We start from the raw sequence: 54,913 nt of genomic DNA on the forward strand, positions 1-54,913 counted from the left end.
CCCCCGTCAACCGCGTCGACAACGCATACGGTGACAGAAACCTCGTCTGCACATGCCCCCCAATGGACGCATACGCAGACGCCGCGGAATAACAGCAACAACCCCGCCGAGTTTCGGCGGGGTTTTTCGCCAATCGGAAACTCATGTTCTGATTTGTGCCCTCTTTGGATGTCGTTTTTACCCAGCGAAGCGTCTTTTTCGCTTGCTGCGGGTGCGAAGGGCCCATAGCTCTGTGCGTGGGACACCCCTCCCCAACGAGGGGCGTGTATCTGGAAGGGTAATACAGATGAGCACTCAAAAACCGGCGACGCGGCCGGCCAATCCGCGTTTTTCCTCGGGCCCTTGCGCCAAACCCCCCACATTTGATCTGACCAAACTGGCCGATGCCGCCTTGGGACGCTCGCACCGTGCCGCCGTTGGCAAGGACAAGCTGAAAGCGGCCATCGAAGGCACGCGCGAGGTGCTTGGCATTCCGGTAGATTACAGGATCGGCATTGTTCCCGCCTCGGACACGGGCGCGGTTGAGATGGCTCTTTGGTCGCTATTGGGCGAACGCAAGGTCGAGATGCTGGCGTGGGAAAGCTTTGGGTCCGGTTGGGTGACCGATGTGGTCAAGCAGCTTAAGATCGACGCCGAGGTGAAGACCGCCGATTACGGACAGATCGTGGATCTGGCATCGGTCGATTTCGCCAATGACGTGGTCTTTACGTGGAATGGCACCACCTCGGGCGTGCGCGTGCCGAATGGCGACTGGATCGCCGATGATCGTCAGGGTCTGACGATCTGCGACGCAACCTCGGCTGCCTTTGCGATGGACCTGCCCTGGGACAAGCTGGATGTGACCACCTTCAGCTGGCAGAAGGTTCTGGGCGGTGAGGCCGCGCATGGGATGCTGATCCTGTCCCCGCGCGCCGTTGAACGTCTGGAGAGCTACACCCCTGCATGGCCGCTGCCCAAGATTTTCCGCCTGACCAAGGGTGGCAAGCTGATCGAAGGCATCTTTACCGGGGCGACGATCAACACGCCGTCGATGCTGGCGGTTGAGGATTATCTGTTTGCACTGGATTGGGCGCGCTCGGTGGGCGGTCTGAAGGGCCTTACAGCCCGCGCGAACGCCAATGCCGATGCAGTGCATGCGTTCTGCGACCGGAACGACTGGATCGAAAACCTGGCCGCAGACGCTGCGACGCAGTCGAACACATCCGTCTGTCTGAAATTTACCGACGCCCGAATTCAGGACGGCGCAAGCTTTGCCAAGGCTGTGGCCAAGCGGCTGGAGTCCGAGAATATCGCGCTGGACATCGGTGCCTATCGCGACGCGCCTGCGGGCTTGCGGATCTGGTGCGGCGGTACGGTCGAGACCTCGGACATCGAAGCGATGCTGCCTTGGCTGGCATGGGCCTTTGAGGCCGAAATCGCGGCGCAGACAGAAGCCGCCTGATCGCATCCCATCTCCACCGGGCCGCATCGGCCCGGACCTCTCAATACATTCAAGGACCACAAACATGGCTCCCAAAGTACTCGTTTCCGACAAACTCAGCGAAACCGCCGTTCAGATTTTCCGTGATCGCGGCATCGACGTGGATTTCATGCCCGATCTGGGCAAGGACAAGGACAAGTTGGCCGAGGTGATCGGCCAGTATGATGGTCTTGCCATCCGCTCGGCCACCAAGGTCACGCCGACCATTCTCGAAAAAGCCGACAAGCTGAAGGTGATCGGCCGCGCCGGAATTGGCACTGACAATATCGACAAGGAAGCAGCGTCGAAAAAAGGTGTGATCGTGATGAACACGCCATTCGGCAACATGATCACCACTGCCGAACACGCCATTGCGATGATGTTTGCCGTGGCGCGGCAGATCCCCGAGGCCTCGACTTCGACCCATGCGGGCAAGTGGGAAAAGTCCAAGTTCATGGGGATCGAGCTGACCAACAAGACGCTCGGCGTCATTGGTGCGGGGAACATCGGTGGCATCGTGTGCGAGCGCGCGCTTGGCCTGAAGATGAAAGTCATCGCCTATGATCCCTATCTGGGCGAAGAGAAAGCCGCCAAGATGGGCGTGGAAAAGGTAGAGCTGGACGAGTTGCTGTCCCGCGCCGACTTCATCACCCTGCACGTGCCGCTGACGGATCAGACCCGCAATATTCTGAGCCGTGAGAACCTTGCCAAGACCAAGAAAGGCGTGCGCATCATCAACTGTGCTCGGGGTGGTCTGGTCGATGAGGAGGCCTTGGCCGAGGCGCTGCAATCCGGTCACGTTGCGGGCGCCGCGTTTGACGTGTTCGGTGAGGAACCCGCCAAGGACAACCCCCTGTTCAATTTGCCCAACGTGGTCTGCACGCCGCATCTTGGTGCAGCAACGACCGAAGCGCAGGAGAATGTGGCGCTGCAAGTGGCCGAGCAGATCTCGAACTATCTGCTGACAGGTGCGGTCGAGAACGCTTTGAACATGCCCAGTGTAACGGCGGAAGAAGCCAAGGTGATGGGGCCGTGGATCAAGCTGGCCGGCCATCTGGGCAGCTTTATCGGCCAGATGACGGATGAGCCGGTCAAGGCGATCAATATCCTGTATGATGGTGTGGCCGCTGAAATGAACCTGGCGGCGTTGAACTGCTCGGTGGTTGCCGGGATCATGAAAAAGTTCAACCCCGAGGTGAACATGGTGTCGGCCCCGGTTGTCGCCAAGGAACGTGGGATCAAGATCTCGACCACCAATCAGGACAAATCGGGTGCGTTTGAGGGCTATATCAAAGTCACCGTTGTGACCGACAAGCGCGAGCGTTCTATCGGCGGCACCGTGTTCAGCGACGGCAAACCGCGGTTCATCCAGATCAAGGGCATCAATATCGACGCCGAGGTCGGTGCCCATATGCTCTACACCACCAACGAAGACGTGCCGGGCATCATCGGTGCTTTGGGGCAGACCATGGGCGAGAACAACGTCAACATCGCGAACTTTACCCTTGGTCGATCCGAGGCCGGAGGAGAAGCGATTGCGTTGCTTTATGTCGACGAACCCGTTCCGGCCGAGGCACGCGCCAAGTTGGCGGAAACGGGTCTGTTCACGCAGATCAAGCCGCTGGAATTTGATGTCACCTGACGAGGCCTGTTGAGTTTGAGAAACAGTTCGGGACCCGGTTGACCGAAGGCCCGGGTCCTTTGTTTTCTCGGGCTGCAATCTGCGGCACAAGCAAGCTGAACCTTACCGTCGGAGGATCTATGACACAGCCTGTCTACGTTGTTGGTGATCTGCACGGGCAGGTGGCCGAGCTGGAACGCGCGCTGTCTCTGATCCGGGGTGATGGCGGCCCGGACGCCCAGATCGTGTTTCTAGGTGATTACGTGGATCGCGGCCCTGACAGCCGCGGGCTGATCGAGCGTCTGATTGCCGGGCGCGATGCGGGCCTGAACTGGATCACTCTGCTGGGCAACCATGATCGCATGTTCGCCTGGTTCATGGAGGATACGCCGCGTCACGATCCGCATTTGCTTGTCGGGTATCATTGGCTGCATGAAAGGCTGGGTGGGGTCGAGACCCTGCGCAGTTATGGCGTGGAATTCGAAGGCCAGATTCGTCTGGAAGATCTGCATCAGATGGCGCAGGCGGCGGTGCCGAAATCGCACCTGACTTTTCTGCGAGATCTGGTTCTGATGCATCAGACGCCCGAGCTTGCCTTTGTTCACGCAGGTATTCGCCCGGGCGTGCCGCTCAACGCGCAGGGGGACAACGACCTGGTCTGGATCAGGCAGGATTTTCATGCTCATCTGGGTCCGCATCCCAAACTGATCGTGCATGGTCATACTCCGGTAGACCGGGCAACGCATTATGGGAATCGCGTCAATCTGGACACAGGTGCCGGATATGGGCGCCCGGTGGGTGTCGCGGTGTTCGAAGGGCAGACCTGCTGGGAATTGACCGATCAGGGCCGTTTGCCGTTGACCCCCTAGATCACCTCGCCCGGCCAAGAAAATTTGGAGATTGAAGATGTATGTCGCCACTTTGCTGACCAATCCGGCAGCGCCTTCGCTGGACAGCGCATTACCCGAGTCACTGCGCAATGCGTGGGGTGGCGGGGACATCCTCTGGCTCAACCCGGATGAGGCGGCAGAATTCGAGTTGAACGCTATCCCCGACAATCGCTGGGACGTTTGGGCAGACTTGCAGGGTATGGGCGTGGACCTGATTTTGCAGCCTGCGCAGGGGCGGCGCAAACAGATGCTGCTGGCCGATATGGACAGCACCATGATCCAGCAGGAATGTATCGATGAACTGGCGGATGAGGCTGGCGTCGGCGACCGGGTCAAGGACATCACCGCCCGCGCCATGAACGGAGAGCTGGATTTCGAAGGTGCCCTGATCGAGCGGGTTGGTTTGCTGAAGGATCTGGATGAAAGCGTCATCGGCAAAGTCCTGCGCGAACGGATCACCCTGATGCCCGGAGGCAGGGAATTGCTGGCGACGATGCGGGCCAACGGGGCCTATACAGCATTGGTATCCGGTGGCTTTACGGCCTTTACCGCGCGGGTGGCAGAGCTTTTGGGGTTCGATGAAAACCGTGCCAACACTTTGCTGGCGGAAGATGGCAAGCTGACCGGAGACGTCGCGCGTCCTATTCTGGGGCGTCAGGCCAAGGTCGAAGCGCTGGCGCAGATTTCAACGCGTCGGGGCCTGTCGGAAAGTGATGTGATTGCCGTGGGTGACGGGGCCAATGACCTTGGAATGCTTGGCCGGGCCGGGACCGGGGTTGCCCTTCATGCCAAACCGTCGGTGGCCGCACAATGTGATGTGCGGGTGAATCACGGCGACCTGACGGCACTGCTTTATCTACAAGGGTACAGTCGCGCGGATTTCGCCGAATCCTGACAGGGCTTTTCATTATTTAACATTTGTGTTAAATAGAAGTCATGAGCACGCTTCTGACCACCTTTTCCGCTTTGTCTGATGCCACCCGGTTCTCGATTGTCGAGCAACTGATGGAGCAGGGCGAACTGCCCGCTGGTGAACTGATCGAAGGGCGCGGCATGTCCGGCGCCGCGATTTCGCGCCACCTCAAGGTGCTGCGCGAGGCCGGGTTGGTGCAGCAGCGTGTGCGGGGCACCCAACGGATGTACTCCATCCGGTCCGACGGGCTGCGTATGATTGCCGACTGGACGATCTCCAAACGGCAATTCTGGGAAAGCAGCCTTGATCGCCTCAGTGATATCATCGAAAGGGAGAATTCATGGCCGACCTGAAACTGGAACGGGATTTCCCCGTCAGCCCAGAGGACCTGTTTGCATGGATCAGTGACGGCAGCCGGTTGTTGCAATGGTGGGGCCCCGAAGGGATGCACGTGCCTGAACACAATCTGGATTTCTCGCGCACCGGCCCGTGGTATTCGGTCATGGAAAACGGCGAGGGCCAGCAATACAAGGTCTCGGGCCACGTCACGCATGTCGACCCTCCAAACTCGGTGGGGTTTACCTGGGGCTGGCATGACGATCAGGATCAGCGCGGGGCCGAAAGCCACGTCACCTTCACAGTCAAAGCGACAGGCACGGGGTCGCGCCTGGTTTTGGACCACCGCGAACTGGCCGATGCCGAAGCAGCCGCGAACCACAATCAGGGCTGGACGTCTTCGCTGCGCAAACTCGAAGCGAAGTGCAAATAAGGTTTCATCAGGGAGGAGCGATATGCCCCAATATTTGTTTGTTTATCACGGGGGACACACCCCGACCGACCCCGCCGAGATCGAGGCGACCATGGCCGCCTGGGGCGCCTGGTTTCAGGATATGGGAGACGCCCTCGATATCCCCGGAAACCCGGTGGGGCAGTCTTACACCGTCAGCAACAACGGAGTGGTCGATAACGGCGGCGCAAACCCGGCCTCGGGCTTCACGGTGATCAAAGCTGACAGTATCGATGCTGCGACCGAGATGGCCAAGGGCTGTCCGATGGTCGTCAATGGCACAGGCTCGGTTGAAGTGGCCGAGGTGCACGAGATCGAGATGTAGCGGCCTTAGCCGGGGAAACCCGGCGCAGGTTTGATCACGCCGCATTCCAGCCCCCGGCGGCTGTATTGCGTGGCGTTCATGAATTTGCGGGTGGCCGGGTGATCGGCCTCCAGCACACCAAGGCTCACCAGAATAGCGGCGATGGCGCATTCGCTGGCCCGTGTGGTGCCATCGGTGATCTTCAGCGCAACGCCCAGGCGTTTTTCCGGGATGATGGCCACAAACACCGCCTCGGCCCCGGTCTTGATGGCGACGCGCCCGTTCATGGCGCGCATCAGTTCGGTGCAGGCCCGGGTCTCACCGGCAACCAGTTCCGGGTGTTTCACCATCGCGGCCACCAGCTGCATCGCTGCATCGCTGGAGCGGTCGGACCGGTCTGCGGCTGAAGCAAACCAAGCCATCGAACGTGCTAAACCGAAAAGCGATGTGGCGAAATTCGGGGCGGAACAGCCATCGATGCCGTATGCCGGGCTGGTCTCGGCCGTTGTTTCTTCGACGGCAGATAGGCAGGCTTGTTGCACCGGATGATCAATTTCAAGGTATTCCGGCCCGGCGCCCATATGCTGTGCCAGAGTCAGAAAGCCGCAATGCTTGCCGGAACAATTGTTGTGGATCTGGCAAGGCGTGTCGTCCGCCAAAATCAGCCGGTCGCGCGCGGCGGTGTCGGCGGGCTCCTGTGGGCCGCACCGCAGATCGTGCTCGTTCAACCCCAGATGGTCCAGCCACGCCGTCACGCGATCCGTGTGGATCGCCGCCCCGATATGCGAGGCGCAGGCCAACGCGAGGTGTTCGCTGGTCAGACCGTATTTCGCCGCCGCCCCTGATGTGACCAACGGAAGCGCTTGAATCATCTTGGCGGATGACCGCGGGTATATGATGGATTGCGGGTCGCCCCAACTGCGCACGATCTGGCCCGTGTCATCGCAAATAACCGCATGACCCAGATGCAGACTTTCCAGCAGAGGGCCGCGCCAAAGTTCTGTCATGGGTACGGGCTGCGTCATCTGGACCTCCGAAATTTATGCGCAAAATTCTGCCAATCGCCCTTTCGCCTGTGGCGAAACCTGCGTTAGTGTGTGTATGTCGGCAATCATCGGAAGACGCAAACGAATAGACGAACCGGCAGGGTTCGCAGACGTGTCCGATGGGTATGAGGTAAGGGTCGAGCTAGGAGGCTGGACAAATGGGATCAATGCTCGTTCGCACGATAGCGGGCCTGTGTATGGCAGGCATCGCAGCAACATCTGCAATCGCCCAACAGGCGACAAGCACCAACCGCGTAGCTGCAAAAACGGATTGGAGCGTTTTTGTCGAAGACGATCCCACCGAATGCTGGAGCGTCTCGGCACCCAAGGAAACCGTAAACACCCGCGGTGGACGTGTGGTTTCCGTACGGCGCAGCGATATCCTGCTGTTTGTGTTCTATCGCCCGAATGCCGAGGTCAAAGGCCAATTGACCTTTACTGGCGGCTACCCGTTTGCCGCGGGTTCGACGGTGAACCTGAACGTGGACGGGACCGAGTTCGAACTGTTCACAGAAGGCGAATGGGCCTGGGCCGCGTCGGATGCGGATGATGCCAAGATCATCACCGCCCTGAAGCGCGGAACCGAGGCTGTTCTGACCGCCCGGTCCGAGCGTGGGACGCAGACGAAAGACACCTTCTCGCTGCTGGGCTTTACCGCAGCGATTGAAGACGCTGAGAAGCGCTGCACCAACTGATCTTATCGCGCCGATTGTTGAAAAGGCCCCGCCTGGTTGCGGGGCTTTTGACGTATGGTCATCTGCCAGTTTTGATCCGCATCAAAGTTTCGCGTTCGGCAATGTGAACTAAGTGGTTTAGCCACTTAGAGAGGACATCGTGATGAAACAGAAAACTTGGATCACTCTGGTTCTGGTCGCATCCGCCGCTGTGCTGAGCGCTTGCGAGAAGAATGCTGAAACCTACCCGATATCGGGCGAGCAATGTGGCCCGGAAGATCCGGTTCAGACCCTGGACGCCAGTGATTGCTACACACCGCCGCCAGTAAACTGATCAAAAAGGCCCGGTATGTTCATCGTGCCGGGCCTGCCGGCTTAGGAAACCTTTTGATCTTTGCGCAGGTTCCTATATAGAGGCGCATCCCAAGCCCGATTCCGTCGAGATACGCCAATGTCGCCCAAAGCGCCGATCACCCAAGACGTCATGACCATCCCGCGCAAACTGCCCGACGGGAAGATCAACCTCGTCGGCCTTACGCGCGACCGTTTGCGCGAAACCTTGATTGAACACGGCACGCCCGAGAAACAGGCCAAGATGCGCACCGGTCAGATCTGGCAATGGATCTACCAATGGGGCGTGCGCGACTTTGCAAAGATGACCAATCTGGCAAAGGCTTATCGCGCTCAACTGGCCGAGCACTTCGTGATCGAAATCCCCGAGGTGGTCACACGTCAGGTGTCCGAGGACGGCACCCGCAAATACCTGTGCCGTATTGCCGGCGGGCATGAGGTCGAGGTGGTCTACATCCCCGAGGAAGATCGCGGCACGCTGTGTATCTCGTCTCAGGTGGGCTGTACGCTGACCTGTTCGTTTTGTCATACCGGCACTCAAAAACTTGTACGAAACCTGACATCCGCCGAAATCGTTGGCCAGATCATGATGGCGCGCGACGATCTTGAAGAATGGCCAACCCCCGGCGCACCTAAGGACGAAACCCGCCTGCTGTCGAACATCGTTCTGATGGGAATGGGCGAGCCGCTTTACAATTTCGAAAACGTGCGCGACGCGATGAAGATCGCCATGGACCCCGAGGGCATTTCTCTGTCGCGCCGGCGGATTACTCTGTCGACCTCGGGCGTGGTGCCCGAGATCGCGCGCACCGCCGAGGAAATCGGGTGCCTGCTGGCGATCTCGTTCCACGCCACTACGGACGAAACCCGCGACGTTCTTGTGCCCATCAACAAACGTTGGAATATCGAGGAACTGCTGACCGCTTTGGCCAGCTATCCGAATGCTTCGAACTCTGAACGGATCACGTTTGAATATGTGATGCTGGATGGTGTGAATGACAGTGACGAAGATGCGCATCGTTTGATCGATCACATCAAGCGACACAACATTCCGGCCAAGATCAACCTGATCCCGTTCAACGAATGGCCCGGCGCACCGTACAAGCGCAGCTCGAACAACCGCATCCGCGCCTTCGCCAACATCATCTATCAGGCCGGCTATGCCTCGCCCATCCGCAAGACACGCGGTGAGGACATCATGGCGGCTTGCGGTCAGTTGAAGTCGGCGACCGAACGGGCGCGCAAATCACGCAAACAAATCGAGGCCGAAACGGGTCTGAGCCGATAGGGTTTGGTCCATCTGGGCCAGGCTTGATCGGATCGCGCCTTAAGTGTTTTCTGGTCTTGTCTGCACGTCACAATTGTTTTGTTCAAACTTAATGTTTTAGATGCTGAAACTACATGCATGATTTGCTATATTTCTCGTGCCCGTCGCTGAATTTGCCTCTTCAATTCGATGCACAAGCCGGTGAGGTGTCCGGGTCAGAGATGGCAAGTTTTTGCGATTCCGCTAGACTGTTCCAAGTGGTGCAGAAAGCGCTCAGGTGAACTGAATTTCAGGTGGGCCACGATTATGAATGCAAGTTCTTTTTCGATCATCCGTTTTGGTGCCGCTGCGCTTGCTATCGTCTCGGGTTCAGGCTTGGCCTTTGCTGACGGCCAGGACGCTCATATTGCAATCGAAAACCCTGCCGAGTTGAGCAAACAAGAGGCTTTGGAACACTACCGATCCCTCAATCGCCGCATGGCGCGTGGCTACGCCGTGGCGCAACTGGACCTGATCCTCAACTACCAAAGCTGGCCGATTTTCAACGATGCGCCCTATATTTCGGCAACCCACGGGCAAAGGTATGTGAACAGCTACGCCAATCGCATGGCGCATAACTACGCGACGTTGCAGGAAGGTGAAGAACTTCCCATGGGGTCGGTTCTTGCCAAGGACAGCATGACCGTGACGGATGAAGGTCACGTGCATCCCGGTGCCATGTTCGTAATGGAGAAACTGGCAGAAGATGCCAGCCCGGACACGGCGGATTGGCGTTACATCATGGTCTTGCCGGACGGCTCGGTCTTTGGGGACACTATGGGCGACCGCGCCGGTGCCGTGGCCTATTGCCATGTCTGCCACGAACAGGTGGCAGATCGGGACTATACGTTTTACGTGCCGGAAGAGTATCGAACACGCGACTGAGCCGGCTCAGGCTTGTTGTGCGCCCGGCAGTTTCAGTTCCGTCGCCTCACGGCGGCTGAGTTGTTCGCCCTGCTTGCGCTTTGACAAAACTTCACGGGCCAGCGCGTATTTGTCGTCCTGCCAGAAAATCAAGCAGCCGTTGCAACCTTTGCCACAGCAACCCTCGGTGCCGATGCGGTTGGTTTTGAAACGGCGTTCGTTGCCGTCTTCGCCGATCTTTTCAACCAAGGCGTCGCGACGGCGGGCATAGGCGCCAGGGTTGTCACGGCCCGAGGTTTCCAAACCCTGCACCAGCTTGTCAAAGCGGATGCGGCTCCAGTGTTCGTCAGTCAGGGCGCGTTCCTTGCGCAGAACGGAATAGGCGGGGAACCGGGCGCGCAGATCGTCGATATCCTCGTGGTCGAACAGGGTGAAGGGCAGGCGGATCACTGTTTTGGTGCTGCCATGCACTACGTCCATCCGCGCACCATCGGATGCGCGTTCGAAATCATAGACCCTCAGCAGAACCGTCTCGCGCGAGATGGGCGAGACGAAATCCAGCACATCGCCGGGTTCCAGCTTGTTCTTTACCTCGACCAGAAAGGCATCCTGGGTCACTTCGGTGACGATCCCGGCATATTCCCATTGCGCGATGGACGCCGTGTGCTCGTAATCATGGGCGTAGTTGGTCAGACGCCCCTCGTGGAAGGCCAGCGTATAGCCGCGGTTTCCCACGGTCTCCAACTCGCGCATATAGGGTTTCGGGTCCCAGTTCTGGGGGTCGGCATAGTAATCGTCGATGGCCATGCGATAGGCGCGCGCGACGATGGCGGCGTAGTATTCCGACTTGCCGCGCCCCTCGACCTTGAGGCTGTCGACCCCGATCTTCAGGTATTCGTCCAGCTTGGGCATGATGCACAGATCGCGCGAATTGAGGATGTAGGAACCGCGGTCGTCTTCCTCGATCGGCATCAGATCGCCGGGGCGGCAGCCTTCTTCCAGCAGGAATTCGAACAGGTCGGCGTTTTCCTCGGTGATGCGCAATTCCTGATGTGTGCCATCCTTCAGGCGCAGTTTCAGCGCATAGTTCCAGCGGCAGGAGTTGGCGCAGTTGCCCTGGTTGGCGCCACGTTCCGCCATGAAATTCGACAGCAGGCAACGGCCCGAATAGGTCATGCACATGGCCCCGTGGACGAAGGCCTCGAGCTTGATGTCGGGGCATTTTTCGCGGATTTCCACCAGTTCGGGGTAGGAAACCTCGCGTGCCAGAACCACCAGTTCCGCGCCCTGATCCTGCCAGAACTTCACCGACAGCCAGGAACAGATATTGGCCTGGGTCGAGATATGCAGCGGCAGTTCCGGCGCGCGGTCGCGCACGTACTGGAACACGCCGGGGTCGGCGATGATCAACCCGTCCGGCTGCACTTTGCGGACCGTGTCGATATATTCGTCCAGCTTCGGGATGTCCTTGTTGTGCGAGAACAGGTTCAGCGTCAGATAGGCGCGCCGGCCATGGCTGTGGCAGAACTCGACGCCCTCGATCACCTCTTCCAGCGAAAACTCGGATTTCGTGCGCAGCGACATGTCGGGCGTGCCCAGATACACCGCATCCGCCCCGTAAAGGACAGCGAGTTTCAGCTTGCGCAGATTGCCCGCAGGCATCAGCAATTCAGATCTGGACTGGGTCATGGCGCCACCTGTCAAAGGATCAAGCCGGCCTTCTAATCCAAATGTTTCGAGTCCAAAACCCCGTTATCTGCGACGGAATCGCGCTGTACCGATGACCTTGACCAGTTGCTGCCGCACAGGTTCGGGTTGCGCCTCGATCGCGTTCAGAACTTCGCGCAGTTCGGCCCGCAGCCCATGCAGCTGGTCGATCAGTGAGATCATCATCGACAGCGCATCCGCCTCCATGTCGTACTGTTCGTGCAACTCACAGGCCAGTTCCAGACGGGCGACGTCGATATTTTGATAAACCAGCCCTTGATCCGACTGTTCCGGAATCACGATTTCCGCCGCTAGGTATTCGGTCAGGCGGTCCGAGGTCAGGCGGGTGACCGTTTCGATCAGTTCCTTTTCGGTCAGGATCATAGCTGCATTCCTTTCCGCGGATCATAGCGGTGCTTTTGACGCCAGGTTTCCATGAACTGCTTCAGTTCATCATCGATCTTGTCCGGTGTCGCAATGGTCAGCTCAATCAGCTGATCACCACGGGCGGACGAGCCGCGCTTTTTCACGCCTTTTCCGCGCAACCGAAGCGTTTTGCCGCTGCTGGTGCCTGCCGGGACGTTGACATTCACACCGCCGTCTATGGTAGGGGCCGGGACTTTTCCGCCCAGAATGGCCTCGTCGATTGTGATCGGCAGCGTGATATGGATGTCGTCGCCCTGACGTTCAAAAACCGGGTGCTTGGCGACCGAAACCGTCACCAGTGCGTCACCTGGAGGGCCTTCGCCATATCCCGGCGCGCCTTTTCCGCGCAACCGGATGGTCTGGCCGTCGGTGATCCCGGCCGGGATTTTGACCTCGATCCGGTCTCCATCCGGCAAGGTCAATTTCTGACTGGCGCCGAACACGGCATCCAGAAAGCTGATTTGCAGTGAATAGTTCAGATTGTGACCCGGTGCGTGAAACTGGTGGCCGCGCTGGCCACCAAAACCGCCGCGACCACGCATGAACTCGGCAAAGATGTCTGACATGTCGTCGGGATCCGCCTGACGCCCGCGATAGGGGTTTCCAGCGGCCTCGGCATAGTCCCGGTAATACTGCTGTTGTGGGCGTTCCTGACCCGAGGCGTCTATTTCCCCGTTGTCGAAACGCGCACGTGTTTCAGGATCTTTCAACAGATCATAAGCAGCGGCGGCGGCCTTGAATTTGGCCTCGGCCGTGGCATCGCCGGGTTTCAGATCCGGATGGCAATCCTTGGCGATACGCCGGTAGGCTTTTTTGATCTCGGCTGCACTGGCGTCCTTCGAGACACCAAGAACGGTGTAGGGGTCGTCGCTCATCTCACTCTCACAGGTCAGGGGCGGGTCTGATCACGATGAAGGTGTTCTACCATTTGATTTCAATGGTTGAAACGGAAGAGGCGATTGAATTGTCTCGTAAAATCCCGAAGACCTGATAGTATATGCATATTTATACTTGTCGAATGACGGAGACCGCCGCATGTCACGCAGAATAAAATCCGCCCTGGCCCTGATGGCCGGGAATGCCATTGGGTTGTTGCTTGCCGCGCTGATATTGTCGGGATTTGCGATCAAGCCGATCTCGTTCATCGTGGTGGTGATTGTCTTCACCGTCGTACAGGTCGTGGCTGAACCCCTGATCCTGAAACTGGGCGAAAAGAAAGCGCCCGCCCTGAAAGGTGGGATCGCCCTGATCGTAACCTTCGTGGGCCTTTTCGTGACCGACCTGATTGCAGCCGGGCTGACCGTTGGCGGGGTTTCGAACCTGCTGGCGGCAACATTGCTGGTCTGGCTGGGGGCGTTGATCGCCAGCGTTGTGCTGCCGATCTACGTGTTCAAAGAACTGCGTGAGCCCAAAAAGTAATCACACGACGTTCAGGCTGGCTTCGATAGCTTGCCACAATTCTTCCACGGGTTCGCATCCGACGGACAGGCGGATGAAGGCCGGATCAACGTCGTCGCCCCAGCGCGCGCGCCGCTCGGCCGAGCTGTGGACGCCTCCGAATGACGTGGCTGGGCGCAGAAGCGGGCAATTGTTGATGAAGGCTTCGGCCCGGTCTTCGCTGTTCAGCGTCAGGGACAGCAGAAATCCGAAACGTGTGGTCTGTTCTTGCGCCAGTTTATGCGACGGGTCGTTGGCCAGCCCGGGATAGCGCACCTGTTTCACTGCGGGATGTGCCGTCAGGCGTTCGGCCAATACTTCGGCCGAGCTGCACATCCGGTCGAACCGAACGTCCAGCGTTTCAAGTCCGCGATGAAGAAGCCATGCTTCATGTGGCCCCGGAATCGAGCCGGAGACTTTCCGCCATTCCTCGACCCGTTCCATGATGTCGCCGTTGCGGCTGGCCACATGGCCCATCAGCATGTCGGAATGCCCGCCCATCGCCTTGGTATCGGACGAGACGACCACATCGATGCCCAGATCGAGAGGACGCTGACCCAGCGGAGTCATCGTCGTATTGTCGGCAATGGTTATGCCCCCGGCAGCGCGCACCCGATCCGCCACCTCGGTCAGATCGATCATGTCCAACCCCGGATTCGAGGGGCTTTCGGCAAAGACCACATCGAACCCGTCAAAACCGCCGTCGGCCAAGGCGGTGGTGGGGCGTTCCTCAACGATCACGCCCAGCCGCGACAGGAAACGATCGGCCAATAGGCGCGTCACGTAATAGCCGTCGGAGGGGATCAGCAGGCGTGATCCGGCCTTTACGGTGGCAAACAGTGCTGCGGAAATCGCTGCCATGCCCGAGGGAAAGCTGAGGCAGGGCGCGTCTTCCAAATGCGACAGAACATGCTCCAGATGCACCCAGGTCGGGTTGTCCACCCGGCCGTAACTCGCCTGCCCGTCCGGGGTGCCCGGCAGGTGGTACATGCTGCTTTGGGTCAGTGGCAGCGCTACGGGTTCGCCCTTGCTCAGGGCATTTCCGCGCAGATGCAGCATCTCTCCGGTCTTGGGCGCCATGGTTCAGCGCCCCGGAATTTCGTCGCGGGGCGGGGCGGGCTCCCAGTTTTCAATGATCTCGACCGCTTCCTGCGCCGTGTCCACAAAGCGAAACAGGTCAAGATCCTCGTCCGAGATGGTTCCGGCATCGGCCAGCGCTTTCCAGTTGATGACCTTTTCCCAGAATTCGCGACCAAACAGCAGGAAGGGCACGCGGTCCATCCGGCCGGTCTGAATCAGGGTCAGGGATTCGAACAGCTCGTCCAATGTGCCGAAACCACCGGGGAAAATCGTGATGGCGCGGGCGCGCATCAGGAAATGCATCTTGCGGATGGCGAAATAGTGGAAGTTGAAGCTGAGATCCGGCGTCACATAAAGGTTCGGGGCCTGCTCGTGCGGCAGAACGATATTCAACCCGATCGAGCATCCGCCCGCGTCCTGTGCCCCACGGTTGCCTGCCTCCATCACACCGGGGCCGCCGCCCGTGACGATCACGTTTTCACGGCAGCCGGTCTCGTTCGATTTCACGGTCATCAGCCGCGCGAACTCGCGCGCCTCGTCGTAATAGGCCGACAGACCAGCCAGCGTTTCCGTTCGTGCGGTGTGTTTCTGCGATGGTTCAGGGATGCGCGCGCCGCCGAACATCACGATGGTCGAGGTGATCTCGCGCTCACTCATGATCATCTCGGGTTTCAGCAGTTCCAGTTGCAGACGTACCGGGCGCAGCTCGTCGCGGCACAGGAATTCGTCATCGGCAAAGGCAAGGCGATAGGCGGACGATCGCGTTTGCGGCGTATCCGGCACTTCGCTCGCGGTCGAACGATCTGTCTGCGCATCGCGAAACGGATTGTGGCGGTCTTCTCTCATGGGTGATCGATCCCTGCTTGCGTGTTTTCCAAACAGCTATAGGGTTCGCGGGCAGAGTGCCAGTCACGGAAAGACAAGAATGAATTGGAAGAGCGAAATATCAGCGGCGCGGGATCGTATCGCCGGGCATACGCAGGTGACGCCGGTGATCGAGAGCCGAGTTCCGGGCCATCCCATTGAGCTGAAGCTGGAGCACATGCAGCACACGGGCAGTTTCAAGGCGCGCGGTGCGTTCAATACGTTGCTGAGCCTCGACGTGCCCGATGCAGGTGTCGTGGCTGCATCCGGTGGCAATCATGGTGCAGCGGCGGCCTTTGCGGCGCAGGCGCTTGGTTATCCGGCCAAGATTTTCGTGCCCGAACTGGCGGGGCCATCCAAGATTGCATTGATCCGGCAAACCGGCGCGGATCTGAGCGTTGTGCCCGGCGAATACGCCAATGCGCTGACACAGGCGCAGGCGCATGAAGCGGAGACCGGCGCGATGCAGATTCACGCCTATGATGCGCCGGCTACCGTGGCGGGGCAGGGGACCTGCTTTGCGGAATGGGATGCGCAGGGCCTACAGGCAGATACGGTGTTGGTCGCCGTGGGCGGGGGTGGGCTGATCGCCGGGGCGTTGGCCTGGTTTGACGGAGCGCGCAAGGTCGTGGCGGTCGAACCCCAGACCTCTTGTGCATTGAATGCGGCGTTGCAGGCCGGTGAGCCGGTGGATGTTTCCGTATCCGGCATCGCGGCAAATGCGCTTGGCGCGCGCCGGATTGGGCAGATCTGTTTCGACCTGGCACAGGGGATGACGTCGGTCCTGGTGTCGGATGATGCCATCGCGGCGGCTCAGAAGACGTTGTGGCAGGCGCATCGTATTCTGGTGGAGCCGGCGGGCGCCACGGCGTTGGCAGCCTTGACCTCGGGCGTGTATCGGCCCGAACCGGGCGAGCGCGTGGCCGTTCTGGTGTGTGGTGCGAATGTCGCGCCGGACCCGCTTGCGGGGTGAATTATCTGGTTGAGGATAGCTGTCGTAGATTTTATCTATAATTTATGACCGCTACGATCTCGGACACGATTTACCAGAACCTCAGCCAGCAAATCATAACCGGAGAGCTGAGCGCCGGGGAAAAGCTGCGGCAGGATCATATTGCCCGCACCTTCGACACCAGCCATGTTCCGGTGCGGGAAGCCCTGTTGCGGCTTGAGGCGCATGGACTGGCCCGGCACGAGCCGCGCCGGGGCATGCGGGTCACGGCGCTGGACCCGGCAGAGGTGCGAGAGGTCATCGAAATGCGCGTGGCGCTGGAAACACTGGCGTTGCAGCAATCGGTGCAGAACATGTCTCCGGTCGCGTTGGACAAGATCGACCGCGCACGCATCGCCTGTGACGAGGCGCAGACGATGCCCCAATGGGAGGCGTTGAACAGAGCATTCCATCGCGCCATCCTGACACCTTGCGGGCTGCCCCGTCTGTTGCACACCATCGACGATCTGCATATCGCAAGCGCACGCCACTTGTTTGCGCACTGGCGGTCGAAATGGGTGCAGCAAACTGACAAGGATCACGCCGCACTTGTTCAGGCACTCAGGCGGAAGGACCTGAGCACGGCAAAAGGTATTCTGACCCGACATATACGCCGCGCCAGCTGATTGCGGGCCTTTCAGACGCAAAACGGCCCGTGTTCGTCGCATTGCGCCATGGGCCCGGCTTGCGTATAGGCCAAACCAACATGAACAGATTCTGTAGGGAGACGCCCCATGTCCAACGCGCAACTGGAAGCCGCCATCGAAGCCGCCTGGGAGGCGCGCGACACGATCACACCTGCCACGGCAGGTGAACAACGCGAAGCGATCGAAGACACGCTGAACGCGCTGGACAGCGGGTCGCTGCGTGTTGCCGAAAAGCTGGAAAACGGCGACTGGCACGTGAACCAGTGGGCCAAAAAGGCGGTTCTGCTGGGCTTTCGCATCAAGGACATGGAAATTCAGACAGGCGGTCCGCAGGACGGCGGCTGGTGGGACAAGGTGGACAGCAAGTTCGCTGGTTGGGGTGAAGATCAATGGCGCTCGGCCGGGTTCCGCGCGGTTCCCAACTGCGTTGTCCGCAAATCGGCCTATATCGCGCCGGGCGTGGTGCTGATGCCATCCTTTGTCAACCTTGGCGCCTATGTGGATGAAGGCACCATGGTCGACACCTGGGCGACCGTCGGCTCATGCGCGCAGATCGGCAAAAATGTCCACCTGTCGGGCGGCGTAGGTATCGGTGGCGTGCTGGAGCCGATGCAGGCCGGCCCGACCATCATCGAGGACAACTGCTTTATCGGCGCGCGCTCCGAGGTGGTCGAAGGTTGCATCGTCCGCGAAGGCTCGGTTCTGGGGATGGGCGTGTTCATCGGCAAATCCACCAAGATCGTGGATCGGGAAACCGGCGAAGTGACATATGGCGAAGTCCCGCCCTATTCCGTGGTCGTCGCGGGTTCGATGCCGTCAAAGAACAACATCAGCCTGTATTGCGCGGTGATCGTGAAGCGGGTGGATGAAAAGACCCGGTCGAAAACCGGCATCAACGAATTGCTGCGGGACTGATCGCCCCGGTTGTACAGAAAGGCCGGAGCTGACCCGCTCCGGCCTTTCCAGTTTTTGGGGTGTTACGCGTATGTGACCGCACCTTGGTCAGAGCCTGTCCTGAGATTGTGTCCTGGCTCAGACGAACGCTCTGTGTGGGTCAGCGATTTTCACCCTGCATAGCGTCAACTTCTGAGTTTCCTGCGTTGGTTTCCGTGCCTTCGCTTTCGTTATCGCCGCCGCTTTCGTTATCGTCGCCGCTTTCGTTATCGCCGCCGCTTTCGTTATCGCCGCCGCCTTCGTTGTCGCCGCCGCTTTCGTTATCGCCGCCGCTTTCGTTATCGCCGCCGCCTTCGTTGTCGCCGCCGCTTTCGTTATCGCCGCCGCTTTCGTTATCGTCGCCGCCTTCGTTGTCGCCGCCGCTTTCGTTATCGCCGCCGCCTTCGTTGTCGCCGCCGCTTTCGTTATCGCCGCCGCTTTCGTTGTCGCCGCCGCCTTCGTTGTCGCCACCGCCGTCTTGGGCGTAAGCTGCACTTGGCGTCACAAAAGACAGCACGGCTACAGCAGGTACCCCGGAAAGCACAATCACACTTGCAGTTGTCATCATTAACTTGGACAGAACACTCATTTTAATTCTCCTGTAAAAAAATGACTTACGCAGTGGCACCATCCTAGGGTTGGCTTCTCTTCACCGTTGTGAAAGGCAGGAAACGCGTCGAACTCAGCAGGAAATGGCTAAAATTGAGGTCAAAATGTGGCAAAAATGTGCCCGATTCAACTTAAGGAATGGAGTTGAAGCGCGGCTCAATTTTTGGGCGAAAATGGGGAAGGGGCTTTGCTGAGTCGCATTCCTTCAAATCCTCTAGGCTTGTGGGCCGGGCAGGGGGCTGCGGAAGATTCCACGCTCAAAGCCTGGATCGATGGAAGCAGTTGACCCTCCAAAACACCGCGCGTAATGCAGGGCCCATGGAAAAGCAAAAGAAGCCCTCTCGTCAGCAAGTCTATACCCTTCTGGTCCAGATCGGCCGCAAGGACGGCGACGGGCTGCCGGACGGTGCGACGGGGGCGGCACTGATCTGCTACGCCAGCGGCGTGGACGAAGCCGAGGCCGTGCGCGAGACGGTGGCTATTCTGAAGCAGGCCGACACCGCGCCTTTGGATGTCACCGGCTACGGGACCCTGGCCGAGCGTGAGGCACAGGGACATGACATCGAACCTGACGAACGTGCCCTGATGCAGCGTGCCCTGGATGAAAACGCCGTGATCGTCGCGCAGATGACACCGTTCTTCGGGGACGAGGCGCCGGCCTAGTTCCGCATACCGAACCACTTGCGATAGATTTCGTCATAAGTACCGTCTTCACGCAACGAAAGCAGGGCCTGGTTGACATCCTCGACCAGAGGCGACCCGGTCGGGAAAGCGATGCCATAGTTCTCGCGCAGGAAGACGCCGCCTGTCATCGACGCCGTTCGCCGACCTTCATGGGCCGCATAGTAGGACAGGATCGGCGCGTCGAATACGACTGCATCCAGTTGTTTGGACTGGAACGCATCCAGCATCTGCTCCAGCCCGGGATAGCCGGTGAATTCAATATCACGCCGGTTCAGAAAACTTGCCGCGGTCGAGTCCGAGATTGTCCCGACATTTTTGCCATACAGGTCATTCACCGAATTCACGCTGCCCGTGATCGCATCCACCGTCATGACCGAGGTGATGCGGGCCGTGAAAACGGACACGATGAACAGTGACGAAACAACCAGAATGACACCCAGAAGCCGGCCGAAAGGCGTGCGCGGCATCCTCTCTTCGAACCCGCCGTTCACGACAAGGTTCAGCGCCCACCAGAACGAGGGAAACCATGCCTCGTTCAGCTTGCGGTCGAAATAGGGTTGAGCACTGCGCTCAAAGCTCCACATCAACATGCCGCCGCCCAACAGAATGGCGAAAGCCAGGCCGATGGCGATAAACAACTCTTTTGAGAGCAGCGCATGCAGCAGCGAAGGCTGGCGCGCGGCTTCCGATGGCACCATGATCTGTAGGCCCGCCTCAAAGATCGGCTGGCTGAAGTCCATTTGCGTTTCCCGCAGCGCAGTGATCGAGATATTGGCGACTGCAAGATCGGCGGACCCATTCTGAACCGCCTCCAGCATATCCGAGAATGAATCCACCCGATTGATGGAATAGTCCCAGTTCAGCGCTTCTGCCAGCGCGGCGAGCAGATCCATCGAAAAGCCGGTTTCCGCACCGTCTTCGACATAGGAAAACGGGGGGCGGGTCACCGTCGTGACCGTGAGGGACTGTGCCATGCTCTGCTGCGCTAGGACGGCGAAAGTCAGGCAGATCAGTGCGTAGAATGCGCGCTTCATTTTCATTCACCTGTTTCGCGGCCCTGTAACGCGATTGCGCGGCTGGCGGCAAGATGGTCGCCGGGTAAACCGCCATGATTTGTCAGGGTATCGCTTTGATATCTGCTCAGTCGGGTGAAATGATATTTTTGCGAATTGGGGTTGGAAACCCGGCCAATTCGTTGAATCTGTGCGCGAACCCGCGAAAGACACCGTTCCAGAGGCCATTGCATGACCGACCCCGTCCAATTGACAGCCGATCTGATCCGTTGCCCATCGGTCACACCAGCCGAGGGCGGCGCGCTTGTTCTGCTGGGATCGAAGCTGGCGGATGCGGGGTTTGAATGCACGCGTGTCGACCGTGGTGGCGTCAGCAACCTGTTCGCACGATGGGGCCAGAAAGGCCATCCGCGCAGTTTCGGGTTCAACGGCCATACCGATGTTGTGCCGGTCGGCGACGAAGCCGCATGGACGATGCCGCCTTTCGGGGCCGAAATACGCGATGGTGTGATGTATGGGCGTGGGGCAACGGATATGAAATCCGGCGTTGCGGCGTTTGCGGCGGCGGCAATCGATTTCGTGCGCGACACCCCGCCTGACGGCGCCATCATCCTGACGATTACCGGCGACGAGGAAGGCGACGCGCTGGATGGCACGACCGCCTTGCTGGATTACATGGACGGCGCCGATGAACATATGTCTGTCTGTGTGGTGGGTGAGCCCACTTGCCCGAACAAGATGGGTGAAATGATGAAGATCGGCCGTCGGGGGTCGATGACCGCATGGTTTACGATCACCGGTGTTCAGGGGCATTCGGCCTATCCGCATCGTGCCAAAAACCCGTTGCCAGCCATGGCGCGGCTGATGGATCGGCTGGCGGGGCACGAACTGGATCAGGGCACGGACCACTTCGATGCTTCGACATTGGCAGTGGTGACAATCGACACCGGGAATGCGGCCACCAACGTAATCCCGGCGCAGTGCAAGGGAACGGTGAATATTCGATTCAATGATCTGCATTCCGGGGCCAGCCTGAGTGACTGGCTGAAGTCGGAAGCAGATCAGGTGGCCGCTCGGTTCGGCGTTGAAATAGATGTCGCAATCAAGATTTCAGGCGAAAGCTTTCTGACCCCGCCGGGGCCCTTGTCGGATCTGGTGGCCAAGGCGGTAGAGGCGGAAACAGGCGCAACGCCCGAGCTTTCGACGACCGGTGGTACGTCGGATGCGCGTTTTATCAAGAACCATTGCCCGGTTGTAGAGTTCGGTCTGGTCGGGCGCACGATGCATCAGGTCGACGAGTGCGTCGAGGTGGCCCAGATCCAGCAACTCAAATCGATTTATAACCGCATCCTGACCGATTATTTCGCCTGATCCATGCAGCGCACATTGGTGATCATGGTGAAGGAACCTCAACCGGGCCGCGTCAAAACGCGGCTTGGACGAGAAATCGGCATGGTCGCGGCGGCGTGGTGGTTTCGGCACCAGACCCGGTCCCTGATCCGGCGGCTGCGTGATCCCCGTTGGCGAATCGTTTTGGCCGTCTCACCCGATCAGCAGGGTCTGAACAGCCGGGTATGGCCCGCTGACCTGCCGCGCGCCGCGCAGGGGCGTGGGGACCTGGGGGATCGTATGGGGCGGATGCTGCGCGGGATGCCCAAGGGCCCGGTTTGCCTGATCGGTGCGGACATTCCGGGCATTTCGCGCCGCCATATTGCCCGTGCTTTCAACGCATTGGGGTGTTCTCAAATGGTGTTTGGGCCAGCCCCGGATGGTGGCTATTGGCTGGTCGGCGCGCAACGATATGCAGCCTTGCCGGCAAGTCTGTTCCAAAACGTGCGCTGGTCGACAGAACACGCATTGGCTGACACGCTGGCCTCGATTTCTGGCGGTCGGGTGTCATTGCTTGATCAGCTGCGCGATGTGGATACGGTTGCCGATCTTGACCCCTGAGGCTTTTTGGTCATGACGCGGTCGCAAACGCGTGCTAGGCCGGACGTATGACTCGCATCCCTACCAAGCAGGAGGTCCTGGACTGGATCTCGGCGAACCCCACCCTGACCTCAAAACGCGATATCGCCAAAGCCTTTGGCATCAAGGGCGCGGATCGGATTGATCTGAAACGTATCCTCAAAGAGCTTGAGGCCGAAGGCCATCTTGAGAAGCGCAAGCGCAGTTACCGCGACCCGGATCGCCTGCCGCCGGTCAGCGTGTTGCAGGTAAAGGCGCCGAATGCCGATGGCGACCTGTTCGCGCGGCCGCTGGAATGGCATGGCGAGGGGGTCGAGCCCATCGTTCTGATCATTGCTCGCGCCAGCGACCCGGCGCTGGGCGAAGGTGATCGCATTCTGGCTCGTCTGACCGTGGTGCATGAGGAAGATCACAATTACGAAGCCCGCCTGATCCGCCGTATCGGAACGAACCCTCGGAAAATCGTGGGTATCTTCCGCAAAGGGGCCGAAGGCGGGCGGATCGTGCCGATCGACAAGGCCGGATCGACCGAATGGCTGGTGGCCGAAGGCGCTGCGCTGGGCGCCAGGGATGGCGAACTGGTCGAGGCCGAGCAAGCCGGGCCGAAAAACCGCATGGGGCTGCCACGCGCGCGTATCGTTGAACGGCTGGGCGACCCTACTGCGCCCAAGGCCGTTTCGTTGATCGCGATCCATCAGCACGGCATCCCGGATGATTTCCCCGACAAGGTGATTGCCGAGGCCGACAAGGCCAAACCTGTCGGCCTGAAAGGCCGCGAGGATCTGCGGGATATACCTTTACTGACGATCGATCCCTCGGACGCGCGCGATCATGACGACGCCTGTTATGCCCATGCTGATGACGACCCGAAAAACCCGGGCGGTCATGTGATCTGGGTCGCCATTGCTGATGTCGCCGCCTATGTGCGGCCCGGCACCGCGCTGGACCGCGAGGCGCGCAAGCGCGGCAATTCCAGCTATTTCCCCGACCGCGTCGTGCCGATGCTGCCCGACCGTCTGTCGGGTGATCTGTGTTCGCTGCACGAAGGCGTGCCGCGCGCCTGTATCGCGGTGCGGATGCAGATCGACGCGGATGGCAACAAGATCGGTCACCGGTTCGTGCGCGGTCTGATGCGCTCGGCAGCCTCGTTGAACTATGCCGAGGTGCAAGAGGCCATCGACGGTCATCCGAACGACCGCACTGGGCCGTTGCTGGAGAGCGTTCTGAAACCGCTTTATGCTGCATATGCCGCGCTGAAAAAGGCCCGTGCTGATCGCCAGCCGCTGGAGCTGGACCTGCCGGAGCGCAAGATCGTTCTGAACGACAAGGGCGAGGTCGAAAGCGTAGCCTTCCGTGACCGGCTGGACGCGCACCGGCTGATCGAGGAATTCATGATCCTGGCCAACGTGGCCGCCGCCGAGACGCTGATCGCCAAGCGCAGCCCGCTGCTGTTCCGGGTGCACGAAGAACCCGCGCCCGAAAAACTGGAAAGCCTGCGCGAGACGGCGCAGGCCGCCGGGCTGAATCTGGCCAAGGGGCAGGTGCTCCAGACCCGTCACCTGAACGCGCTGCTGAATGCCGCCGCCGGCACCGAGGATGCCGAGCTGATCAATCTCAGCACCTTACGGTCGATGGCGCAGGCCTATTACAGCCCGGAAAACTTCGGCCATTTCGGGCTGGCGCTGCGTAATTACGCGCATTTCACCTCGCCCATCCGGCGCTATGCAGACCTGATCGTGCACCGGGCGCTGATCTCGGCCCATGGCTGGGGCAAGGACGGGCTGACCGAGGATGAAATTGCCCGGCTCGAAGAAACGGCCACGCATATTTCGGATACCGAACGCCGCTCGATGATGGCCGAGCGCGATACGACCGACCGCTATCTGGCGGCCTATCTCAGCGAACGTGTGGGCAACGAATTCACCGGGCGGATCAGTGGCATTGCCCGGTTCGGGGCCTTCGTGAAAATGGACGAAACGGGCGCGGATGGCCTGGTGCCGGTGCGGTCTTTGGGGCGCGAATTCTTCCATTTTGATCGAGAGGCCGGAACGCTGATGGGCTCGGATTCCGGGCTGATCATCGCCATCGGCCAGCGGGTCACGGTGAGGCTGACCGAGGCGACACCTGTGACCGGCGGGTTGGAGCTGGAACTGCTGTCCATCGACGATCAGGCCCTGCCGCGCGGGCGCGGGCCCGCCAAGCGGTCGACGCGACGCAAGGCAGCCAGCACCAAGCGCAAGAAGGACAAGATCAAGCGCAAGGTCGAACGCAAGCGCCGTCAAAGGTGATAGGTCAGCGCCCGGGCAATCAGCCAGCCATGGCGGGTTTCATCGATCTGGCTCGGGTCATCGAACAGAATGGCCCGGTTCCCGTCGATTCGGTCCTCGCCCGGAAAGGCCGTGGTGAAATCACCGATCAATCGGCTTTGGCAGTGCACGAACAGTGCGAAATCCGCGGATTTGTGAGCCCCCAGCCGGATCGTTGACCCTTTGGGGGCAAGATAGGCGGGCTGGCCCCAGCGCAGCTCTTCTCGCAATGGAGTGGCGGCGGGCAGAGACTCTGCTGTATTCAGTATCAGATCACGAAGCGCCAGGGCTCCCGCGCGTGCTTGCGGGGGCAGGGCTTCAAAGGCCGAGGCGACTGTGGGGTCATCAAAAGGTTTCATGCAATCGGTATCGCCTGTTCCATCCGGTCTACGTAACTGTTCAACAGATTATCTTGTTTGATCCTTCGGGTCAGTGGGGTATCGGCAGGCGTTGCGCGCATGGCGGCGAGCATTGGGCCGACGCTCATATCTGCTGAAGTCGGTTGATCCGCCAGCAGGAAGCGGGATTGCCACAGATGGGCCGAGATCGCCTCGAGATCGCGTTCGACCCGGTCCAGGCGCTCGGGCAACGAGAACCGGCCGATCCCTTGTGACCTGATTCCTTTCAGAACGGATTTTCGGATCGCATTGGACGCCGGCTTTCGGATCAGAGCCGGAATTCCGGTGAAAAAGGTTTCGCGAAGGATTGGCCAGACCTCGTCATTGCCCCAGCGGTCCAGAACGATGTGGAAATACAGATGCTCTTCGGCCATTCGTACCAGCGCGCGGGATTGCGCTTTTTCCACATCCGAAAGCCCCTGATCGAACTCCGCCCCCTTCCGTTCCAGCCAATCGCGGATCAGATCGCTGTCCGGTATCAACCGCTCTGGCGTGCGCAGCACTGGCAGTTTTTGATGCGGCATCCTGCGCGGGTCAAGCATGTCCGAACGCTGCCAGACCTGACCGGAGTGCTGAAGCATCAAGGCTGTCTTGACGCAGAACGGACTGGCGCTGAACAGTCCGAAGGCGGAAGGATAGGTGAGAAGGGTCAGCATCGCGTGGCTCCGTATATTTGACGTGCCGGATGAGTAAACCGAGCTGATGACAGTTTTTGTCATTAGGGATAGGCTAGGGTTCATCATGTCCCGCACCGCCCGATTGTTCCAACTGATGCAAGCCCTGCGTTCTGGCCCATCGCCCAGAACGTCTGAACAACTGGCGCAGGATCTGGGTGTTTCTGCCAGAACGATACACAGGGATATTGACGCGCTGCGTGGTCTGGGGGCCGTTATCGACGGTGAGGCAGGGTTTGGATTCACCCTGATCGAAGATGCCACTTTGCCGCCATTGGGTTTCACCGATGACGAGCTTGAGGCCCTGGTTCTTGGCCTGCGCGAAGTTCAGGTGATTGGTGACCCGGCCTTGTCAGATGCAGCCAGCGCCGCCCTGCGGAAATTGCAGGGGCTATTGCCACAGCGTCAGTCCCATCGGCTGAGCCACGCGGTTCTGGCGGCAACGCGGTTCAATCGCCCGCCCGCGCCAACAATCGACGTGGCCATTTTGCGGCAGGCGACGTGGGACGAACGCGCGATCGAGTTCTCGTATACGGACGCAAAGGGCGGTGCCACACAAAGACGGGTCAACCCGCTGAGCATCGTCTATATGGATCGATCAAATGTGTTGCTCGGCTGTTGCCATCTGAGACAGGATTTTCGCGTCTTCCGGTTGGATCGCATGCAGGACATGTCCGTGACAGATCAAAGCTTTAGACCTTACCGGGTGCCCATGCTGCGCGAAGTTTTGGCGCAAATCCGCGCAGCGCGCGACGCGCAAGAACGCGATGAGGACGCCTAGACTTTGTGATTCGCCGATTTTGCGCTACCCTGAGGTCGAGCAGTAATCAGGAAAAATCGGAATGCAAAAATGCGTAGGCGGCGTCATGACCGTCGCATTGTGGGCATCCATGGTGCAGGCGGACATATCAGAAAATACGACTTGGCCAGACAGTGCAGTGTCCGGCAAAACGATACAGCTGGCCTCGGCGGATGTGGCGGTTTCGATCCGTCCGGTCCCGCGCCCGACGGTTGAGGCTTTGCGGGTGTCCGCGGCCGTGACCGCACGGTTTCAGGCCTGGCTCGGCGCGTTTCACGAGCGCGCGAAGCAGCAGGGTATATCGGAAAGAACATTGAACAGGGTGTTCCCGGACATGATCTTTGACGAGGACATCCTGAAACGAGACCGCAATCAGGCTGAATTTTCGAAACCGATCTGGGCGTATCTGGATTCCGCCGTCTCGGACACGCGCGTTTCCAATGGTCGTGCCGCGATGCAACGACATCGGCAGGTGTTGCAGCAAATCGAGGCGGTATATGGCGTAGAAAAGGAAGTGGTCACGGCGATCTGGGGGTTGGAAACATCATTCGGCTCTTATCGTGGCAGCAACCGGACGCTGAGTTCCTTGGCGACGCTGGCCTTTGATGCACGGCGGGCGCAGTTCTTTGAAACGCAGTTGATCGCCGCGCTGAGGATCGTGCAGGCAGGCGATGTCAGCGCCAAAAACATGCTGGGCAGCTGGGCAGGTGCGATGGGGCACACGCAATTCATGCCAACTTCGTATCTGGATCACGCAGTTGATTTCGATGGCGATGGTCGGCGAGACATCTGGTCGGATGATCCGACGGATGCGCTGGCCTCGGCCGCGTCCTATCTGGCGCGACACGGTTGGAAAAAGGGGCAGCCCTGGGGCGTCGAGGTGCGCTTGCCCGAAGGGTTCGACTATGCCACCGCCAAACGGGACTTCACCCTGCTGCCGTCAGATTGGGCGGCGCGTGGCGTGGTCGGGCGTGACGGCAAACCGGTCCTGGATCACGGGCAAGCCGCAATCCTTTTGCCAGCCGGGAGGCATGGCGTGGCGCTGATGATTTTCGACAATTTCAGCGTGATCGAGGCCTATAACGGGGCCGACGCTTACGTGATCGGTATCGGACACCTGTCCGACCGGCTTGCGGGTGGCGCACCGTTTCAGTCCGACTGGCCCCGAGGGGAGCGGGCGCTAAGCTTCACCGAGAAGAAAGAACTGCAAACCCGCCTGACCAATGCGGGGTTCGATACAAAGGGTATCGATGGGCGTACAGGGCCGAATACCATCAATGCGGTTCGCGCCTACCAACTGGCGCAGGGCTTGGTGCCGGACGGCTATCCAACTGCGACACTTTTGGAGCGGTTGCGGTGAACGATAAGAGGCGACCCAGACGGGCCGCCCCTTAATAGAACCTTTTTCTGATCTCAGGATGCGGCTTTCATCAGCCCCTGAGCGATGATTTCCGCCTGTGCTTCGTCCAGAGATTTGTAAATCCGCACAAACATCTCGTCGATATCTGCCGGGGTCAGGATCAGCGGCGGCGAGATGATCATGCGGTCGCCCACATGACGCATGATCAGATTGTTGGCAAAGCAACGGTCACGGCAGATATAGCCGACCGTTCCGGGCTCGGTCGCGAATTTGGCGCGGCTGGCTTTGTCGGGTGTCAGAGCGATGGAGGCCATCATTCCGACGATCTTCGCCTCACCCACAAGCGGGTGATCGACCAGGGCCTCCCATTTCTGTTTCAGATAGGGGGCTGCAACGTCGCGCACATGCTCGACGATCTTCTCTTCTTCCAAAATGCGTAGGTTTTCAAGCGCCACGGCGGCAGCGACGGGGTGGCCGGAATAGGTGTACCCGTGGTTAAATTCCGTCCCGCCGATCACTTCGGCGATCTCATCATTCACGATGGACCCGCCGATCGGCGCATAGCCCGAGCTGAGCCCCTTGGCGATGGTCATGATATGCGGTTTGATGCCCACGGTTTGCGATCCGAACCAGTTGCCGGTTCGGCCGAACCCACAGATCACCTCGTCTGCAATCAACAGGATATCGTATTTGTCGCAGATGCGCTGAATTTCCGGCCAGTAGGTATCGGGCGCCACAATCACGCCGCCTGCACCCTGAACCGGCTCGGCGATAAAGGCCGCGACACGGTCCTCGCCCAGCTCCTGTATGGCCTCTTCCAGCTCGCGCGCGCGGGCCAGGCCGAATTCCTCGGGCGACATGTCGCCGCCTTCCGCCCACCAGTTCGGTTGGTTGATGTGGTGAATGTTCGGGATCGGAATGCCGCCCTGCGCATGCATACCTGCCATGCCGCCCAGCGAAGCCGACCCGACAGAAGACCCGTGATACGCGTTTTTCCTGCTGATGATGATATTTTTGTCCGGCTGCCCCTTCTCGGCCCAGTATGTGCGCACGAGGCGGATGTTGGTGTCGTTTGCCTCGGACCCGCCAGCTGCGAAAAAGACATGGTTCAGATCACCTGGTGCCAGTTCGGCGATTTTGGCCGCCAGTGCGATTGCGGGCACATGGGTCGTCTTGAAGAAGGTGTTGTAGTAGGGCAGTTCGCGCATCTGACGCGCCGCGACATCGGCCAGCTCATCGCGGCCATAACCGATATTGACGCACCAAAGTCCTGCCATTGCGTCCAGGATTTCCTCACCTTCGCTGTCGGTCAGGTAAACCCCGCTGGCGCGTGTAATCACGCGGGCCCCTTCCTGCCCCAGTGCACCATTGGCCGAGAAAGGATGGATGTGATGCGCCGCATCCAGCGCCTGCAATTCGGCGGTCGGCATATGGTTGGTTATGGTGGACATCGGAGAATCTCCTACAAGAACGCGGTTGCGGATCACAATATGATCAAATTCATCGCTGTCAATCGAATCAGGCTAAGTTAAGCGGAAGTCAGGGCGTCCGACATCAATTCCATGCCTTGTTCGATGTCCTGAGCCGTTGCCTTTGCCGCTTTTTCGGCGTCGCCTTCGCGCAAGGCGGAAATGATATCCTTGTGTCGATCCGGCAGGCTTTGAGTCCCGAATCGACCACACACGACACGCAGCGAAGGGCCGAACCGCAACCAAAGCCTTTCGGCGAGATCACTGAGAATCGGTGCGTTTGCATGAGAGTACAGCGTTTCGTGGAACGCCTGGTTCAGACGCAGATATCCGCCCACATCCCCGTCGGCGATCATACGGTCCAAATGCGTGTCGAGGCGCTCAAGATGATCGATATCCTCGGCCTGCAAATTCGACGTCGCGCGCCTTGAAAGCTCTGATTCTATTGAGGTTCTTGCAAAGATCATTTCCTGGATATCGCCCGGGGACAGCAGCGGCACACTTACACGCCGATTGCCCTGGAACACCAATGCCCCGTCCGAGATCAACCGGCGGATGGCTTCGCGCACCGGTGTCATGCCAACACCCAGCGAATCAGTTAGGCCCTGGATCGTGACAGGCTGGCCCGGAACCAATTCGCCGAACAGGATCTGTGATCTGAGCGTTTGATAAACCTGCTCATGCGCGGGCTGTTTCCCTTTGTCGACTATCGACGCAGATGCCTTATTTTTGATCAAATCCAATCGGTTCTTCCCATTTCGACTAACCCTGACTTGTCAGGTGACAGACCTCGTGAAACCATACGCTGGATCGAGGGAAAACGCAAAACTTGATCAAATCCAAAAAAACGGGAAAATAGCCGTACACTTGCAGGGAGAAGAATATGACAATCAAAACGCTGACCATGACAGCGGTCATCGCATTGGGGACTTCGGCGGCATTCGCCGAAGAGGTGCGTGTTTATAACTGGTCCGACTATATCGACGAAGAATTGCTAAGCAAATTCGAGGAAGAAACCGGTCTGACCCTGATTTACGATGTGTTCGACAGCAATGAGGTTTTGGAAACCAAGATGCTGGCCGGTGGTTCGGGATACGATGTGGTGGTGCCGTCGGGCACATTCCTGCAACGCCAGATTCAGGCGGGCGCGTTTCAGGAACTGGACATGGCCAAGTTGCCGAATGCGGAAAATTTGTGGGACGTGATTCAGAAGCGTACCGCAGGATATGATCCGAACAATGCCTACTCGATCAACTACATGTGGGGAACGACGGGCATCGGCGTGAACGTCGACAAGGTCAGGGAAGTCTTGGGTGACGACGTGGCCCTGAACAGCATGGATTTGGTTCTGAAGCCAGAAAATATGGAAAAGTTGGCCTCGTGTGGCGTTCACTTACTTGATGCGCCAGCCGAAATGATACCGATGACCTTGCAGTACATCGGTGAAGACCCCGACAGCCATGACCCGGAAGTGATCAAGAAGGTCGAAGACGTTCTGACAAGCGTTCGCCCCTACATCCAGAAGTTTCACAGTTCGGAATACATCAACGCGCTGGCCAATGGCGATATTTGCGTAGCCGTGGGTTGGTCCGGTGATATTTTGCAGGCGCGGGACCGCGCGGCCGAAGCCGACAACGGTGTGAACATCGAATACCACCCGTTCGCAGAAGGGTCGTTGATGTGGTTCGACCAGATGGCAATTCCTGCCGACGCGCCGAATCCGGAAGGTGCGCACAAGTTCCTGAATTTCATTCTGGATGCCAACAACATGGCTGCTGCGTCCAACTACGTATACTACGCCAACGGCAACAAGGCGTCTCAGGAGTTTCTTGAGGAAGACGTGATCGGCGATCCGGCAATTTATCCGGATGAAGCCACGATGCAGAACCTGTACATCACGACTCCGTACCCCGCGAAAACACAGCGGGTCGTGACCCGTCTTTGGACCAAGATCAAGTCAGGCACCTGATCCGGTCAAAAGCGCGGGGCGGTCTGGCGATCGCCCCGCCGCACTATTGTCCAAACTGACCATGCGGGGGCTGCTTTGAGTTCTGACGTTTTTGCGCCGTGGAATGACCCACAGGCGAAACCCTTGATCCAGTTCCAGAACGTGACCAAGCGCTTTGGCGAGTTCACGGCGATCGACAACCTGTCTCTGGATATTTTCGAACGTGAGTTTTTTGCCCTGCTAGGCCCTTCTGGGTGCGGCAAAACAACGATGATGCGGATGCTGGCCGGGTTCGAGACCCCGACCGAAGGCCATATCCTGCTGGGCGGGCAGGATATTGACCCCATCCCGCCGAACAAACGGGCCGTGAACATGATGTTCCAGTCCTATGCCCTGTTCCCGCATCTGAGTGTCTGGGAAAACATCGCTTTCGGTCTGCGCCGAGACAACATGCCCAAGCACGATCTGGAAGATCGGGTCGAAGAGATGCTGCGCCTGACCCGGCTGGAACAGTTCGCCCGTCGCAAACCGCATCAGATCTCGGGCGGTCAGAGGCAGCGCGTCGCGCTGGCGCGCTCGTTGGCCAAAGCGCCCAAGCTTCTGCTGCTGGATGAACCGCTGGGCGCGTTGGACAAGAAGCTGCGTCAGGATACCCAGTTCGAATTGATGGATATCCAGGAAAAGACCGGCACCACCTTTGTCATCGTCACTCATGATCAGGAAGAGGCGATGACAGTCGCCACCCGCGTCGCGGTGATGGATCAAGGCCAGTTAAAGCAAGTGGCCACCCCGGATCGCATCTATGAAAACCCTGAATCTGTTTATGTCGCTGACTTCATCGGAGATGTGAACATAATTGAAGGCCGCGCGACTCCATCCGGAGAGGACGCCTATCAGATCGATTGGGCCGAAGGTCAGGCCCCGTTCACGGCATCTTCGCCTGCCGGTTTCTCAGACGGCCAGCCCTGCCATCTGGCGATCCGCCCCGAGAAAGTGACAATCTCTGCCGAACGGCCCGTCGATGCGGTCAACGCCGTGCAGGGCAAGGTTCACGACATTGCCTATCTGGGCAATCTGTCCACCTATCACGTTGAATTGGCAAACGGCACAATCATCAAGGCGCAGACGGCCAACACCCGCCGCATCTCGCGCCGTTCTTTCACCTGGGAAGACCCGGTCTGGCTGTCCTGGACAGCCACGGCTGCGGTTCTGTTGGCCAACTGATGCGCCGCGCCGTTCTGATCGCCATTCCTTACGTCTGGCTGTTGGCACTGTTTCTGGTGCCGTTCTTCATCGTTCTGAAGATTTCGCTGTCGGATACCGCGCTTGCCATCCCGCCTTATGCTCCGACTTTGGACCTGTCTGCCGGTTGGGCGGGGATAAAGGAGTTTTTCAGCCAGCTTGATCTGGAGAATTATGTCTGGCTGACCGAGGACGACCTGTATTGGAAAGCCTACCTGTCCAGCGTCAAGATCGCTTTGATTTCGACCTTCCTGACACTGCTGGTGGGCTATCCCATTGCCTACGGCATGGCCCGCGCGCCTCAGGAATGGCGACCGACACTGATGATGCTGGTCATCCTGCCCTTCTGGACTTCGTTCCTGATCCGGGTTTACGCTTGGATGGGCATTCTGTCGAACGAAGGGTACCTCAACCAGATCTTGCTGTGGACCGGTATCATCTCGACGCCGCTGACGATCCTGAACACGTCAACTGCCGTCTATATCGGCATCGTCTACACCTATCTGCCTTTCATGATTCTGCCGATCTATTCTGCGTTGGAGCGGTTGGACGGATCATTGATCGAAGCGGCCGAGGATCTGGGGTGTTCGCGTTTGCAGGCCTTCTGGCTGGTAACCATCCCGCTGTCCAAACCCGGCATCATTGCAGGGTGTTTCCTGGTGATGATCCCCGTGATCGGTGAATTCGTAATCCCATCCCTTCTGGGTGGTTCCGGTACGCTGATGATCGGCAAGGTTCTGTGGGAAGAGTTCTTTTCGAACCGTGACTGGCCGGTGGCAAGTGCGGTGGCCATCGTGCTGCTGCTGATCCTTGTCATTCCCATCGTGCTGTTCCAGCGCAACCAGCAGAAACAGGCGGAGGCCGAGGGATGAACAGATTGAGCTGGTTCAACACGGTTTCGCTGACGCTGGGTTTTGCGTTTCTGTACATCCCGATGATCATCCTGATCGTCTTCAGCTTCAACGAAAGCAAGCTGGTCACGGTCTGGGCCGGGTTTTCGACGAAATGGTACGGAGAGCTGCTGCGGAACGAAGCGTTCCTTGATGCCGCCTGGGTCACGATCCGGGTCGCGGTCTTTTCGTCGACGCTGGCGACAATTCTTGGAACGGCCGCCGCTTATGTACTGGTCCGCAGCGGGCGTTTCTTTGGCCGGACACTGTTTTCCGGCATGATCTATGCACCGCTGGTCATGCCCGAAGTGATCACCGGCCTGTCGCTGCTTTTGCTGTTTATCGGCATCGGCCTGGATCGGGGTATTCTGACCATCGTTCTGGCGCATACGACCTTTTCGATGTGTTTCGTTTCCGTTGTCGTATCCTCGCGCCTCATCACCTTTGACCGGTCGCTGGAAGAGGCTGCGCTGGACCTTGGGTGTTCGCCCGCGCAAGCCTTCCGTCTTGTTACCCTGCCGATCATCGCACCTGCGGTAATCTCGGGCTGGTTGCTGGCCTTCACCTTGTCACTTGATGATCTGGTGATTGCATCCTTCACTTCGGGGCCGTCGGCGACGACATTGCCGATCAAGATATTCTCGGCCGTGCGCCTTGGTGTCAGCCCGGAAATCAACGCGTTGTCGACGATCATGATCGCTGTGGTGACGGTCGGGGTAATCACGGCCTCGCTTGTGACCAAACGCGCGATGGTACGTCAGCAGCAGGACGAAATGGCCGCAGCGCGCACCGAATGAAGCGGATTTTTCCAGACTACGCCTATGGCAGCGAACCTCGCGACGGCTGTTGGTGGGACGAAACTGTTGCCAGCCCGGATTGGCCGAACTTCCAGGGCGACATGCATGTGGATGTGGCCATTATTGGCGGTGGATTTACAGGCGTTTCGGCTGCTCTGCATTTGGCTGAAGATGCTTCGGTTGCGGTTTTCGAAGCCGGCGCACCGGGGTGGGGTGCCTCGGGCCGAAATGGCGGGTTTTGCTGTCTTGGCGGCTCAAAACTTGGCCACGCATCCATGCAGCGCCGATTTGGCCGCGATGCTGCTTTGGACTATGCGGCAGCGGAACAGGAAGCGGTCCGACTGGTCGCTGATCTGTTGGCACAGCATCAGATCGATGCGGATACCCACTCCAGCGGGGAAACCCAGCTGGCGCATTCCAGGCGGGCGATGGACATGCTGCGCCGCAATGCCGACGAGGCGGGAACCCTGCACGAAGCCAGAGACCTGCCCGCGAAGGGCATAGGTGGCGCGTTTCATGGTGGATACACTTCGCCGGTTGGTTTCGGGTTGAATCCCCGCAAATACCTGTTCGGGATTGCCCGAGCCGCCGAAGCAATGGGCGCGCATCTGTTCCGGAATTCCCCAGTTCTGAGCGTTGAAAAAACGGCGTCCGGCTTTGTGTTGCAAACGCAGAGCGGGCCAGTCAAAGCGCAGGCGGTGTTGGTGTGTACCAACGGCTACTCCAGCGAGGATATCCCGGCCTGGATGTGCGGACGATACATGCCTGCCCAGTCGACCGTCATGGTAACGCGACCCCTTGGCCAAACCGAGCAGATGGCACAGGGATGGACATCGGATCAGATGTGCTATGATACGCGCAATCTGTTGCACTATTTCCGCCTGATGCCGGACGGGCGCTTTCTGTTTGGTATGAGGGGCGGCCTGCGGTCATCGGCCGAGGCTGAAGCAGCCATTCGGCGAAAGGTTCAGCAGGATTTCAAACATATGTTTCCTGCTTGGTCGACGGTCGAGATCACTCATATCTGGTCCGGTTTGGTGTGCCTGTCGCGGGCCCTGACACCTTTTGTCGGCCCCGTTCCGGATCAACCGGGGATGTTCGCCGGTTTTGCATATCACGGCAACGGCGTCGCCATGGGCACGTATTGCGGTCGAGCATTGGCGCGGTTGGTTCTGGGGCAGGACTCCAGGCTGCCGGTCGTGATGACGCAAACACCGGGTCGGTTTCCTTTGGGTCGCTGGCGCCGTGTGCTCATGCCGCCAGCCTACGCCATGCTGGCACTGGCCGACCTGCGATGAGGCGGGGCGTTACAGAATTGCGGTTTCCAAGTTCAAACCTGTCGCGTAATCGGGCGCACCATTTTCAGCGCGCCAGAGGCAATACGTCGCCATGCGCCACGCATACCATGGCCTGAGCTGTTCATAGCGCGCGACGATTTCGGGCCTGCCGTAGGCCGAAAGAAACTGGTCTTCCTCTTTCTTCGACAGCGGTGAGCCTCGGTAAAGCTGCTGCATAGCAGGCGACAAAAACAGCGCAAGGTCTTCGCAGGGATCGCCCTGGGCCGGGCATTGCCAGTCGATCAAGGTCAGACCACCGGTCGCCACCAGGATATTGCCTGCCACGGGGTCGCCATGGATCAGGCACGTCTGTTGCGTGGGTGCGACCGAATTTGAAGGTTGCAAATCAGCGAGTTCGTCGCGCCCGTTTGACGTGCAGCCTTGCAGAATTCTTTTTCCATGAGCGCGCAAGTCTGCGCTGCCATTGCATCCGGCTGGCGCCTGGACGGCAATGGGCAGGGTATGAAGCTTGCGCAGCAAGGCGCCAACCTGGGCTGAATCCTGCCGCCAGGGGGCTCCGGGGGCGTGGTCGTAAAACACCCAACGGGCTTCTTTGTATTGCCCTGTGGCCCGCAGCCTTGGCACGAAGCCCGTGGTGCCAAGCGCCTTCAGACATTGGGCCTCCAACTCTGCATCATTGCGAAACAAAGGATTGCGCAACGCTGTGCTGTAGAGTTTCAGGACTTTGTCACTGTCGCGGCCCTTGACCTTCCACACCCTGTTGGTGCGCCCGCCGTACAAGGTCTCGAACCGGGGATGCGCGTTGACCAATCCTTGCGCGTGGAGATGGTCAACCAGATCACGAGGGGGGGCAGGCAGGTCGGGCAGAGGTTCCATCACTTCTTATGGCGAGTCGATTTGCCAAGGTTTGGCCCGTCCCGCCCGACAGATCAAGCACCAGTTCGGACTGCGGTGACCTGAGTTGCGGGAACCACCTGACCGCCCTGCAAGGTCAGCAAAACAGCATCGTCGCCAACCTGTGCTTCGACGACGCGATTGTAGGCGGCGACAGGTTTTTCGGAGAGCAACTTGTCGCCCTTGTAGCTTTGCAGAGTTGCAGTGTAGTTGCCTGATGCCAATGGATTGCCTGAGGAATCCACTCCGGCCCAAACAAACTCCTCAGTTGTCGTGGGCACGGTGACATTATCGATCACCGTGCCGTCACTGTCGCGGATCACCAATTTCGTCGCGTCCGCATCAGGGTCGGCCTGGGCAAACAATGTCACGGGCTGGCCGGCAAAGTGAAAGGCTGATGTCGAACGGACGTCCATGCCCACCCAGCTTGCAAGCTCGTTCAGTTTTGTGCCGCCCAATGCGTTGGCCAGGTTGGACAAGAGGTCATTGGTCTGGACTTGTTGCTCGACCATCGAGAACTGCGCCAACTGAGACGCATATTCGGTCGAATCCATCGGCTCCAGCGGATCCTGATTCTTTGCCTGCGCCGTTAGCATCAGCAAGAAAGTCTCAAAGTCGGACGTAATCGCGGATTTCTGAGATGCCCCGGCCTTTTGTTGATCCGCAAAGGGCTGCGCGGTGTTGACAGGCGTAATCATTGGTCAAAACCTCATGTCGATGCCTTGGCCCGAGGCCAGATACTGTGTTTGGGAAGTTGTGTGATCGATCCGTTCATGCGGCGCAGCTTCAGAATGTGAAGGGGATTGTGTGTCAGCGTCGTTTGCATCCTTTTGATGTGCGCTAGAACCCCAAGAGGTTCCCAGGTCAAAGCTCAGATCCCCATAACCCAGCTTCTGAAACTCTTCTGTCAGAACGGACAAATGACGCCGCATTAATTCGAGGGTTTCCGGGCGCTCGGTCGCAATGGTGATTTGCAGGCCGTCCTCCCGACCGTTCAGAACAATCGACACACGCCCAAGCTCTTCCGGATTCAGCGCTATTTCCGTTGCTCCTGATCCGATACGAGTCTGGACAGCTGCTGACAGCTGACCAGCAATCGACCGGGCGATTTCCGTTCGGGCAGCAGTGGACGGAACCGTAATTTGAGGCGCGGACTCACGCGAGGTCAGCGGCAAAGGTTCCTCTCTGGCGGCCGGCAGGGCCTCAGCTTCGATAACGGGTGCCACGGGTTCGGCTTCAACGGCAGTTGCCATCAGCTGAAGCTGCGCCACCGAGGGCGCCCGGTCAGGCGCTGACGGTTTGGGCGTCGGAATGTTCACTTCGGGCAACGGCTTCTTTTCAGGGTCCAGCGGAAAGGGGACGGCCCCCGTTTGTTCGACCGTGCCTGTGGGCTTTGCAAGCTGATCAAACATCTGGCCGATTTCGGTCATGGCTGTCACTTGCACAGGTTGGGACGTCGGACCCAGCGCCTTCTGCGAGAGCGCCGGAACCGGGGAAGGCGTGTCGCTTTGTGTGGGCAAACCTTTTGGTACTGATACCGGTGGTTGTTTCAGTGTTTCCGAGGGTGCTTGATTTACCTCCGCCAACTGAACCGGCACCACCTTTACCTCGTCCAGGTCCGGGGTTTCCAGGAATGCAGAAGGGGGTTGCTGTTCGCCGATGTGTTCTGAAATCGGGGTGGGATGGGCCGTTTCAGATGCCTCGGCCGTTGTCTCCGGCACAGGTTCGGGCTTTGATTCGACAATTTTCAGCTCGGCATTGATGGCAGCGTTTTCGCCTTCAGGGCGGCCGGTGGCACCAACCTCTTGCCCGAGGATATCCTGAAAGCTCTCCGAGCCAGTGTTTTGGCCCGGAGCCTTACGAGATGTGACGGCTTTCTCGGTTGTGGTCGGCGTTGCGTTCGCCAGCGTTAGGGGGTTGGGCATTTTGCTCCGGCTCCGTGTGACTGGTCGGAACACTGCCTGTAGGAAGTTACGTTTATTTTAACCGCTTTCACCTTTGATCGAGAAAGTTCGAAGCAAATTCGGAGAATGCCATGAAGGTTTCCACCCTTCCTCACGTATCTCAATTACAGTCACCCCAGACCCGGCTGAAAAACGCCGCCATAGAGCTGGAGGCCGCGTTTCTGGCCGAAACGCTGAAATCTGCCGGGTTGGGAAAGACCCGTCAGTCCTTTGGCGGTGGCGCCGGTGAGGATCAGTTTTCTTCGATGCTTGTTCAACATCAGGCGCAGCAACTGGCCCGGTCCGGCGGCGTGGGCCTTTCCGAAATTCTGTTCAAGTCACTGATGGAGAAAACCGATGACTTCTAAGGCCGATAAAGCGTTGATCAAGTCTTTGGAAGAAGTCCTGGATTTGGAACGTGCAGCACTTGTGCAGGGGGATCTGGACCGTTTGTCCAGCATGGTGCCTGAAAAAGAAAAGCTGATCGGGGCAATCAATGATCTTCAGGTGCTGGAAAGTGAGGCACTGATTCGCGTTCAACAGAAAGCCGAGCGCAATCAGGCGCTGCTGAACAGCGCGGCTGAAGGCATCCGGGCGGTCGCCAGCCGAATGGCTGAATTGCGGCGCGTTCGGCAGGAATTCAGCACCTATGGTGCAGACGGACAGCGAAGTGAATTCGCGGTGCGCAGCACGGCAAAGCTGGAAAAGCGGGCATAGGCAGAAGTTTGATTCAAATCCGAAATTTCTGGGCCGGGCGCTTTAGCACTCCGTTAGGGGATCGAGTTCAAAAGTGGTGTTGCACCTGAGATCAACAGGTGGCGCGAACGGCCACGCGGCGCGTCGCACAGGTCAGAAAGACACCAATGCCCGCAAATAGTGCGGGGTGAACATGGGCAAAATGGCCCGAACGAAAAGGATGAAAGCTATGTCCAGCATTCTGACAAACAATGGCGCGATGGTTGCGCTGCAAACCCTCAAGTCGGTCAACAAGAACCTGGCAATGACCCAGAACGCGATCTCGACCGGCAAGGATGTCGCAACGGCCAAGGACAACTCGGCAGTATGGGCGATTTCCAAAGTGATGGAGTCGGACGTCAAAGGTTTCAACGCCATCAAGGACAGCCTCGCGCTTGGCGAATCGACCGTCGCCGTTGCCCGGAATGCCGCAGAAACCGTCACTGATCTGCTGACCCAGATGAAAGGCAAGATCGTCGCCGCGCAGGAAGACAACGTTGATCGAGGCAAAATCAATGATGATGTGACTGCTCTGAAAGATCAGATTGCGTCCGTTGTCAGCGCAGCGCAGTTCAATGGCCTGAACCTGGTTGACGGCTCTGCTGGTTCCGCTTCGGTTCTGGCGTCGTTGGATCGTGACAATACCGGGGCCGTGACCGCATCGTCGATCACCGTTGCAGGGCAGAACCTGTCAACCGGCGGTTATGTCACCAAGCAGGTTTTTGACGGTTCGACCGGCGCATCGGCAGGCAACGATCGCGTCGGCGCAACCATCGACAACGGCGCGACTGCTGCGACCGCGCTGGTCACCGACGAATCCAGCGGTGCATTTGCCGCCGGCGACAAGGTTGTCGTCGCGATCAACGATCAGGTCGTGTCCTATACCGTGTCTGCCGAAGACGCCGCCGCGACAACAACCGGTGATCTGGTTGCCGTTGGATTGAAATCGAAGATTGAAGAGCTTGGGATTACCGGTCTGACCGTCGACTATGACTCGGGTACAGCAGGAACCCTGTCCATCACCAACGGTACGGGCTCTGACATTTCATTCTCGGCTCAATTCGTGAACGCCGGCGCAGGTGGTCTTGGCGCGCTGGCCGGCATTGATGTATCGACCGGTGCGGGTGCGACCGCTGCCCTGGCCGCCGTTGAATCGCTGATCGATACTTCGATCGATGCATCAGCTGCTTTCGGTTCCTCCCAAGGCCGGATCGAAACTCAGAAAGAGTTCATCTCGAACCTGTCCGACTCGTTCAAGTCAGGTATCGGGTCTCTGGTCGACGCGGACATGGAAGAGACTTCGGCGCGGCTACAGGCGCTTCAGGTTCAGCAACAGTTGGCAACACAGTCGCTTTCGATCGCCAATCAGGCACCGCAGTCGATTCTGTCGCTGTTCCGCTAATTCGCGAAATCGGTTGGGGCGCGTTCTTCGCGCCCCATCAATGACTGCCTGATGACGGCCCTTTGGAAGGATTTCAAGTGACACCGCAAACCCTAGCCCATCAAACTTATGCGCAAACCACCGCGCCGACTCGGACGCCTCGAGACACAGAATACGAAGCGATTTCAAGGATCACACGGCGCCTGAAGGCAGCAACAGCACAAAAGGCAACGGATTTTTCGGGTTTTGTTCAGGCCGTGCACGAAAACCGGCGGCTATGGGGGGTGCTCGCAACCGGCGTTGCCGATTCCGAGAATGCCCTGCCCAACGACCTGAGAGCCAGGATCTTCTACCTTGCCGAATTCACCGAACAACACAGCAGCCGCGTTCTGGGAGACGGCGCAACCGTTGAGCCGTTGGTGGAAATCAACACGGCCGTACTGCGCGGGTTGCGCCAAATGAGGGCAACTTGATGAGCGGTCTGGTCCTAAAGCTTGCCCCGAAAGAAAGGGTTCTGATCAACGGGGTCGTAATTGAGAACGGCGATCGCCGCGGCCGGTTTTCTATTATGACGCCCCAGGCAAATGTACTTCGATTGCGGGACGCGATTCATCCGGATGAGGTGAATACGCCGGTGCGCCGCGTCTGTTATGCCGCGCAGCTTGTATTGTCAGGGGACATCGAACCTTGCCAAGCACGTCAGCAACTGTTGCGCCGCGTGGAAGAGCTGAGCCAGGTTTTTACGGATGCAGATAGCCGTCGGGTCTTGGCCGAAGCCACGGATGCCCTGGTTGCAGAGCATTATTACAAGTGCCTCAAATCGCTTCGCTCGCTTCTGCCGCGCGAAGAGCGGCTGATGACTTACCAGCAATGACATTCCAACCCGTCATCCCAAGCGGCGGAGTCGTGGGCTGGCGGTTCCTGCAACGTACCTATGACAGTCAGTTTCAGAGTTTTTCGTCGTCAGCTGCAAATGAAAGAGAGACAAAGTATTTTCTGGACAACATCGGGAAAATCCAATCCGCTGAAGAGCTGGTTTCGGATCGCAGGTTGTTGCAGGTCGCTTTGGGTGCGTTCGGCTTGGAAGGAGATTTGGACAACCGGTTCTTCATACGCAAAATCCTCGAGGATGGGACACAGGCGGATGACGCGTTGTCCAATCGTTTGGCCGACAAGCGATACCGGGCATTTTCTGACGCCTTTGGGTTTGGTCCCGGAGCTGTCCGAAAAACCGCGCGGACGTCCGACATGGAGCAAATCGCCCAGGCCAATTTGACGGCCAGGTTTGAAATCGCCGTTGGCGAGTCGGATGAAACGATGCGAATTTCGCTCTATGCACAACGAGAGCTTTCGGATCTTGCCAACAGGACCTCAAGCGCAGACACAAAGTGGTTTGATCTTATGGGGCTGCCACCTTTGCGCAGCATGATGGAAACGGCACTTGGACTGCCGTCATCCTTTGCGCAGCTGGACATTGACAAACAACTGGTCGAGTTCAAGGCTAGGTTGCTCAATCTGACCGGCTCGGATGACCTGGCACAGTTTTCGAACCCACAGTCTGTTGAGAAACTGACCGACACCTATTTGGCCAGAAGTCAGATTGCGCAACTTCAGAACACGATCTCGCCGGCGCAGACCGCATTGATCTTGTTGGGGGCCGTTTGAGCAGAACGCCTCCGGATCGAAGTGATCGGTGAAGCATGATCGCAAGGGCGTCACGTTGATCAAGGCAATGCGGGTTTCTTCAGAACTGCAAACGACAGGCCTCAACCGTTCAGAATCTCATCGGCTGCGGTTCGTAAAGCGTATGATCTGACGGGACGGGACACATTGTGCAGATTGACGTCTCCCAGCGGTACAGCATTGGAACAGGCGGGTTCGATGTCTTCTGAAACGACAATGCGGTGCCCTTGCGACTTGCCGAACTCGCCCAAACGTGCGGCGATGTTTGCGGCCTGACCGATAACTGTGAAATCAAGCCGTTCGCGAGATCCCACATTGCCGTAGGTGACACGCCCATACGCGACGCCGATCGAACAGTCGCAATGCCTGTCCGTACCTACTTTTCGCAGCTCTCCCAAAGTTTCGACGATTTTGATCGCCGAGCGCTGGGCATTGGTGCGGGCCGTACTGGCATCCTCGTCCGTTGCCGGGAAGACGGCAAGCACAGCGTCGCCAATGAACTTCAGGACTTCTCCGTTGTTGTCATGAACAATGCCCGAGACCGTTTCAAAGAACTCGTTCAGCAGATTGATATACTCGCCCCGGCCCAGCTTCTCTTCCAGGCTCGTTGAATTACGGAGGTCGCAGAACATGATGGCGGCGTCGATCTCATCCCCGTCACCCCGCCTGATTTCGCCGCCCAATACGCGCGCGCCGGTGCGTTTGCCGACATAGGTTTCCAGCAGGACCTGCGCGTTTTCGCGCTGCATGAACACTTCGTAGAAACGGGCGATTACCGAGGAACATTCAAAGACAAGGCCCAGATTTTCGGTGGTAAACCCGTCCGGGTGATCGCAGGTCAGCGTCAGAACATTGGTGCGCCCGTCGGAAAACGGCAAGGGCATGGCCACGTAATCTGTTGCGCCCTTGGCCCGCAGGTCCTCCATGATCGGGAAGCTGTTATGCGGGTTTTCATCATTCAACCTTTGCCGCACGCCACCCAGGCCGTTCGAGACATGCCGCAAGGGGCTGTTGATGAAAGCTGGGTGATCATAGATTTCGTATGTCGGAGCCCGGGTCAGAATCTCTTCTTCATCTTTTTCCCAGATATAGTGCTTTCCCGCGATCAGGGGGTGAAGGGACCAGGCCAGAATGCTCAGCCTTTGTATTGCGATGCCATGCTCCAGCATCTTTTCGGCCAGCGCTTCGGTAAAGCTTTCGGGCGTTGCCGCGGTCGAAGCACCACGCATCAACCAATCAATCAGGGGCCCGCTGATGTTGCCGTCTTCAGGTTCGCGAAGGCGGTTGTCGCCCAGATCGATCTTCGTATAGGCGCCGGGCACAAAGCCGATACAGCCTTGAATGGCCGCGCTTTCGGGCAGGGCTTCCTCATAGGCCCAGACAGAATTGGCCAGGTTTTCGGACCCCAGATTGATGTCGTGATACGTGGCAGTGCCTTTGAACGGGCAGAATGTTTGCAGGTCTGTTTCTTCGCTCAAATCAACACAGACATCCGCGCGGGGAACATAGATCGTGGGCGGCAGGCGCGTTTCATACATCACCTTGGCATCTGTGCTTTCAGCCAAAAGCACATCATTGCGATAAATGGCAATTGTGCCATTCAGCGATTCAACCGATATTCCATACCCATTGATTTTTGGTGCGGCGTGGACGTTCATATGCGACCTCCCTTGCCTGGGTTTTTTCTAGAATGGGGCTTTGCATCCCACATTCCAAGAGGCGCAGAAGGGAAAAGTGCCAACGCATACGGTCATGCAGCAAGGTTCAGACCATTTGTATGACGTCTTTTTCGATGGACAGCATGTACCCTTTTTTGGCGATGTTTTTGACCAGAAGTTCACTGACCATCTGATTGCCAAGCGCATCCCGCAACCGTTTGATCCGCGTCGCGCCTGCGGCTTCGTCGCAATCGGCTTCATTACGGCCGGAAATCATCGCCTCGATCTGGGCGCCGGACAAAACCTCATCATCCAGTCGCGATTCAGCCAGAACCGATAAGGTTTCCATGGCGGCAGGCGTGAGTTTGAAATCCATGTTGTTGAGGTAGACGGTGTTTTCCTCGCGGCTGATCAGCAACGAGGTCACCTGAATGCCGGTGCGTTCGATCTGCGCCATGCGTCGGTTCAGCAGTACCAGCATCACCAGAAAGACCAATGCCGAGGCCATCATGGCGCAGGCAAAAACCAGCAGCACATAGATCACCATCCGATAGCTGGACAGGGTGTCGGCGAAGGCGGTGCCGGACTGAGCCAGAATTTCAAGCAACCGGATTTCGGTTTGCGAGGTCAGATCGGTCTCGATGAACAATCGCTCGACCCGCGCGTTGAATGCGTTCGCGTCCGGCAGGGTCCAGAACAGGAAAACGGCAGCGGTGATCAGAATGGCGATAATGGCTGCGACGCCCAGCACAACCAGACGGACCCCCGACCGGCGTGCGTCAGAAACGGAGATAGAATTGTCCGGCATTGCCTTTCCTCTGATCCAACCCTTCCGGCCCGAAAACGGACTGCACTTCAAGCAAGGTCCAGCCTGACGCGCTCAGGCGCTGGGCGATTTCTGCTTGGGCCTGGCCCTTGTCGCAGTTCGAGACCTGGATAACCCCATAATGCAAACGCAGCGGGTTGTCTTTCTTTGCCTTGTAATCCGCATAGCAATCCGCCGCAGACGCAGCAGAGCCAAGCGATATCAGGACCGCAAAGGTCAGAGAAGAGAGGATCTGTTTCATAGGCCGCATCCTGCGCACGAGTCGCCGCGATATTCAATAACCCAAGGGGTTTGCGGGTTCTGATATTCGATAACACCGGGCCGTTATTGCTTGTCTGGGCCGGTCGCCCCCAGTGTCAGGGCAATCAGGACGCGCTCCGTCACACGGTCGCCCAAACACTATGAAGGACACGCATCATGCACAGGAAATTCATCGCATTCATCGTTGCGACCGCGGTTGCAATAACCGGGGTGTCTGCGTCTCAGGCACGGGCTGCGGACGCAAAGGACATTCTTGGCGGGCTGGCCGCCATCGCGATCATCGGGGCCGGGGTTCACTATTACAACAAGGAAAAGAAAAAGGATCGGGCGACTCGCCACCAAACCTATACCCCGGCACCTTACACGCCGCAGCCGGTGCGCCCTCTGCCGCCGCGCGTGGCGCGTTATGATCTGCCCCAGCGCTGCCTGCGCACATTCAACGGGTATTCACAGGATCATCCGCTGCTTGGGCCGAAATGCCTCAAGAAGCACTACAAACATGCCAATAGCCTGCCGCAAGAGTGCAAAGTCGGTTTCTGGAATGGGCAAAAGGTCAAGCGGGCATACGAACCCGCGTGCCTGCGCCAGAAAGGATACCGTGTCGTTTACCAGTAACACCGGTTGAGCAGGAGCGGCGCCACAGAAGCGCCGTGTGAGAGAGGGCGGTGTGGGCTGCCCTCTCTTTTTTTCTTGCGGCGCTGTGTGAAACACGGTTTTCCAAAGGCATGACAAAACCAGATTTCGAACTTGAACAGGCGCTGCTGGGCCGGGGCCATTGCCGCATCGCGGGCGTGGATGAGGTCGGGCGCGGCCCCTTGGCCGGCCCGGTCGTCGCGGCAGCGGTGATCCTGAACCCACAGGCCATCCCCGAAGGGTTGAATGATTCCAAGAAGCTGACGGCCAGACGTCGGGCCGCCCTGGATGCCGAGATCCGGCACAGCGCCGAGTTTGCCGTGGCCGAAGCCTCGGTCGCCGAGATTGACGAGATCAACATCCTCAGGGCATCGCATCTGGCGATGCTGCGCGCGGTTGAGGCACTGTCGCCGGCCCCCGATTTCCTGCTGATCGACGGGAATATGATTCCACGCGGCCTGAAAATCCCGTCGCAGGCCGTCGTGAAGGGGGATGCCCGATCGGTGTCGATTGCAGCCGCCTCGATCCTTGCGAAAAACTGGCGCGATCAGGTGATGGTGGATTTGGCGCAACAGCATCCGGGATATGGATGGGAAACCAACGCCGGTTATCCGTCAAAACAACACAAGGAAGCGCTGCAAAATCTTGGCGTGACCCCACACCATAGACGTTCGTTCAAGCCAGTGCACAATATCTTGTATCAAGAGTAAATCGTAAGTCGCTGATTCAAAAAAGAAATTGACGGCGAATCGTCTTTGACTCATCCTTGTCTCAACCAAATGAGCGCAAAAGCGCCGTGGATACTTGAGGCAGTGATATGACAACGACCACCAAAAAGGGCGCAAAAGCGCTCCCTTTAAACACGATTCTATCCGGTGACTGCATCGAAGTGATGAACAGTCTGCCCGAGGCGTCGGTTGACCTGATTTTCGCCGATCCTCCCTATAACTTACAGCTGAAAGGCCAGTTGCACCGCCCGGATAACTCTCAGGTGGATGCGGTTGATGATCACTGGGACCAGTTTTCCAGCTTTGGTGCCTATGACCAGTTCACGCGCGAATGGTTGAAGGCAGCACACCGTCTGCTGAAGCCCAACGGCGCGATCTGGGTGATCGGTTCTTACCACAATATTTTCCGTGTAGGCTCGGCTTTGCAGGACGCAGGATATTGGATCCTCAACGATGTGGTCTGGCGCAAGTCGAACCCGATGCCGAATTTCCGGGGCAAGCGCTTTACCAACGCGCATGAGACGATGATCTGGGCCAGCAAACGCGAAGGCGCGAAATACACCTTCAACTATGAGGCGCTAAAGGCTCTGAACGAAGGCGTGCAGATGCGCAGCGATTGGGTGCTGCCGATCTGCACCGGGCATGAGCGTCTAAAAGATGAAAACGGCGACAAGGCACACCCGACACAAAAGCCGGAATCGCTGCTGCACCGCGTGTTGATTGGCTCGACCAATCCGGGCGATGTGATTTTGGATCCGTTCTTTGGCACAGGTACAACCGGTGCAGTCGCCAAAATGCTGGGTCGCGAGTTCATCGGGATCGAGCGCGAGGAAAGCTACCGCAAGGTGGCCGAGAAGCGTATTGCCAAGGTCCGCAAGTTCGATCGTGAGGCTCTGGAAGTCAGTGCCAGCAAACGCGCCGAACCGCGCGTGCCCTTCGGGCAATTGGTCGAACGTGGCATGCTGCGCCCGGGCGAAGAGTTGTATTCCATGAACCAGCGCCACAAAGCCAAGGTCAGGGCCGATGGCACATTGGTCGGTGACAACGTCAAAGGCTCGATCCATCAGGTGGGCGCCCATCTGGAAAATGCGCCGTCCTGCAATGGCTGGACCTATTGGTGCTTCAAGCGTGACGGCAAAACGGTTCCGATCGACGTTCTGCGCCAGCAGATCCGGGCCGAGATGAACTGATACAAAGAACACCGCCGGTGCCTGTGGCCTGACACAAGGCACTACGCCTTGCCCCGCCGATCCTACGGCGGGGTCTTTTGTTTTCGGATCAACAGTGATTGCATGTTGTTGACCCTGACACTGCAAGAAAGATCACGGCCATGACCGAGACAACCGCGCAGCCCCGCCGCAGTCTGTTTTTCACGGAACCTGACACGTTCGATCTGGACAACAAATACACCGAGGCCGCGTTGGAGCGGCACAAGCGAGAAGGGTTGGAACTGGCCGTCCGCGCGCGCTGGGTGGCGATGGCGCTGACCGGGGTTCTTCTGGTTTTCCTGAACCCGCAATGGGAGGTGCTTTGGTATCACTTCATTCTGCTGCTGATCTGCGCCAACGGTTGGCTGATCCGCCGTTCCGGTCGGGTGGGACAATCGCGGGTCGAGCTTCTTTTGATCTTCGTGGATTTGCTGATCATGACCCTTGGAATGATCGTGCCCAACCCGTTCAGTGACGATGTTCGCCCTCTGGCCATGCAATACCGGTTCGACAATTTTCAGTACTTTTTCGTCATCCTGGCGGCTGGAACCCTAGCTTATTCCTGGCGAACGGTCATTGCCATCGGTTCGTGGACGGCATTGATGTGGACGATCGGTTGGATCGTTGCCTCGTGGGTGGCAACGCCGATTCCGGGGATCAGCGAAAAGGTTGCAGAGGCCTTGCAGGGCTATCCGGATGTTGCCGAGCTGTTGGACCCCAACAGTTTCATGGTCCCTCAACGTATCCAGCAAGTGATCGTATTCATAATGGTCGCGGTAACGCTGGGCATTTCGATGCGGCGTCTCAATCAATTGTTGATGAACAACGCAGGATTGGAACGTGAACGGGCCAACCTGTCGCGGTATTTCTCGCCCAATGTGGTGGATGAGCTGAGCCAGAACGATGAACCGCTGAAACAGGTCCGCAAAGAAGATGTGGCCGTTCTGTTCATCGATATCGTCGGGTTCACCAAATACGCCGCCGGGCGGGATCCCTATGAAGTGATCGAGGTTCTGCGCGGGTTTCATGCCCGTATGGAAACCGAGGTATTCCGGCACCACGGTACCTTGGACAAGTATCTGGGCGACGGTTTGATGGCGACCTTCGGCACTCCGGTGCCGACGCCCCTGGACGCGAGCAATGCCCTGGACTGCGCGCGTGCGATGGTGGGTGTGATCGACCGTTGGAATCTGGAACGTCGCAGGGTGGGAGAGCCCGAAATCCATGTCGGCGTTGGGGTGCATTACGGCTCGGTCGTACTTGGGGATATCGGCGCCAACCGGTTGGAATTCGCGGTGATTGGCGATGCGGTCAATGTGGCGGCCAAGCTTGAGGCACTGACGCGTGATTTCAAGGCGCGTATCGTTGTCAGCGATGCCGTGCGTTTGCGGGTTGAGGAAGAAAACCCGCAGGCGCCGGAGGTCATGGCCGGTTTTGGTGCCTGCCGCGACCAAACCGTGCGAGGGGTCGAGGCGCCGATGGATGTCTGGGTGATGAAAAGCTGAGGGCCTCCCGCCCGTCAGAACAGGATCGCAGATGCAGTGCTGACAGTTGGGTCAAGCAGCGCGCCAGTGCGCGCTGCGGTCACGCTTTGGGCATGGGGTTCAAAGATTTGTTGTAGGGGTGCCAGTCGGTGATCTCGGGATAATAGTGGCGTCGCCACGCGCGAACGCGCGGGTTCATGACCCGCCGCCAAAGCGGAGGGATCATAGCGAACACGGTCATGACGGGATAGCCATAGGGCAATTGTGGGGCTGCGTCCGACGCGTGATGTTGCAGCAGCGGAAACCGGCGATTGGGTTTGTAATGGTGGTCCGAATGGCGCTGAAGATTGATCAGCAACCAGTTCGAAGCTTTCTGCGAGGCATTCCAGGAATGGCGTGGCAGGACATGCTCGTACCGTCCGTCGCCCAGGTGTTTTCGGGTCAGGCCGTAATGTTCGACGTAATTGACCAGCTCGAGCTGCCAGATCGCGACACCAGCCTGAAGCAGAAACAACGCCACGCCGGACCATCCTCCGATCAGGCCGGCCAGTGCCAGCATCCCACCTTGCAACGCCCAGTACCGCCAGAACGGGTTTGAACGATCTGTCCACGGTCTGCCGATGCGGGCCAGCTTGTTGCGCTCGGCGTTGAAGGCCGAAACCCAGCATTGCCACAGAACGCGGGGATAGAAGCGATGGAAACCTTCGTTGTAGCGCGCCGTTACCGGATCGCGTGGGGTGCCAACATGGCGGTGATGGACCAACAGGTGCTCGGACCGAAAATGAGAATACAGCACCATGGCAAGAAGGATGTCCCCCAGCCAGCGTTCCATATGGCTTTTCTGGTGCATCAACTCGTGGCTGTAATTGATCCCAATCGTGCCCGAAATGACGCCCATGCCAAAAAAGAGGCCGATTTTCTCAAGCGTTGACAGATGGGTGCCGTGGGTTGCGTACCAGATCAGACCAAAAAGGGTGACGAACTGGATCGGGGCCCAGAGTTTTGTCAGTAATATGTACCATTGCAGCGCCGTGTCCGGCGTATCGGGGTCGGCGTTTTGCGTGTTGAGCCCGGTGATCCGGTCCAGCACTGCAAAAGCCCACCAGGTTGCGGCAGGAACCAGCAGCAGTGACCATCCACCGGTGGCAGCTGAAAACCAGACCAGCGGAATCAGCAGCAGCGACACCCAGAAAGGGGATGCAGATTGCCAGCGGGACAATGTGCCTGTTGCGATCATCTTTTCTGCTCCGACTTTACGGAGATATCCTAGCCATGGCCCGAAGATTTGCACAGCGGACTTATTGTCCTCGCCAAAGATCATAGGCCTTGCGCATCACGGTTGGCAGGTCGCCGGGCCTGAAGCTGTGTTTGTCTACAACTGTCAGATGTTCGGGTACGTCGTGATCGGCGGCATCCGTGGTCCAGATCCGCAAAATCAGGTGGAAATGCGTAAATGTATGGCGGACTTCGCCCGGCAACATCTTCCAATTCGCCGGGAACGGAGGCCGTTCGGCCGGGGCATCGTTCCACTCTGATCCGGGCCAGCCCAGCATTCCGCCCAGCAAACCTTTGTCAGGCCGGCGTTCCAGCACCATGGCCCCGTCTGCGCTTTGCGCAACATACACGTGCCCATAGCGCGTGGATTTGGGCTTTTTGGGTGTTTTTCGTGGCAGGTCGGCCTGGGTGCCTGCGACGCGGCTCTGACAGGGGTCACGCAGGGGGCAAATGCCACATGCCGGCGACTTTGGCGTGCAGATGGTTGCCCCCAAATCCATGACCGCCTGCGCGTAATCGCCAGGACGTGTGGCCGGGGTCAGGGTCGACGCCTTTTCCTTCAGCAGGGGTTTGGAGCCGGGCAGCGGATCGTGAATGTCATGGAGCCGGGCCATGACACGCTCGACGTTTCCGTCCAGCACGGTTTCAGGCCGATCAAACGCGATGGCCGAGATCGCAGCGGCGGTATAGGGGCCTATGCCGGGTAGGTTCAGCAGCGCTTCAACGCTGTCGGGAAACCGGCCATCGTAGTCTTGCGTGACGGCCCGGGCGCATTTCAAAAGATTGCGGGCGCGGGCGTAATAGCCAAGCCCGGCCCATTCCCCCATGACCTGATCGTCCGGTGCGGCGGCCAGAGCCTGAACCGTAGGCCATCGGGTGGTGAAGCGCAGGAAATAGTCGCGAACGGCGGCAACTGTTGTCTGCTGCAACATCACTTCGGACAGCCAGACCCGATAGGGGTCGGGGCGCATCCCGGCGGCGCGATCTGCCGGACCGATGCGCCATGGCATTTCGCGGGCGTGCCGGTCGTACCATTCCAGCAACGCATCACTGACGGTGAATTCAGCAGAGTCACGCAAGTTTTATTCAACTCCCGGTCGGGTTTCGCTGGCACATGGTGGCCTGCCCAGTACAATAGAGGTGTAGGAGCAGGAAACCAGATGCAACGCAGACGTTCTTCGACCCGCGGGTTCAAACGCACCGCATCCTTGCTGAACGATCAGATCCGGCGCGCCGGGGAAAGCCGGGGGTTTGCCGTGTCGCGGCTTTTGACCCACTGGGCCGAGATTGTCGGCCAGGAAACCGCCGCCATCGCGCGCCCGGTCAAAGTGGGTTATGGCAAGGGCGGATTTGGTGCCACCCTAACTGTGTTAACGACCGGGCCACAGGCTCCGATGCTGGAAATGCAGAAGGAACAGCTGCGCGGCAAGGTAAACGCGGTCTATGGCTACAACGCCATCAGCCGTGTCCGTATCACCCAGACCGCTCCGACCGGATTTGCCGAGGGGCAGGCCAGTTTCGACCACAAGCCGAAGCAAGCCAAACCCCAGATTGCGCCTGACATTGCCGCCGAGGCCGACAAAATGTCACGCGATGTACATGATGAAGATTTGCGCGCGGCTCTTGAACGTCTCGGGCGCAACGTTTTATCCAAACAGAAACGCTGAGAAAGGGCTGAAAATGAGCCGTATTGCAACCGTAATCTGTGCGGCCGTCGCCGTGGCCGCTGGCGGCTATTGGCTGACAGGGTCGAACACCAATGTCACCATTCCACTGGTCAGTGCCGCCGAAGCGCAGGAGGCAGACCTGGATACTTCGACGATCGTCGAGATGGTGCAGGGCGCTGAGGATGCACCTGTCGAAATCGTCGAATATGCATCATATACCTGCCCGCACTGCGCAAACTTCCACACAGGCGCGTATAAGCAGCTCAAGAAAGACTTCATCGACACCGGCAAGGTCAAGTTTACCTATCGTGAGGTGTATTTTGACCGCTACGGCCTTTGGGCATCGATGGTTGCACGCTGCGCTGGCCCCGAAAAGTTCTTCGGTATCACAGACCTGATCTATGAAGGGCAGGCAGAATGGACACGCGCAGGTGGTCCGGCCGAGATCGTGGATGAGCTGCGCAAGATCGGTCGTTTGGCCGGCATCGATGGCAACCAGCTTGAGGCTTGCCTGCAAGACGGTACCAAGGCGCGGACATTGGCTGCGTGGTATCAGGAAAACGCCGAACGAGATGGTATTCAGTCGACCCCGTCGTTCCTTGTGAACGGCAAGAAAGTCGACAACCAGTCCTACGCTGACTTCAAAAAGCTGATCGAAGACGAACTGGGCGGCTAAAAACCCTTTTCCGGTTGGCCCTGTAGGGGCCGACCGGGCCTATTTTGGTGCAGGTGCTGCATTCAATAGCATGTCGCGGACCTTGTCAGTTTCGCCCACTCGCAGACGAACCGGCAGAGTGATCACTTTGCTCCGAAAAGCCGGGGGCAGACGTACGGCGTCTTTCTCGGTCGTTATCATCTGAATACCCAGTTGGCGCGCCTCGTTTTCCAGACGGGCCATCAGTGCCTGAGTCAGAGGCTGGTGGTCGTCCAGGGCTTCGGCGCGGACCAGGTCTACGCCCAGCTGTCGCAGGGTTTTGAAGAACTTCTCGGGGTGGCCGATACCGGCAAATGCCAAAGCGCGTGTGCCGGTCCAGTCCATGCCGGTTTGCAGGGGCTCGATTGCTCCGGTGACATGGGGAACAGACAACTTGTCGCCCCACTGACCGGTGAAAGCCATTTGCGCGGCCTCATCGCCCAGAGACAACACAAGGTCGGCCCGTTTCAATCCGATGTCGACCGGTTCCCGCAGTGGCCCGGCAGGCAGGCACAAACCGTTTCCGAACCCGCGTTGAGCATCGACAACAATGATCGAGAAATCCTTGGCCACCGAGGGGTTTTGAAAACCGTCATCCAGCACGATTGCCGTGGCGCCCGCCGCTGCGGCGGCCCGTGCGCCCGCCGCCCTGTCCTTGGCAACCCAGACTTCGGCAAACATCGCCAGAAGCAGCGGCTCGTCTCCTACTTCGGCAGCCGTGTGCCGGGCCGGATCAACCTGCACCGGCCCATCCAAAGAGCCTCCGTGCCCCCGCGTGACGACATGTGGTTCGTGCCAGGCGCCTCGAAGCTGTTCAAGGGTCCAGATCACCGTTGGTGTCTTACCGGTTCCACCAGCATTGAGGTTGCCGATACAGATCACGGGCACACCCGGCTTTTCGCCGGATTCCGAGGCGATCCTACGGGCGGTTGCCGCTGCATACAGGCGCCCCAACGGTGCCAGCATACGCGCCCTAAGATCCGGTTGGTCCGGGGTCGTATTCCAGAAATCAGGTGCCCGCATGATCCGCACTCCGCTGATCCAGAATATCCTGCACCATTTCGATCAGGGCGTCAGCCTGCGGTGCGCCTTCGGTCAACAATTGCCATCCCGCCAACGCCATGTCGGCAGCTTGATCCGGCGCCAGAAGCTGCACAACGGCGTCGCCCAGTTCGGTTGCCGTTTTAACCTCTTTGGCGGCGTTCACCTGTTGCAGGCTGGAATAGAATTCCTGATGGCGATGCACATATGGTCCGAACATGATCGCAGACCCCAGCGCGATTGCTTCGGACGGATCCTGACCGCCCGCGCCGCGTTCCAGTGAACTGCCCATGAAGGTCACTGGTGCCATGCGATGCCACAGGCCCAGGTTTTCGGGGTCCGATGTCAGGACGACCTGCGTGGTATCTTCAATCATGTCCCCTTCATCCCAGTTGACGCAGCGCAGGTCCATCGATTCCAGCCGCCGTCTCAGCGGCGAGACTTCCGGCTCGTTTGCCACGTGCAACACCAGAACCAGCCGATGCAGCATCCGCAGTGCCTGACGGTGGGCTGTCAGAACCGAGATGAACTCCTTGTCCTGAACCCATGCCGCCAGCCAAACCGGGCGCCCGGCAAGTGTATGAGTGGTCTCGATAAGTTCGTCTTCTGGCCAGGGCCGAGGGTTGGGGCTGATCCGCAAAGGCGGTGATTCCGCAACTTTTCCGGATTGGATTCCGAGGCGGCGGATCTGTCGAGCCGTCTCGGCGGATGGCGTGAGAATCTTGCGGAAACAGTCAAAGGTCACCCGTGTGATGTCCGGCAGCCAACGGGCGTTCCGGGACAGAGTGACGCTGAATTGGGCGTCGAACAGGACCAGCGGGATCGCCTGTTCGTCAGCGCGCGTGACAATGTTGGGCATCAGATCGCCACCGACCCACAACCCCATGTTCGGACGCCAGTATTCGATAAACTCGCGGGCGGCGCCACTCTGTTCCTGTGGCAGGTTGATCAAAGGGAACCTGCTGTCCGGCCAGTTGGACAGATCCTCATCCGGGGGGGCTGTCAGCAGGAAATTCAGCTTGGCCCTGACCTGCGACAGCCGACGGC

General features: G+C 58.7%; 60 protein-coding genes (1 of these 60 cut by a window edge). 38 read left to right on the forward strand and 22 right to left on the reverse strand.

Translation table 11 applies throughout. From position 1 onward, the window contains the following. Positions 1–286 precede the first annotated feature (286 nt). The 7 genes from ACR0FB_RS17295 (at position 287) to ACR0FB_RS17325 (ending at position 5,995) form a co-directional block, all read left to right on the forward strand. Entirely contained in the window at positions 287–1,441 is a 1,155-nt protein-coding gene (locus ACR0FB_RS17295) for a phosphoserine transaminase (RefSeq protein ID WP_480621541.1), read from the forward strand. Positions 1,442–1,505: 64 nt separating this feature from the next. Further along, complete coding sequence (serA, locus tag ACR0FB_RS17300; RefSeq protein WP_171638623.1) at positions 1,506–3,101, forward strand: phosphoglycerate dehydrogenase; 1,596 nt, start codon at positions 1,506–1,508, stop codon at positions 3,099–3,101. Between the two features lie 119 nt (positions 3,102–3,220). Beyond that, on the forward strand, positions 3,221–3,949 hold the full coding sequence (locus ACR0FB_RS17305) for a metallophosphoesterase (protein WP_480486428.1): 729 nt from the start codon (positions 3,221–3,223) through the stop codon (positions 3,947–3,949). A gap of 37 nt (positions 3,950–3,986) precedes the next feature. After that, entirely contained in the window at positions 3,987–4,865 is an 879-nt protein-coding gene (serB, locus tag ACR0FB_RS17310) for a phosphoserine phosphatase SerB (protein WP_480621540.1), read from the forward strand. Positions 4,866–4,906: 41 nt separating this feature from the next. Beyond that, the gene (locus ACR0FB_RS17315; RefSeq protein WP_171724871.1) at positions 4,907–5,236 is read left to right on the forward strand and encodes an ArsR/SmtB family transcription factor; all 330 of its coding nucleotides are present in this window, start codon (positions 4,907–4,909) and stop codon (positions 5,234–5,236) included. Beyond that, the gene (locus ACR0FB_RS17320; RefSeq protein WP_171724872.1) at positions 5,224–5,652 is read left to right on the forward strand and encodes an SRPBCC family protein; all 429 of its coding nucleotides are present in this window, start codon (positions 5,224–5,226) and stop codon (positions 5,650–5,652) included. The genes ACR0FB_RS17315 and ACR0FB_RS17320 overlap by 13 nt, the downstream gene beginning before the upstream one ends. Before the next feature lie 22 nt (positions 5,653–5,674). Further along, the gene (locus ACR0FB_RS17325) at positions 5,675–5,995 is read left to right on the forward strand and encodes a YciI family protein (protein WP_171638618.1); all 321 of its coding nucleotides are present in this window, start codon (positions 5,675–5,677) and stop codon (positions 5,993–5,995) included. A gap of 5 nt (positions 5,996–6,000) precedes the next feature. Here ACR0FB_RS17325 and ACR0FB_RS17330 read toward each other — a convergent pair whose 3' ends face one another. Continuing rightward, positions 6,001–6,999, reverse strand: coding sequence for an asparaginase (locus ACR0FB_RS17330; RefSeq protein WP_480621539.1), 999 nt, complete (start codon positions 6,997–6,999; stop codon positions 6,001–6,003). Positions 7,000–7,178: 179 nt separating this feature from the next. Here ACR0FB_RS17330 and ACR0FB_RS17335 point away from each other — a divergent pair, with 179 nt between their 5' ends. The 4 genes from ACR0FB_RS17335 (at position 7,179) to ACR0FB_RS17350 (ending at position 10,236) form a co-directional block, all read left to right on the forward strand. Continuing rightward, positions 7,179–7,715 carry an invasion associated locus B family protein gene (locus ACR0FB_RS17335; RefSeq protein WP_171638616.1) on the forward strand — a complete coding sequence of 179 codons (537 nt, stop codon included), beginning with the start codon at positions 7,179–7,181 and terminating at the stop codon, positions 7,713–7,715. Positions 7,716–7,857: 142 nt separating this feature from the next. Beyond that, on the forward strand, positions 7,858–8,028 hold the full coding sequence (locus tag ACR0FB_RS17340; protein WP_171638615.1) for a hypothetical protein: 171 nt from the start codon (positions 7,858–7,860) through the stop codon (positions 8,026–8,028). 117 nt (positions 8,029–8,145) lie between these two features. Further along, on the forward strand, positions 8,146–9,333 hold the full coding sequence (gene rlmN / locus ACR0FB_RS17345) for a dual-specificity RNA methyltransferase RlmN (RefSeq protein ID WP_171638614.1): 1,188 nt from the start codon (positions 8,146–8,148) through the stop codon (positions 9,331–9,333). A gap of 285 nt (positions 9,334–9,618) precedes the next feature. Beyond that, positions 9,619–10,236 carry a cytochrome P460 family protein gene (locus ACR0FB_RS17350; protein WP_171724874.1) on the forward strand — a complete coding sequence of 206 codons (618 nt, stop codon included), beginning with the start codon at positions 9,619–9,621 and terminating at the stop codon, positions 10,234–10,236. Between the two features lie 6 nt (positions 10,237–10,242). Here ACR0FB_RS17350 and ACR0FB_RS17355 read toward each other — a convergent pair whose 3' ends face one another. The 3 genes from ACR0FB_RS17355 to ACR0FB_RS17365 form a co-directional block, all read right to left on the reverse strand. After that, positions 10,243–11,904, reverse strand: a complete 1,662-nt coding sequence (locus ACR0FB_RS17355; RefSeq protein WP_480486436.1) for a U32 family peptidase — start codon at positions 11,902–11,904, stop codon at positions 10,243–10,245. Positions 11,905–11,967: 63 nt separating this feature from the next. Then, a complete protein-coding gene (locus tag ACR0FB_RS17360) occupies positions 11,968–12,306 on the reverse strand; it encodes a hypothetical protein (RefSeq protein WP_171638611.1) in 339 nt (112 codons plus the stop codon). After that, positions 12,303–13,223 carry a DnaJ C-terminal domain-containing protein gene (locus ACR0FB_RS17365; RefSeq protein WP_171638609.1) on the reverse strand — a complete coding sequence of 307 codons (921 nt, stop codon included), beginning with the start codon at positions 13,221–13,223 and terminating at the stop codon, positions 12,303–12,305. Before ACR0FB_RS17365 ends, ACR0FB_RS17360 begins: the two co-directional genes overlap by 4 nt. Positions 13,224–13,383: 160 nt before the next feature. Here ACR0FB_RS17365 and ACR0FB_RS17370 point away from each other — a divergent pair, with 160 nt between their 5' ends. Beyond that, on the forward strand, positions 13,384–13,767 hold the full coding sequence (locus tag ACR0FB_RS17370) for a hypothetical protein (RefSeq protein WP_171638607.1): 384 nt from the start codon (positions 13,384–13,386) through the stop codon (positions 13,765–13,767). Here ACR0FB_RS17370 and ACR0FB_RS17375 read toward each other — a convergent pair whose 3' ends face one another. Together ACR0FB_RS17375 and ACR0FB_RS17380 are read right to left on the reverse strand one after the other, a co-directional pair. After that, the gene (locus ACR0FB_RS17375; protein WP_480621538.1) at positions 13,768–14,865 is read right to left on the reverse strand and encodes a cystathionine gamma-lyase; all 1,098 of its coding nucleotides are present in this window, start codon (positions 14,863–14,865) and stop codon (positions 13,768–13,770) included. A 3-nt stretch (positions 14,866–14,868) separates the two neighbouring features. After that, a complete protein-coding gene (locus ACR0FB_RS17380) occupies positions 14,869–15,711 on the reverse strand; it encodes an LOG family protein (protein WP_171638604.1) in 843 nt (280 codons plus the stop codon). A 79-nt stretch (positions 15,712–15,790) separates the two neighbouring features. Between ACR0FB_RS17380 and ACR0FB_RS17385 the strand changes: the two genes are divergently transcribed. The 3 genes from ACR0FB_RS17385 to dapD all read left to right on the forward strand — a co-directional run bounded on the left by ACR0FB_RS17385 (position 15,791) and on the right by dapD (position 18,282). After that, positions 15,791–16,702, forward strand: a complete 912-nt coding sequence (locus tag ACR0FB_RS17385) for a threonine/serine dehydratase (protein WP_480486442.1) — start codon at positions 15,791–15,793, stop codon at positions 16,700–16,702. Between the two features lie 44 nt (positions 16,703–16,746). Then, positions 16,747–17,346 carry a GntR family transcriptional regulator gene (locus ACR0FB_RS17390; RefSeq protein ID WP_171119956.1) on the forward strand — a complete coding sequence of 200 codons (600 nt, stop codon included), beginning with the start codon at positions 16,747–16,749 and terminating at the stop codon, positions 17,344–17,346. A 108-nt stretch (positions 17,347–17,454) separates the two neighbouring features. After that, a complete protein-coding gene (gene dapD / locus ACR0FB_RS17395; protein ID WP_171119955.1) occupies positions 17,455–18,282 on the forward strand; it encodes a 2,3,4,5-tetrahydropyridine-2,6-dicarboxylate N-succinyltransferase in 828 nt (275 codons plus the stop codon). Positions 18,283–18,421: 139 nt separating this feature from the next. Here dapD and ACR0FB_RS17400 read toward each other — a convergent pair whose 3' ends face one another. After that, on the reverse strand, positions 18,422–18,889 hold the full coding sequence (locus tag ACR0FB_RS17400; RefSeq protein ID WP_480621537.1) for a hypothetical protein: 468 nt from the start codon (positions 18,887–18,889) through the stop codon (positions 18,422–18,424). A gap of 338 nt (positions 18,890–19,227) precedes the next feature. On the opposite strand from ACR0FB_RS17400, the gene ACR0FB_RS17405 reads away from it, so the two are divergent. Beyond that, on the forward strand, positions 19,228–19,572 hold the full coding sequence (locus ACR0FB_RS17405) for a hypothetical protein (protein ID WP_171637852.1): 345 nt from the start codon (positions 19,228–19,230) through the stop codon (positions 19,570–19,572). Here ACR0FB_RS17405 and ACR0FB_RS17410 read toward each other — a convergent pair. Continuing rightward, a complete protein-coding gene (locus ACR0FB_RS17410) occupies positions 19,569–20,627 on the reverse strand; it encodes a transporter substrate-binding domain-containing protein (RefSeq protein WP_480486446.1) in 1,059 nt (352 codons plus the stop codon). The two genes, ACR0FB_RS17405 and ACR0FB_RS17410, sit on opposite strands and share 4 nt — an antisense overlap. A 210-nt stretch (positions 20,628–20,837) precedes the next feature. Here ACR0FB_RS17410 and dapE point away from each other — a divergent pair, with 210 nt between their 5' ends. The 3 genes from dapE to rnr are packed head-to-tail and all read left to right on the forward strand — an operon-like array spanning position 20,838 to position 24,862. Continuing rightward, positions 20,838–21,977 (forward strand): succinyl-diaminopimelate desuccinylase, encoded by a 1,140-nt coding sequence (gene dapE, locus ACR0FB_RS17415; RefSeq protein ID WP_480621536.1) that lies wholly within the window; start codon positions 20,838–20,840, stop codon positions 21,975–21,977. Positions 21,978–21,980: 3 nt separating this feature from the next. Further along, a complete protein-coding gene (locus ACR0FB_RS17420) occupies positions 21,981–22,556 on the forward strand; it encodes a TIGR04282 family arsenosugar biosynthesis glycosyltransferase (RefSeq protein ID WP_171637845.1) in 576 nt (191 codons plus the stop codon). A gap of 47 nt (positions 22,557–22,603) precedes the next feature. Further along, positions 22,604–24,862 carry a ribonuclease R gene (gene rnr / locus ACR0FB_RS17425; RefSeq protein WP_480486449.1) on the forward strand — a complete coding sequence of 753 codons (2,259 nt, stop codon included), beginning with the start codon at positions 22,604–22,606 and terminating at the stop codon, positions 24,860–24,862. Here rnr and ACR0FB_RS17430 read toward each other — a convergent pair. Then, positions 24,853–25,239: a DUF1801 domain-containing protein gene (locus ACR0FB_RS17430; protein WP_480492457.1), complete on the reverse strand. Its 387-nt coding sequence runs from the start codon at positions 25,237–25,239 to the stop codon at positions 24,853–24,855. The genes rnr and ACR0FB_RS17430 overlap by 10 nt on opposite strands. Next, entirely contained in the window at positions 25,236–25,934 is a 699-nt protein-coding gene (locus ACR0FB_RS17435; RefSeq protein WP_480621535.1) for a glutathione S-transferase family protein, read from the reverse strand. Before ACR0FB_RS17435 ends, ACR0FB_RS17430 begins: the two co-directional genes overlap by 4 nt. 85 nt (positions 25,935–26,019) lie before the next feature. Here ACR0FB_RS17435 and ACR0FB_RS17440 point away from each other — a divergent pair, with 85 nt between their 5' ends. After that, on the forward strand, positions 26,020–26,733 hold the full coding sequence (locus ACR0FB_RS17440; RefSeq protein WP_480621534.1) for a helix-turn-helix transcriptional regulator: 714 nt from the start codon (positions 26,020–26,022) through the stop codon (positions 26,731–26,733). Between the two features lie 61 nt (positions 26,734–26,794). Beyond that, the gene (locus ACR0FB_RS17445) at positions 26,795–28,111 is read left to right on the forward strand and encodes a lytic murein transglycosylase (protein ID WP_480621533.1); all 1,317 of its coding nucleotides are present in this window, start codon (positions 26,795–26,797) and stop codon (positions 28,109–28,111) included. 53 nt (positions 28,112–28,164) lie between these two features. On the opposite strand, the gene ACR0FB_RS17450 is transcribed toward ACR0FB_RS17445, so the two are convergent. Both ACR0FB_RS17450 and ACR0FB_RS17455 read right to left on the reverse strand, forming a co-directional pair. Further along, positions 28,165–29,562: an aspartate aminotransferase family protein gene (locus ACR0FB_RS17450; protein ID WP_480621532.1), complete on the reverse strand. Its 1,398-nt coding sequence runs from the start codon at positions 29,560–29,562 to the stop codon at positions 28,165–28,167. A gap of 77 nt (positions 29,563–29,639) precedes the next feature. Next, on the reverse strand, positions 29,640–30,323 hold the full coding sequence (locus tag ACR0FB_RS17455) for a GntR family transcriptional regulator (protein ID WP_171637831.1): 684 nt from the start codon (positions 30,321–30,323) through the stop codon (positions 29,640–29,642). Positions 30,324–30,463: 140 nt separating this feature from the next. Between ACR0FB_RS17455 and ACR0FB_RS17460 the strand changes: the two genes are divergently transcribed. The 5 genes from ACR0FB_RS17460 to ACR0FB_RS17480 all read left to right on the forward strand — a co-directional run bounded on the left by ACR0FB_RS17460 (position 30,464) and on the right by ACR0FB_RS17480 (position 35,755). Further along, the gene (locus ACR0FB_RS17460) at positions 30,464–31,549 is read left to right on the forward strand and encodes a polyamine ABC transporter substrate-binding protein (protein ID WP_171724889.1); all 1,086 of its coding nucleotides are present in this window, start codon (positions 30,464–30,466) and stop codon (positions 31,547–31,549) included. 75 nt (positions 31,550–31,624) lie between these two features. Next, on the forward strand, positions 31,625–32,752 hold the full coding sequence (locus ACR0FB_RS17465; protein ID WP_171205253.1) for an ABC transporter ATP-binding protein: 1,128 nt from the start codon (positions 31,625–31,627) through the stop codon (positions 32,750–32,752). Further along, positions 32,752–33,642 carry an ABC transporter permease subunit gene (locus ACR0FB_RS17470; protein ID WP_171637827.1) on the forward strand — a complete coding sequence of 297 codons (891 nt, stop codon included), beginning with the start codon at positions 32,752–32,754 and terminating at the stop codon, positions 33,640–33,642. The genes ACR0FB_RS17465 and ACR0FB_RS17470 overlap by 1 nt, the downstream gene beginning before the upstream one ends. Next, complete coding sequence (locus ACR0FB_RS17475) at positions 33,639–34,457, forward strand: ABC transporter permease (protein ID WP_152459300.1); 819 nt, start codon at positions 33,639–33,641, stop codon at positions 34,455–34,457. The genes ACR0FB_RS17470 and ACR0FB_RS17475 overlap by 4 nt, the downstream gene beginning before the upstream one ends. After that, on the forward strand, positions 34,454–35,755 hold the full coding sequence (locus ACR0FB_RS17480) for an NAD(P)/FAD-dependent oxidoreductase (RefSeq protein WP_480621531.1): 1,302 nt from the start codon (positions 34,454–34,456) through the stop codon (positions 35,753–35,755). The genes ACR0FB_RS17475 and ACR0FB_RS17480 overlap by 4 nt, the downstream gene beginning before the upstream one ends. Positions 35,756–35,764: 9 nt before the next feature. Here the strand turns inward: ACR0FB_RS17480 and ACR0FB_RS17485 are convergent, their stop codons facing one another. The 3 genes from ACR0FB_RS17485 to ACR0FB_RS17495 are packed head-to-tail and all read right to left on the reverse strand — an operon-like array spanning position 35,765 to position 38,574. Continuing rightward, complete coding sequence (locus ACR0FB_RS17485; protein WP_209835432.1) at positions 35,765–36,631, reverse strand: aminoglycoside phosphotransferase family protein; 867 nt, start codon at positions 36,629–36,631, stop codon at positions 35,765–35,767. Between the two features lie 53 nt (positions 36,632–36,684). Further along, the gene (locus ACR0FB_RS17490) at positions 36,685–37,347 is read right to left on the reverse strand and encodes a flagellar hook capping FlgD N-terminal domain-containing protein (RefSeq protein ID WP_480621530.1); all 663 of its coding nucleotides are present in this window, start codon (positions 37,345–37,347) and stop codon (positions 36,685–36,687) included. Between the two features lie 3 nt (positions 37,348–37,350). Next, positions 37,351–38,574, reverse strand: a complete 1,224-nt coding sequence (locus ACR0FB_RS17495) for a flagellar hook-length control protein FliK (RefSeq protein ID WP_209835433.1) — start codon at positions 38,572–38,574, stop codon at positions 37,351–37,353. Between the two features lie 110 nt (positions 38,575–38,684). Here ACR0FB_RS17495 and ACR0FB_RS17500 point away from each other — a divergent pair, with 110 nt between their 5' ends. The 6 genes from ACR0FB_RS17500 (at position 38,685) to ACR0FB_RS17525 (ending at position 42,373) form a co-directional block, all read left to right on the forward strand. Further along, positions 38,685–38,960 (forward strand): rod-binding protein, encoded by a 276-nt coding sequence (locus ACR0FB_RS17500; RefSeq protein WP_171637817.1) that lies wholly within the window; start codon positions 38,685–38,687, stop codon positions 38,958–38,960. Beyond that, positions 38,950–39,309 carry a flagellar biosynthesis protein FlgN gene (locus ACR0FB_RS17505; RefSeq protein ID WP_152459294.1) on the forward strand — a complete coding sequence of 120 codons (360 nt, stop codon included), beginning with the start codon at positions 38,950–38,952 and terminating at the stop codon, positions 39,307–39,309. The genes ACR0FB_RS17500 and ACR0FB_RS17505 overlap by 11 nt, the downstream gene beginning before the upstream one ends. A gap of 208 nt (positions 39,310–39,517) precedes the next feature. Further along, positions 39,518–40,729 (forward strand): flagellin N-terminal helical domain-containing protein, encoded by a 1,212-nt coding sequence (locus tag ACR0FB_RS17510; RefSeq protein WP_171724893.1) that lies wholly within the window; start codon positions 39,518–39,520, stop codon positions 40,727–40,729. A 77-nt stretch (positions 40,730–40,806) separates the two neighbouring features. Continuing rightward, positions 40,807–41,181: a flagellar biosynthesis regulator FlaF gene (gene flaF / locus ACR0FB_RS17515; RefSeq protein WP_171637813.1), complete on the forward strand. Its 375-nt coding sequence runs from the start codon at positions 40,807–40,809 to the stop codon at positions 41,179–41,181. Continuing rightward, entirely contained in the window at positions 41,181–41,582 is a 402-nt protein-coding gene (gene flbT / locus ACR0FB_RS17520; RefSeq protein ID WP_480486466.1) for a flagellar biosynthesis repressor FlbT, read from the forward strand. Before flaF ends, flbT begins: the two co-directional genes overlap by 1 nt. After that, positions 41,579–42,373, forward strand: a complete 795-nt coding sequence (locus ACR0FB_RS17525) for a DUF1217 domain-containing protein (protein WP_480621529.1) — start codon at positions 41,579–41,581, stop codon at positions 42,371–42,373. The genes flbT and ACR0FB_RS17525 overlap by 4 nt, the downstream gene beginning before the upstream one ends. 101 nt (positions 42,374–42,474) lie before the next feature. Here the strand turns inward: ACR0FB_RS17525 and ACR0FB_RS17530 are convergent, their stop codons facing one another. The 3 genes from ACR0FB_RS17530 to ACR0FB_RS17540 form a co-directional block, all read right to left on the reverse strand. Next, complete coding sequence (locus ACR0FB_RS17530; RefSeq protein ID WP_480492447.1) at positions 42,475–44,049, reverse strand: DUF427 domain-containing protein; 1,575 nt, start codon at positions 44,047–44,049, stop codon at positions 42,475–42,477. 106 nt (positions 44,050–44,155) lie between these two features. Beyond that, complete coding sequence (locus ACR0FB_RS17535; protein WP_171637805.1) at positions 44,156–44,857, reverse strand: winged helix-turn-helix domain-containing protein; 702 nt, start codon at positions 44,855–44,857, stop codon at positions 44,156–44,158. Beyond that, the gene (locus tag ACR0FB_RS17540; RefSeq protein WP_171637803.1) at positions 44,829–45,116 is read right to left on the reverse strand and encodes a hypothetical protein; all 288 of its coding nucleotides are present in this window, start codon (positions 45,114–45,116) and stop codon (positions 44,829–44,831) included. Before ACR0FB_RS17540 ends, ACR0FB_RS17535 begins: the two co-directional genes overlap by 29 nt. 176 nt (positions 45,117–45,292) lie before the next feature. Here ACR0FB_RS17540 and ACR0FB_RS17545 point away from each other — a divergent pair, with 176 nt between their 5' ends. The 4 genes from ACR0FB_RS17545 (at position 45,293) to ACR0FB_RS17560 (ending at position 49,210) form a co-directional block, all read left to right on the forward strand. Continuing rightward, positions 45,293–45,751, forward strand: coding sequence for a hypothetical protein (locus tag ACR0FB_RS17545; RefSeq protein ID WP_480486472.1), 459 nt, complete (start codon positions 45,293–45,295; stop codon positions 45,749–45,751). 110 nt (positions 45,752–45,861) lie between these two features. Further along, positions 45,862–46,479 carry a ribonuclease HII gene (locus ACR0FB_RS17550; protein WP_171637799.1) on the forward strand — a complete coding sequence of 206 codons (618 nt, stop codon included), beginning with the start codon at positions 45,862–45,864 and terminating at the stop codon, positions 46,477–46,479. A gap of 107 nt (positions 46,480–46,586) precedes the next feature. Further along, positions 46,587–47,687, forward strand: a complete 1,101-nt coding sequence (locus tag ACR0FB_RS17555) for a site-specific DNA-methyltransferase (protein ID WP_170427508.1) — start codon at positions 46,587–46,589, stop codon at positions 47,685–47,687. A gap of 140 nt (positions 47,688–47,827) precedes the next feature. Further along, on the forward strand, positions 47,828–49,210 hold the full coding sequence (locus ACR0FB_RS17560; RefSeq protein ID WP_171637795.1) for an adenylate/guanylate cyclase domain-containing protein: 1,383 nt from the start codon (positions 47,828–47,830) through the stop codon (positions 49,208–49,210). 79 nt (positions 49,211–49,289) lie between these two features. Here ACR0FB_RS17560 and ACR0FB_RS17565 read toward each other — a convergent pair whose 3' ends face one another. Next, positions 49,290–50,426, reverse strand: a complete 1,137-nt coding sequence (locus ACR0FB_RS17565) for an alkane 1-monooxygenase (protein ID WP_480621528.1) — start codon at positions 50,424–50,426, stop codon at positions 49,290–49,292. A 61-nt stretch (positions 50,427–50,487) separates the two neighbouring features. Then, positions 50,488–51,543, reverse strand: a complete 1,056-nt coding sequence (mutY, locus tag ACR0FB_RS17570) for an A/G-specific adenine glycosylase (protein ID WP_480621527.1) — start codon at positions 51,541–51,543, stop codon at positions 50,488–50,490. A gap of 81 nt (positions 51,544–51,624) precedes the next feature. Here mutY and ACR0FB_RS17575 point away from each other — a divergent pair, with 81 nt between their 5' ends. After that, on the forward strand, positions 51,625–52,131 hold the full coding sequence (locus ACR0FB_RS17575; RefSeq protein ID WP_171230586.1) for a DUF721 domain-containing protein: 507 nt from the start codon (positions 51,625–51,627) through the stop codon (positions 52,129–52,131). 13 nt (positions 52,132–52,144) lie between these two features. Then, the gene (locus tag ACR0FB_RS17580) at positions 52,145–52,807 is read left to right on the forward strand and encodes a DsbA family protein (protein ID WP_480621526.1); all 663 of its coding nucleotides are present in this window, start codon (positions 52,145–52,147) and stop codon (positions 52,805–52,807) included. A 39-nt stretch (positions 52,808–52,846) separates the two neighbouring features. Here ACR0FB_RS17580 and lpxK read toward each other — a convergent pair whose 3' ends face one another. Both lpxK and ACR0FB_RS17590 read right to left on the reverse strand, forming a co-directional pair. Then, positions 52,847–53,848 carry a tetraacyldisaccharide 4'-kinase gene (lpxK, locus tag ACR0FB_RS17585; RefSeq protein ID WP_171637784.1) on the reverse strand — a complete coding sequence of 334 codons (1,002 nt, stop codon included), beginning with the start codon at positions 53,846–53,848 and terminating at the stop codon, positions 52,847–52,849. After that, positions 53,835–54,913: the 3' portion of a 3-deoxy-D-manno-octulosonic acid transferase gene (locus ACR0FB_RS17590; protein WP_480486480.1), read on the reverse strand. The gene runs 160 nt beyond the window's last position; the window shows 1,079 of its 1,239 coding nt (coding positions 161–1,239); its start codon lies off the right edge, out of view; the stop codon is at positions 53,835–53,837. Before ACR0FB_RS17590 ends, lpxK begins: the two co-directional genes overlap by 14 nt.

The organism is Ruegeria sp. P10, from assembly GCF_056534925.1.

Coding starts and splice junctions, on each gene's coding strand:
- ACR0FB_RS17295 (WP_480621541.1), top strand. CDS start 287: ATGAGCACTCAAAAACCGGCGACGCGGCCGGCCAATCCGCGTTTTTCC.
- serA (WP_171638623.1), top strand. CDS start 1,506: ATGGCTCCCAAAGTACTCGTTTCCGACAAACTCAGCGAAACCGCCGTT.
- ACR0FB_RS17305 (WP_480486428.1), top strand. CDS start 3,221: ATGACACAGCCTGTCTACGTTGTTGGTGATCTGCACGGGCAGGTGGCC.
- serB (WP_480621540.1), top strand. CDS start 3,987: ATGTATGTCGCCACTTTGCTGACCAATCCGGCAGCGCCTTCGCTGGAC.
- ACR0FB_RS17315 (WP_171724871.1), top strand. CDS start 4,907: ATGAGCACGCTTCTGACCACCTTTTCCGCTTTGTCTGATGCCACCCGG.
- ACR0FB_RS17320 (WP_171724872.1), top strand. CDS start 5,224: ATGGCCGACCTGAAACTGGAACGGGATTTCCCCGTCAGCCCAGAGGAC.
- ACR0FB_RS17325 (WP_171638618.1), top strand. CDS start 5,675: ATGCCCCAATATTTGTTTGTTTATCACGGGGGACACACCCCGACCGAC.
- ACR0FB_RS17330 (WP_480621539.1), bottom strand. CDS start 6,999: ATGACGCAGCCCGTACCCATGACAGAACTTTGGCGCGGCCCTCTGCTG.
- ACR0FB_RS17335 (WP_171638616.1), top strand. CDS start 7,179: ATGGGATCAATGCTCGTTCGCACGATAGCGGGCCTGTGTATGGCAGGC.
- ACR0FB_RS17340 (WP_171638615.1), top strand. CDS start 7,858: ATGAAACAGAAAACTTGGATCACTCTGGTTCTGGTCGCATCCGCCGCT.
- rlmN (WP_171638614.1), top strand. CDS start 8,146: ATGTCGCCCAAAGCGCCGATCACCCAAGACGTCATGACCATCCCGCGC.
- ACR0FB_RS17350 (WP_171724874.1), top strand. CDS start 9,619: ATGAATGCAAGTTCTTTTTCGATCATCCGTTTTGGTGCCGCTGCGCTT.
- ACR0FB_RS17355 (WP_480486436.1), bottom strand. CDS start 11,904: ATGACCCAGTCCAGATCTGAATTGCTGATGCCTGCGGGCAATCTGCGC.
- ACR0FB_RS17360 (WP_171638611.1), bottom strand. CDS start 12,306: ATGATCCTGACCGAAAAGGAACTGATCGAAACGGTCACCCGCCTGACC.
- ACR0FB_RS17365 (WP_171638609.1), bottom strand. CDS start 13,223: ATGAGCGACGACCCCTACACCGTTCTTGGTGTCTCGAAGGACGCCAGT.
- ACR0FB_RS17370 (WP_171638607.1), top strand. CDS start 13,384: ATGTCACGCAGAATAAAATCCGCCCTGGCCCTGATGGCCGGGAATGCC.
- ACR0FB_RS17375 (WP_480621538.1), bottom strand. CDS start 14,865: ATGGCGCCCAAGACCGGAGAGATGCTGCATCTGCGCGGAAATGCCCTG.
- ACR0FB_RS17380 (WP_171638604.1), bottom strand. CDS start 15,711: ATGAGAGAAGACCGCCACAATCCGTTTCGCGATGCGCAGACAGATCGT.
- ACR0FB_RS17385 (WP_480486442.1), top strand. CDS start 15,791: ATGAATTGGAAGAGCGAAATATCAGCGGCGCGGGATCGTATCGCCGGG.
- ACR0FB_RS17390 (WP_171119956.1), top strand. CDS start 16,747: ATGACCGCTACGATCTCGGACACGATTTACCAGAACCTCAGCCAGCAA.
- dapD (WP_171119955.1), top strand. CDS start 17,455: ATGTCCAACGCGCAACTGGAAGCCGCCATCGAAGCCGCCTGGGAGGCG.
- ACR0FB_RS17400 (WP_480621537.1), bottom strand. CDS start 18,889: ATGAGTGTTCTGTCCAAGTTAATGATGACAACTGCAAGTGTGATTGTG.
- ACR0FB_RS17405 (WP_171637852.1), top strand. CDS start 19,228: ATGGAAAAGCAAAAGAAGCCCTCTCGTCAGCAAGTCTATACCCTTCTG.
- ACR0FB_RS17410 (WP_480486446.1), bottom strand. CDS start 20,627: ATGAAGCGCGCATTCTACGCACTGATCTGCCTGACTTTCGCCGTCCTA.
- dapE (WP_480621536.1), top strand. CDS start 20,838: ATGACCGACCCCGTCCAATTGACAGCCGATCTGATCCGTTGCCCATCG.
- ACR0FB_RS17420 (WP_171637845.1), top strand. CDS start 21,981: ATGCAGCGCACATTGGTGATCATGGTGAAGGAACCTCAACCGGGCCGC.
- rnr (WP_480486449.1), top strand. CDS start 22,604: ATGACTCGCATCCCTACCAAGCAGGAGGTCCTGGACTGGATCTCGGCG.
- ACR0FB_RS17430 (WP_480492457.1), bottom strand. CDS start 25,239: ATGAAACCTTTTGATGACCCCACAGTCGCCTCGGCCTTTGAAGCCCTG.
- ACR0FB_RS17435 (WP_480621535.1), bottom strand. CDS start 25,934: ATGCTGACCCTTCTCACCTATCCTTCCGCCTTCGGACTGTTCAGCGCC.
- ACR0FB_RS17440 (WP_480621534.1), top strand. CDS start 26,020: ATGTCCCGCACCGCCCGATTGTTCCAACTGATGCAAGCCCTGCGTTCT.
- ACR0FB_RS17445 (WP_480621533.1), top strand. CDS start 26,795: ATGCAAAAATGCGTAGGCGGCGTCATGACCGTCGCATTGTGGGCATCC.
- ACR0FB_RS17450 (WP_480621532.1), bottom strand. CDS start 29,562: ATGTCCACCATAACCAACCATATGCCGACCGCCGAATTGCAGGCGCTG.
- ACR0FB_RS17460 (WP_171724889.1), top strand. CDS start 30,464: ATGACAATCAAAACGCTGACCATGACAGCGGTCATCGCATTGGGGACT.
- ACR0FB_RS17470 (WP_171637827.1), top strand. CDS start 32,752: ATGCGCCGCGCCGTTCTGATCGCCATTCCTTACGTCTGGCTGTTGGCA.
- ACR0FB_RS17475 (WP_152459300.1), top strand. CDS start 33,639: ATGAACAGATTGAGCTGGTTCAACACGGTTTCGCTGACGCTGGGTTTT.
- ACR0FB_RS17480 (WP_480621531.1), top strand. CDS start 34,454: ATGAAGCGGATTTTTCCAGACTACGCCTATGGCAGCGAACCTCGCGAC.
- ACR0FB_RS17485 (WP_209835432.1), bottom strand. CDS start 36,631: ATGGAACCTCTGCCCGACCTGCCTGCCCCCCCTCGTGATCTGGTTGAC.
- ACR0FB_RS17490 (WP_480621530.1), bottom strand. CDS start 37,347: ATGATTACGCCTGTCAACACCGCGCAGCCCTTTGCGGATCAACAAAAG.
- ACR0FB_RS17495 (WP_209835433.1), bottom strand. CDS start 38,574: ATGCCCAACCCCCTAACGCTGGCGAACGCAACGCCGACCACAACCGAG.
- ACR0FB_RS17500 (WP_171637817.1), top strand. CDS start 38,685: ATGAAGGTTTCCACCCTTCCTCACGTATCTCAATTACAGTCACCCCAG.
- ACR0FB_RS17505 (WP_152459294.1), top strand. CDS start 38,950: ATGACTTCTAAGGCCGATAAAGCGTTGATCAAGTCTTTGGAAGAAGTC.
- ACR0FB_RS17510 (WP_171724893.1), top strand. CDS start 39,518: ATGTCCAGCATTCTGACAAACAATGGCGCGATGGTTGCGCTGCAAACC.
- flbT (WP_480486466.1), top strand. CDS start 41,181: ATGAGCGGTCTGGTCCTAAAGCTTGCCCCGAAAGAAAGGGTTCTGATC.
- ACR0FB_RS17525 (WP_480621529.1), top strand. CDS start 41,579: ATGACATTCCAACCCGTCATCCCAAGCGGCGGAGTCGTGGGCTGGCGG.
- ACR0FB_RS17530 (WP_480492447.1), bottom strand. CDS start 44,049: ATGAACGTCCACGCCGCACCAAAAATCAATGGGTATGGAATATCGGTT.
- ACR0FB_RS17535 (WP_171637805.1), bottom strand. CDS start 44,857: ATGCCGGACAATTCTATCTCCGTTTCTGACGCACGCCGGTCGGGGGTC.
- ACR0FB_RS17540 (WP_171637803.1), bottom strand. CDS start 45,116: ATGAAACAGATCCTCTCTTCTCTGACCTTTGCGGTCCTGATATCGCTT.
- ACR0FB_RS17545 (WP_480486472.1), top strand. CDS start 45,293: ATGCACAGGAAATTCATCGCATTCATCGTTGCGACCGCGGTTGCAATA.
- ACR0FB_RS17550 (WP_171637799.1), top strand. CDS start 45,862: ATGACAAAACCAGATTTCGAACTTGAACAGGCGCTGCTGGGCCGGGGC.
- ACR0FB_RS17555 (WP_170427508.1), top strand. CDS start 46,587: ATGACAACGACCACCAAAAAGGGCGCAAAAGCGCTCCCTTTAAACACG.
- ACR0FB_RS17560 (WP_171637795.1), top strand. CDS start 47,828: ATGACCGAGACAACCGCGCAGCCCCGCCGCAGTCTGTTTTTCACGGAA.
- ACR0FB_RS17565 (WP_480621528.1), bottom strand. CDS start 50,426: ATGATCGCAACAGGCACATTGTCCCGCTGGCAATCTGCATCCCCTTTC.
- ACR0FB_RS17575 (WP_171230586.1), top strand. CDS start 51,625: ATGCAACGCAGACGTTCTTCGACCCGCGGGTTCAAACGCACCGCATCC.
- ACR0FB_RS17580 (WP_480621526.1), top strand. CDS start 52,145: ATGAGCCGTATTGCAACCGTAATCTGTGCGGCCGTCGCCGTGGCCGCT.
- lpxK (WP_171637784.1), bottom strand. CDS start 53,848: ATGCGGGCACCTGATTTCTGGAATACGACCCCGGACCAACCGGATCTT.